Annotated in this window: 54 protein-coding genes (1 of these 54 only partly in view); 16 read left to right on the top strand and 38 right to left on the bottom strand. The window is 73.9% G+C overall.

Translation table 11 applies throughout. The features are described from left to right. The 3 genes in view from ACZ3IL_RS27385 to ACZ3IL_RS27375 are tightly spaced (at most 38 nt apart) and all read right to left on the bottom strand, a layout consistent with a single transcriptional unit that may run on beyond the window. A protein-coding gene (locus ACZ3IL_RS27385; RefSeq protein WP_467394519.1) for an ATP-binding cassette domain-containing protein crosses the window boundary here: on the bottom strand, positions 1-774 show its 5' portion. The gene continues 225 nt to the left of window position 1, outside the view; 774 of the gene's 999 nt are visible here — the first part of the coding sequence; the start codon lies at positions 772-774; its stop codon lies off the left edge, out of view. 38 nt (positions 775-812) lie between these two features. Continuing rightward, entirely contained in the window at positions 813-1,850 is a 1,038-nt protein-coding gene (locus ACZ3IL_RS27380; protein WP_467394517.1) for an alpha-ketoacid dehydrogenase subunit beta, read from the bottom strand. Between the two features lie 12 nt (positions 1,851-1,862). Beyond that, the gene (locus ACZ3IL_RS27375; RefSeq protein WP_467394515.1) at positions 1,863-2,879 is read right to left on the bottom strand and encodes a thiamine pyrophosphate-dependent dehydrogenase E1 component subunit alpha; all 1,017 of its coding nucleotides are present in this window, start codon (positions 2,877-2,879) and stop codon (positions 1,863-1,865) included. 186 nt (positions 2,880-3,065) lie between these two features. Between ACZ3IL_RS27375 and ACZ3IL_RS27370 the strand changes: the two genes are divergently transcribed. After that, a complete protein-coding gene (locus ACZ3IL_RS27370) occupies positions 3,066-4,163 on the top strand; it encodes a cytochrome P450 (RefSeq protein ID WP_467394513.1) in 1,098 nt (365 codons plus the stop codon). Between the two features lie 203 nt (positions 4,164-4,366). On the opposite strand, the gene ACZ3IL_RS27365 is transcribed toward ACZ3IL_RS27370, so the two are convergent. Genes ACZ3IL_RS27365 through ACZ3IL_RS27355 form a run of 3 tightly spaced genes read right to left on the bottom strand, consistent with a single transcriptional unit; the run spans position 4,367 to position 7,155 of the window. After that, positions 4,367-4,657, bottom strand: a complete 291-nt coding sequence (locus ACZ3IL_RS27365) for an antibiotic biosynthesis monooxygenase family protein (RefSeq protein WP_467394512.1) — start codon at positions 4,655-4,657, stop codon at positions 4,367-4,369. A gap of 32 nt (positions 4,658-4,689) precedes the next feature. After that, a complete protein-coding gene (locus ACZ3IL_RS27360; RefSeq protein WP_467394510.1) occupies positions 4,690-5,649 on the bottom strand; it encodes a DMT family transporter in 960 nt (319 codons plus the stop codon). Between the two features lie 18 nt (positions 5,650-5,667). Next, a complete protein-coding gene (locus tag ACZ3IL_RS27355) occupies positions 5,668-7,155 on the bottom strand; it encodes an MFS transporter (protein ID WP_467394508.1) in 1,488 nt (495 codons plus the stop codon). Positions 7,156-7,339: 184 nt separating this feature from the next. On the opposite strand from ACZ3IL_RS27355, the gene ACZ3IL_RS27350 reads away from it, so the two are divergent. Then, the gene (locus ACZ3IL_RS27350) at positions 7,340-8,110 is read left to right on the top strand and encodes an SDR family NAD(P)-dependent oxidoreductase (protein ID WP_467394506.1); all 771 of its coding nucleotides are present in this window, start codon (positions 7,340-7,342) and stop codon (positions 8,108-8,110) included. On the opposite strand, the gene ACZ3IL_RS27345 is transcribed toward ACZ3IL_RS27350, so the two are convergent. Further along, positions 8,059-9,381, bottom strand: a complete 1,323-nt coding sequence (locus ACZ3IL_RS27345) for an activator-dependent family glycosyltransferase (RefSeq protein WP_467394504.1) — start codon at positions 9,379-9,381, stop codon at positions 8,059-8,061. The genes ACZ3IL_RS27350 and ACZ3IL_RS27345 overlap by 52 nt on opposite strands. Then, positions 9,378-11,039, bottom strand: coding sequence for an FAD-binding oxidoreductase (locus ACZ3IL_RS27340; RefSeq protein WP_467394502.1), 1,662 nt, complete (start codon positions 11,037-11,039; stop codon positions 9,378-9,380). Before ACZ3IL_RS27340 ends, ACZ3IL_RS27345 begins: the two co-directional genes overlap by 4 nt. Positions 11,040-11,241: 202 nt before the next feature. On the opposite strand from ACZ3IL_RS27340, the gene ACZ3IL_RS27335 reads away from it, so the two are divergent. Then, positions 11,242-11,880, top strand: a complete 639-nt coding sequence (locus ACZ3IL_RS27335) for a dTDP-4-dehydrorhamnose 3,5-epimerase family protein (RefSeq protein WP_467394500.1) — start codon at positions 11,242-11,244, stop codon at positions 11,878-11,880. Here ACZ3IL_RS27335 and ACZ3IL_RS27330 read toward each other — a convergent pair. Then, entirely contained in the window at positions 11,871-13,472 is a 1,602-nt protein-coding gene (locus tag ACZ3IL_RS27330; protein ID WP_467394499.1) for an NDP-hexose 2,3-dehydratase family protein, read from the bottom strand. The two genes, ACZ3IL_RS27335 and ACZ3IL_RS27330, sit on opposite strands and share 10 nt — an antisense overlap. On the opposite strand from ACZ3IL_RS27330, the gene ACZ3IL_RS27325 reads away from it, so the two are divergent. Beyond that, the gene (locus tag ACZ3IL_RS27325; RefSeq protein WP_467394497.1) at positions 13,471-14,517 is read left to right on the top strand and encodes a Gfo/Idh/MocA family protein; all 1,047 of its coding nucleotides are present in this window, start codon (positions 13,471-13,473) and stop codon (positions 14,515-14,517) included. The genes ACZ3IL_RS27330 and ACZ3IL_RS27325 overlap by 2 nt on opposite strands. A gap of 81 nt (positions 14,518-14,598) precedes the next feature. Here ACZ3IL_RS27325 and ACZ3IL_RS27320 read toward each other — a convergent pair whose 3' ends face one another. Further along, positions 14,599-15,549 carry an MBL fold metallo-hydrolase gene (locus ACZ3IL_RS27320; protein WP_467394495.1) on the bottom strand — a complete coding sequence of 317 codons (951 nt, stop codon included), beginning with the start codon at positions 15,547-15,549 and terminating at the stop codon, positions 14,599-14,601. 100 nt (positions 15,550-15,649) lie between these two features. Further along, the gene (locus tag ACZ3IL_RS27315) at positions 15,650-16,069 is read right to left on the bottom strand and encodes a nuclear transport factor 2 family protein (protein ID WP_467394493.1); all 420 of its coding nucleotides are present in this window, start codon (positions 16,067-16,069) and stop codon (positions 15,650-15,652) included. 186 nt (positions 16,070-16,255) lie between these two features. Between ACZ3IL_RS27315 and ACZ3IL_RS27310 the strand changes: the two genes are divergently transcribed. Together ACZ3IL_RS27310 and ACZ3IL_RS27305 are read left to right on the top strand one after the other, a co-directional pair. Further along, the gene (locus ACZ3IL_RS27310; RefSeq protein ID WP_467394491.1) at positions 16,256-17,332 is read left to right on the top strand and encodes a serine hydrolase domain-containing protein; all 1,077 of its coding nucleotides are present in this window, start codon (positions 16,256-16,258) and stop codon (positions 17,330-17,332) included. Between the two features lie 8 nt (positions 17,333-17,340). Next, positions 17,341-18,105, top strand: coding sequence for an SDR family NAD(P)-dependent oxidoreductase (locus ACZ3IL_RS27305; RefSeq protein WP_467394645.1), 765 nt, complete (start codon positions 17,341-17,343; stop codon positions 18,103-18,105). Positions 18,106-18,233: 128 nt separating this feature from the next. On the opposite strand, the gene ACZ3IL_RS27300 is transcribed toward ACZ3IL_RS27305, so the two are convergent. From ACZ3IL_RS27300 to ACZ3IL_RS27235, 14 genes are all read right to left on the bottom strand, one after another. Then, positions 18,234-19,094 (bottom strand): class I SAM-dependent methyltransferase, encoded by an 861-nt coding sequence (locus ACZ3IL_RS27300; RefSeq protein WP_467394489.1) that lies wholly within the window; start codon positions 19,092-19,094, stop codon positions 18,234-18,236. 122 nt (positions 19,095-19,216) lie between these two features. Beyond that, positions 19,217-19,906, bottom strand: a complete 690-nt coding sequence (locus tag ACZ3IL_RS27295; RefSeq protein ID WP_467394487.1) for a beta/alpha barrel domain-containing protein — start codon at positions 19,904-19,906, stop codon at positions 19,217-19,219. After that, a complete protein-coding gene (locus ACZ3IL_RS27290; RefSeq protein ID WP_467394485.1) occupies positions 19,903-20,571 on the bottom strand; it encodes a phosphoribosylanthranilate isomerase in 669 nt (222 codons plus the stop codon). Before ACZ3IL_RS27290 ends, ACZ3IL_RS27295 begins: the two co-directional genes overlap by 4 nt. Continuing rightward, entirely contained in the window at positions 20,571-21,275 is a 705-nt protein-coding gene (locus ACZ3IL_RS27285) for a transglutaminase-like domain-containing protein (protein WP_467394483.1), read from the bottom strand. Before ACZ3IL_RS27285 ends, ACZ3IL_RS27290 begins: the two co-directional genes overlap by 1 nt. A gap of 63 nt (positions 21,276-21,338) precedes the next feature. Next, entirely contained in the window at positions 21,339-22,478 is a 1,140-nt protein-coding gene (locus ACZ3IL_RS27280) for an acyl-CoA dehydrogenase family protein (protein WP_467394481.1), read from the bottom strand. Continuing rightward, positions 22,478-22,852, bottom strand: a complete 375-nt coding sequence (locus ACZ3IL_RS27275; protein ID WP_467394479.1) for an ectoine synthase — start codon at positions 22,850-22,852, stop codon at positions 22,478-22,480. The genes ACZ3IL_RS27280 and ACZ3IL_RS27275 overlap by 1 nt, the downstream gene beginning before the upstream one ends. A gap of 24 nt (positions 22,853-22,876) precedes the next feature. Next, a complete protein-coding gene (gene trpA / locus ACZ3IL_RS27270; RefSeq protein WP_467394477.1) occupies positions 22,877-23,716 on the bottom strand; it encodes a tryptophan synthase subunit alpha in 840 nt (279 codons plus the stop codon). Then, complete coding sequence (locus ACZ3IL_RS27265; protein ID WP_467394475.1) at positions 23,709-24,752, bottom strand: anthranilate phosphoribosyltransferase; 1,044 nt, start codon at positions 24,750-24,752, stop codon at positions 23,709-23,711. Before ACZ3IL_RS27265 ends, trpA begins: the two co-directional genes overlap by 8 nt. Positions 24,753-24,754: 2 nt before the next feature. Then, entirely contained in the window at positions 24,755-25,018 is a 264-nt protein-coding gene (locus tag ACZ3IL_RS27260; RefSeq protein WP_467394473.1) for an acyl carrier protein, read from the bottom strand. A 1-nt stretch (position 25,019) separates the two neighbouring features. After that, entirely contained in the window at positions 25,020-26,609 is a 1,590-nt protein-coding gene (locus tag ACZ3IL_RS27255; protein WP_467394472.1) for an AMP-binding protein, read from the bottom strand. 238 nt (positions 26,610-26,847) lie between these two features. Continuing rightward, positions 26,848-27,111: an acyl carrier protein gene (locus ACZ3IL_RS27250; protein ID WP_467394470.1), complete on the bottom strand. Its 264-nt coding sequence runs from the start codon at positions 27,109-27,111 to the stop codon at positions 26,848-26,850. 114 nt (positions 27,112-27,225) lie between these two features. Further along, positions 27,226-28,491 carry a ketosynthase chain-length factor gene (locus ACZ3IL_RS27245; protein ID WP_467394468.1) on the bottom strand — a complete coding sequence of 422 codons (1,266 nt, stop codon included), beginning with the start codon at positions 28,489-28,491 and terminating at the stop codon, positions 27,226-27,228. Beyond that, entirely contained in the window at positions 28,488-29,753 is a 1,266-nt protein-coding gene (locus tag ACZ3IL_RS27240; protein ID WP_467394466.1) for a beta-ketoacyl-[acyl-carrier-protein] synthase family protein, read from the bottom strand. The genes ACZ3IL_RS27245 and ACZ3IL_RS27240 overlap by 4 nt, the downstream gene beginning before the upstream one ends. A gap of 226 nt (positions 29,754-29,979) precedes the next feature. Further along, positions 29,980-30,936 (bottom strand): aromatase/cyclase, encoded by a 957-nt coding sequence (locus tag ACZ3IL_RS27235; RefSeq protein WP_467394643.1) that lies wholly within the window; start codon positions 30,934-30,936, stop codon positions 29,980-29,982. 180 nt (positions 30,937-31,116) lie between these two features. Between ACZ3IL_RS27235 and ACZ3IL_RS27230 the strand changes: the two genes are divergently transcribed. Further along, a complete protein-coding gene (locus ACZ3IL_RS27230; RefSeq protein ID WP_467394464.1) occupies positions 31,117-31,572 on the top strand; it encodes a nuclear transport factor 2 family protein in 456 nt (151 codons plus the stop codon). A 72-nt stretch (positions 31,573-31,644) separates the two neighbouring features. Here the strand turns inward: ACZ3IL_RS27230 and ACZ3IL_RS27225 are convergent, their stop codons facing one another. The 9 genes from ACZ3IL_RS27225 to ACZ3IL_RS27185 form a co-directional block, all read right to left on the bottom strand. Continuing rightward, positions 31,645-32,100, bottom strand: a complete 456-nt coding sequence (locus ACZ3IL_RS27225) for an ester cyclase (RefSeq protein ID WP_467394462.1) — start codon at positions 32,098-32,100, stop codon at positions 31,645-31,647. A gap of 73 nt (positions 32,101-32,173) precedes the next feature. Beyond that, positions 32,174-33,244, bottom strand: a complete 1,071-nt coding sequence (locus ACZ3IL_RS27220; protein ID WP_467394460.1) for a zinc-binding dehydrogenase — start codon at positions 33,242-33,244, stop codon at positions 32,174-32,176. Continuing rightward, positions 33,241-34,089 (bottom strand): NAD(P)H-binding protein, encoded by an 849-nt coding sequence (locus ACZ3IL_RS27215; RefSeq protein WP_467394458.1) that lies wholly within the window; start codon positions 34,087-34,089, stop codon positions 33,241-33,243. Before ACZ3IL_RS27215 ends, ACZ3IL_RS27220 begins: the two co-directional genes overlap by 4 nt. Before the next feature lie 236 nt (positions 34,090-34,325). Then, on the bottom strand, positions 34,326-35,171 hold the full coding sequence (locus ACZ3IL_RS27210; protein WP_467394456.1) for a 4'-phosphopantetheinyl transferase family protein: 846 nt from the start codon (positions 35,169-35,171) through the stop codon (positions 34,326-34,328). Positions 35,172-35,184: 13 nt separating this feature from the next. Then, a complete protein-coding gene (locus ACZ3IL_RS27205; protein WP_467394454.1) occupies positions 35,185-36,942 on the bottom strand; it encodes an acyl-CoA dehydrogenase in 1,758 nt (585 codons plus the stop codon). A gap of 258 nt (positions 36,943-37,200) precedes the next feature. Continuing rightward, entirely contained in the window at positions 37,201-37,989 is a 789-nt protein-coding gene (locus ACZ3IL_RS27200; RefSeq protein ID WP_467394453.1) for a thioesterase II family protein, read from the bottom strand. A 121-nt stretch (positions 37,990-38,110) separates the two neighbouring features. Then, complete coding sequence (locus ACZ3IL_RS27195; RefSeq protein WP_467394641.1) at positions 38,111-38,932, bottom strand: AfsR/SARP family transcriptional regulator; 822 nt, start codon at positions 38,930-38,932, stop codon at positions 38,111-38,113. A gap of 1,284 nt (positions 38,933-40,216) precedes the next feature. Then, positions 40,217-41,056 carry an AfsR/SARP family transcriptional regulator gene (locus tag ACZ3IL_RS27190; RefSeq protein WP_467394451.1) on the bottom strand — a complete coding sequence of 280 codons (840 nt, stop codon included), beginning with the start codon at positions 41,054-41,056 and terminating at the stop codon, positions 40,217-40,219. Positions 41,057-41,355: 299 nt separating this feature from the next. Further along, positions 41,356-41,955 (bottom strand): ScbR family autoregulator-binding transcription factor, encoded by a 600-nt coding sequence (locus tag ACZ3IL_RS27185; protein WP_467394449.1) that lies wholly within the window; start codon positions 41,953-41,955, stop codon positions 41,356-41,358. A 503-nt stretch (positions 41,956-42,458) separates the two neighbouring features. Between ACZ3IL_RS27185 and ACZ3IL_RS27180 the strand changes: the two genes are divergently transcribed. Next, positions 42,459-43,130: a ScbR family autoregulator-binding transcription factor gene (locus ACZ3IL_RS27180; protein ID WP_467394447.1), complete on the top strand. Its 672-nt coding sequence runs from the start codon at positions 42,459-42,461 to the stop codon at positions 43,128-43,130. A 101-nt stretch (positions 43,131-43,231) separates the two neighbouring features. Here the strand turns inward: ACZ3IL_RS27180 and ACZ3IL_RS27175 are convergent, their stop codons facing one another. Further along, on the bottom strand, positions 43,232-43,612 hold the full coding sequence (locus tag ACZ3IL_RS27175; protein ID WP_467394445.1) for a hypothetical protein: 381 nt from the start codon (positions 43,610-43,612) through the stop codon (positions 43,232-43,234). 98 nt (positions 43,613-43,710) lie between these two features. Beyond that, positions 43,711-44,349 (bottom strand): PadR family transcriptional regulator, encoded by a 639-nt coding sequence (locus ACZ3IL_RS27170; RefSeq protein ID WP_467394443.1) that lies wholly within the window; start codon positions 44,347-44,349, stop codon positions 43,711-43,713. A 164-nt stretch (positions 44,350-44,513) separates the two neighbouring features. Between ACZ3IL_RS27170 and ACZ3IL_RS27165 the strand changes: the two genes are divergently transcribed. The 5 genes from ACZ3IL_RS27165 to ACZ3IL_RS27145 all read left to right on the top strand — a co-directional run bounded on the left by ACZ3IL_RS27165 (position 44,514) and on the right by ACZ3IL_RS27145 (position 50,603). Further along, a complete protein-coding gene (locus ACZ3IL_RS27165) occupies positions 44,514-45,452 on the top strand; it encodes an ATP-binding cassette domain-containing protein (RefSeq protein WP_467394441.1) in 939 nt (312 codons plus the stop codon). A gap of 14 nt (positions 45,453-45,466) precedes the next feature. Beyond that, positions 45,467-46,288: an ABC transporter permease gene (locus tag ACZ3IL_RS27160; protein ID WP_467394639.1), complete on the top strand. Its 822-nt coding sequence runs from the start codon at positions 45,467-45,469 to the stop codon at positions 46,286-46,288. Positions 46,289-46,440: 152 nt separating this feature from the next. Further along, entirely contained in the window at positions 46,441-48,831 is a 2,391-nt protein-coding gene (locus ACZ3IL_RS27155; RefSeq protein WP_467394439.1) for an excinuclease ABC subunit UvrA, read from the top strand. 360 nt (positions 48,832-49,191) lie between these two features. Further along, positions 49,192-50,385 carry a cytochrome P450 gene (locus tag ACZ3IL_RS27150; protein ID WP_467394437.1) on the top strand — a complete coding sequence of 398 codons (1,194 nt, stop codon included), beginning with the start codon at positions 49,192-49,194 and terminating at the stop codon, positions 50,383-50,385. Beyond that, the gene (locus ACZ3IL_RS27145) at positions 50,382-50,603 is read left to right on the top strand and encodes a ferredoxin (RefSeq protein WP_467394435.1); all 222 of its coding nucleotides are present in this window, start codon (positions 50,382-50,384) and stop codon (positions 50,601-50,603) included. The genes ACZ3IL_RS27150 and ACZ3IL_RS27145 overlap by 4 nt, the downstream gene beginning before the upstream one ends. 145 nt (positions 50,604-50,748) lie before the next feature. Here ACZ3IL_RS27145 and ACZ3IL_RS27140 read toward each other — a convergent pair whose 3' ends face one another. Continuing rightward, entirely contained in the window at positions 50,749-51,345 is a 597-nt protein-coding gene (locus ACZ3IL_RS27140; protein ID WP_467394433.1) for a DUF1349 domain-containing protein, read from the bottom strand. A gap of 214 nt (positions 51,346-51,559) precedes the next feature. On the opposite strand from ACZ3IL_RS27140, the gene ACZ3IL_RS27135 reads away from it, so the two are divergent. The 3 genes from ACZ3IL_RS27135 to ACZ3IL_RS27125 all read left to right on the top strand — a co-directional run bounded on the left by ACZ3IL_RS27135 (position 51,560) and on the right by ACZ3IL_RS27125 (position 54,121). Next, complete coding sequence (locus ACZ3IL_RS27135) at positions 51,560-52,264, top strand: helix-turn-helix transcriptional regulator (RefSeq protein WP_467394637.1); 705 nt, start codon at positions 51,560-51,562, stop codon at positions 52,262-52,264. Positions 52,265-52,308: 44 nt separating this feature from the next. Then, a complete protein-coding gene (gene folE / locus ACZ3IL_RS27130; RefSeq protein ID WP_467394431.1) occupies positions 52,309-52,980 on the top strand; it encodes a GTP cyclohydrolase I FolE in 672 nt (223 codons plus the stop codon). Positions 52,981-53,173: 193 nt separating this feature from the next. Beyond that, complete coding sequence (locus tag ACZ3IL_RS27125) at positions 53,174-54,121, top strand: poly-gamma-glutamate hydrolase family protein (RefSeq protein ID WP_467394429.1); 948 nt, start codon at positions 53,174-53,176, stop codon at positions 54,119-54,121. A 374-nt stretch (positions 54,122-54,495) separates the two neighbouring features. Here the strand turns inward: ACZ3IL_RS27125 and ACZ3IL_RS27120 are convergent. Beyond that, positions 54,496-55,353 (bottom strand): tetratricopeptide repeat protein (locus tag ACZ3IL_RS27120; RefSeq protein WP_467394427.1); only part of this gene is annotated, 858 nt, incomplete at its 5' end.

Raw genomic sequence — 55,353 nt, 5'->3', positions numbered from 1 at the left:
TTCCGTCTCGCCGACGCGGGCCAGGGCGGCGGCGGTGCTTCCCAGTTCGCCGGCGCGGCGGGCCACGACGTCGATCCGGTCGCCGCCGATGCGGCTCTTGAGCTGCTCCGGTGTGCCCTCGGCGATGACCTTTCCGGTGTCGATGACCGAGATGCTGTCGGCGAGCTGGTCGGCCTCCTCCAGGTACTGGGTGGTGAGCAGCACGGTGGTGCCGCCGTCGACCAGGGCGCGGACCGCGTCCCAGACCTCGTTGCGGCTGCGCGGGTCGAGGCCGGTGGTCGGCTCGTCGAGGAACAGCACGGGCGGGGCCAGGACCATGCTCGCCGCCAGGTCCAGGCGGCGGCGCATGCCGCCGGAGCAGTCCTTCACCGGCTTGCCGCCGGCGTCGGTGAGGCGGAAGCGCTCCAGCAGCTCGTCCGCGCGGCGGCGGGCGGCGGCCGGGGAAAGGTGGTGGAGCCGGCCGAACATCACCAGGTTCTGGCGGCCGCTGAGGACTTCGTCGAGGGCCGCGTGCTGGCCGACGAGTCCGATGCGGTAGCGGACCCTGGCCGCCTGCCGGACGACGTCGAAGCCGGCGACCTCGGCGCGGCCCCGGTCCGGGGACAGCAGGGTGGAGAGGATGCCGACGGTGGTGGTCTTGCCGGCGCCGTTGGGCCCCAGGAGTCCGCACACCGTCCCCCGCGGCACGACGAGATCGAGCCCGTCGAGCACCCGGGTCGTGCCGTAGCTCTTGCGGAGGCCCTCGGCGACCACGGCCGGTCCGCTCGGTTCCACGTCTCGTTCCTTTCGTTCGGGGGAGGTCCGGGTCCGGGTCAGTACGGTCCGACGAATCCGGCGTCCACCCCGGTCAGGGCGGGTACGGCGGTCCCGTCCCAGCCCATCAGGTCGAGGCAGGCCCGGGCGATCTTCTCGGCGCCGGGGTGGAACGCCTCCTCCAGCGGCCAGGACACGGGGGCGGGGCAGTCGGGGGGAGTGACCCTGCGGACCGGTGCGCGCAGTTCGCCCGGGACGCGTTCGGCGATCACGGCGGCCACCTCGGCCGAGAAGCCGTAGCGCGCCCAGCTCGTGTCGGCCACCACGACGCGGCCGGTCCGGGCGGCCGACGCGCAGATGATGTCCTCGTCCAGCGGCCGGATGCTGCGCACGTCCACCACCTCGACGCCGATGCCCTGCTCGGCGAGCAGGTCGGCGGCGCGTTCGGCCTCGTGGACCATCAGCGAGGCGGCCACCACGGTGACGTCGGTGCCGTGCCGGGCGATGCGGCCCACTCCGAAGGGCACGGGGACGAGTTCCTCGGGCACCTCGCCCTCGACGGGGTAGAGGGAGCGGTTCTCCATCAGCACCACGGGGGTGTCCGTCCGCAGGGCGGTGGCCAGCAGGCCCTTGGCGTCGGCCGGGGAGGCGGGAGCGGCGACGTAGAGGCCGGGGAAGTGGCCGAACGTCGCGTGCAGGCTCTGCGAGTGGGTGGCCCCCTGGCCCCAGCCCCGGCCGACGACGCCGCGCATGACGACCGGCACGCCGCCCTTGTTCCCGTACATGTAGCGCCACTTGGAGGCCAGGTTGATCATCGCGTCCATGGCCAGGAACATGAAGTCGGCCCGGGTGTGCACCACGAGGGGGCGCAGTCCCTGGTCGGCGGCGCCGACGCAGATGCCGGCGACGGCGTTCTCGCTGTTGGGGGTGTCGATCACCCGTTCGGCGCCGAAGCGTTCGAACGCGGGGCGGGTGGTGCCGTAGGAGCCCTTGTGGTCGTCGACGTTCTGCCCGGCGAGGACGATGCCCGGGTCGGCCTCCATCGCCTGGAGGGTTCCCTCGGCGATGGCCTGCCAGTACGTGAGCTTCCGGCTCATCGTGCTCTCCTGTCAGCTCGTGCCGGCCGGGCGCCCGTAGGCCCCGTCGGTCAGCCGGTCCACGTCGGGGAAGGGTGCCGCCTTGGCGGCGGTGACCGCGAGCAGGGCCTCGTCGCGGAACTCCTCGTCCCAGCGGGCGACGCGCTCTTCGATGTCGGGCACGGCGGGGCGCAGCGCCGCCGTGCTCCGGCGGACCGGGCAGCGTTCCAGCCAGGCCTCGACCTCGGGTCCGGGGCGGTCGATGCCGGTGTCGAAGCCCGGGCCGACGTGCTCGCGCCAGCGGTAGGTGTCCAGTTCCAGGAGGTACGGGCCCCGGCCGGCCCGGCAGTGGGCGGTGGCCCGCAGGGCGGCCTCGTGGACGAGGGAGACGTCGTTGCCGTCGATCCGCTCGGCCTCGATCCCGTACGCCCGGGCCCGTTCGGTGATCCCCGTGGTGACGGAGTTCGCCGGCTGGCGGGCGGAGAGCGGGGAGGAGATCGAGTAGGAGTTGTTCTCGCAGACGAGGACGACCGGGACGCGGTGGACGGCGGCGAAGTTGAGGGACTCGTGGAAGACGCCCTCCTCGGAGGCGCCGTCCCCGAAGAAGGTGACCACGACCCGCGAGGAGCCCCGACGGGCCAGGGCCCACGCGGCGCCGGTGGCCACGGAGATCATCTCGCCGAGGATCGCCGCCGACCCGGCGAAGCCGACGGCCCGGTCGGTCAGGTGGACCGATCCCCCGCGCCCGGCCGAGCAGCCCGTCTCCTTGCCGTAGAGCTCGGCGACCATGGCGGTGAGGTCGCCGCCCTTGGCCAGGTAGGCGGCGTGGCTGCGGTGTCCGGTGTAGACGAGGTCGTCCTCGCGCAGGGCGGCGCAGACGCCGACGGCGGCGGCCTCCTGGCCGACCGAGAAGTGCACCGGGGTGCGCATCTCCTGTTCGTCGCGGTAGAGGTCCGCCAGCTCCTCCTCCACGCGGCGGATGCGCACCATGTCGCGGAGCAGTGTGGCCGGATTCGCCACCGGGTCCTCGGGTGTGTTGGGGTTCGGCACGGCCGACGGCACCTCCAGGGTCGACGGGACAACCGAGTGGTGATCGTTCCCGCGTCCGGTGGAGCACGTCTGGAGCGGGGGCGGAGCGGTGGGCGGGGGCCGCGCTCGACCGATCCTCCGCCGTGCCCGCGTAGCCTCCGCCGTGCCCGCGGCGCGGACGCGCCTGCGAGGGAGAGGGGAACCCAGATGGTTGTGGCGGAGAAGGAGCTGGGCCGCCGGCTCCAGCTCGTGCAGGGAATCCACTGGTTGTACGGGGCGCAGGGCGATCCGTACGCCGCGCTGCTGCGCGGGTACGACGGCCCGGACCCGCGGGAGGCGTACGCCCGCAACCGGGAGGCGGGACCGCTGTGGCGCAGCCGCCTGGGCACCTGGGTGACCGCCCGGTACGCCACGGCCGCCGAGCTGCTGGCCCTGCCGGCGGCGGACGGTGGCCCGCGGTCCGCCGCCGTGTCCCAGCCGCGGGTGGCCGTGGCCTGGGACCGGGAGCTGCCCGCCCCCGGCCCCGCCGGCCCGCACGGAGCCGACCGGGTCCGGGCCGTGGCGGAGCGGGCCTGCGAGCGGCTCCTGGCGGAGGTGGACGGAGAGGTGGACGCGGTCGCCGGAATCGCGGCCCGGGTCCCCGTCGAGGTGCTGGCGGACCTGCACGGTCTCTCCGGGGTGGACCGCGAGCGGCTGGCGGGGGCGTGCGCGGCGGCCGCCCCGGCGCTCGACGCGGCCCTGGCGCCGCCCCGGTACGAGGACGCCGCCCGGCTGCCGGGCGCCCTCGCCGCCCTGCGCGGGCTGCTGGGCGGGGAGGCCGTGCTGCGGACGGTGGTGGAGGTGCGGGCCGCGCGGGAGCTCGTCGCGGGGGCCCTGGGCGCCGGGCCGGAACGGTGGGCGTCGCTCGCCGGAGGCGGGCGGGAGGGGGCGTCGGCGGTGGTCGCGGAGACGTTGCGCCACGACCCGCCGGTGAAGGTGCACGTGTTCACCGCGGCGGCGGACACGGAGGCCGCCGGGCAGCGGATCGGGGCCGGGGAGCAGGTGGCCGTCCTGGTCGGCGCGGCCAACCGGGACCCGGAGGTCTTCGACCGGCCGGACGTCTTCGATCCGGGCCGGGCCGGCCCGGGGCCGCTGGTCCCGGCCCCGTACGGGGTGGCGCTGGAGCCGTTCGCCGTGACCGTCGCCGAGGCGGTGGTGGCGGTGCTCGCCGCGGTCCGTCCCGGGGCGCGCGCGGCCGGTCCCGCGGTGCGGTGCCGGCGGGCGCCGGTGACGGGAGGGCTGCTGAGGGTGCCCGTCCTGCTCTGACGTCCGTCCCGGCCCGTGTCCGGGGAGGCCCCGCCCCCGGGACGGGTCCCGGGGGCGGACGCGCGGGGTGGCGGCGGTCGGCGGGCGGCGTGCGGTGCGTCCGGGCCGCCGGCGGCGTGCGGGAGGGGCCCGGCCGGAAACCCCGGCCGGGCCCCTCCCGCACGCGGTCGCCGGGCACGGCCGTGAGGGCGTGCCCGGCGGTCTCAGGCGGAGCGTTCGTACAGCGGGGTGTAGAGGCCGGGCTCGCTGGTGCTGAGCTCCTTCAGCGCCGCGCGGTGGGCGGCGAACTCGGGGTGGCGCAGGGCCTCGCGGAAGGATTCCTCGTCCTCCCACTCGGCGAGGTTGGCGTACACGCGGGGGTCCTCGGTGTGCCGCATCAGCCGGTGGCGGATGAACCCCGGCCGGGCGGTGAAGAACGCCGAGGTCTCGTCGAAGGCCCGCTCGAACCGTTCGGTCGGTCCGGTGACCGTGAAGCGGTTGATGAAGGTGATCAAGGTGGGGTCCTCTCTCGGTCGGGTCCGCCGGGTCAGCGGGCCGCGGTGGTCGGTTCGGCCACGGGCGGTGCCGGGCGGACGGCGGGGCCGGTGGCGTCCCGACGCGGAATGCGGGCGAGCACCACGCCGGCCAGGACGACCGCCATGCCGAGCGCCTCGCGCCCGGTCAGGTGGTGGTTCTCCAGCACGACCGTGCCCAGGGTGAGCACCACGGGCACGACGTACAGCACGCTGGAGGCCCTGACCGCGCCCTCGTCGCGGATCAGCCAGGCGAAGCACATGTACACCAGGCCGGTGTTGAGGACTCCGAGGACGAGGAGGGCGCCGACGACGGCCGCGGAGAACTGCGGGGCGCGGTCGAAGCCGCCGTTGGGCAGGTTGACCGCGGCCCAGCCCACGCCGATGACCGCCTGCGAGGTGGCCAGTACCAGGGGGTGCATGTCCTGGCCGTCCTCGGCGGCCGGTTTCATCAGCCTCTCCATCAGCAGCATGGACCAGCCGTAGGCCAGTGCCGCGACGGCGTTGACGGCCGCGGCCGCCGAGAACCACTGGGCGCCCGCGTTCCAGGGCGCGTACAGGACGAGGACGCCGGCGAAGCCGAGCAGCAGGCCCGCCACCAGGGTGGCCGGGACGCGGCCGGTGCGGCGGCGCACCAGGTGGAGCAGGACGACGCACAGCGGCACGCTCGCGTTGAACACCGAGACCATGCCCGCGTCGGCGCCCAGGGCGTCGTCCACGAGCTGGACCAGCAGGACGGGCAGCGCGTTGGCCAGGAAGGCGATGAGGACCAGCAGGCCCCAGACGGAGGGGCGGCGCGGCAGTCGCGTGCCGCTGAGGAGGAGGAAACCGAGCATGGCGACGGCGCCGACCAGGATGCGGAAGAAACTGAACTGGGCCGAGTTCAGGCCCTGGAAGACGATTTTGATCCAGAAGTAGCTGATGCCCCACATCAGGCCGACGACGCCGAAGCGCGCCATGGAACCGAACCTCACGGCTGTTTCTCCTGTCTGTCAAGAGGTGGAGGTGCGCGCGGCGGCGGCACCGGGAGGACGGACGAACACGGCGACGAGGAAGGCGGCCGCGGCGAAGCCGGCGCCGGCGAGGAAGCTGGCCGACATGCTCTCCACGAACACGTGGCCCATGGCCTGCTCGGGCGGGACTCCGGCCGGCAGGGTCCGTTCGGCGTCGTGACCGGCCTGGGTGCCGACGGTCACCAGGATCGCGAGGCCCAGCGAGGCGCCGACCGTCTGCAGCGCGTTGTGGACGCTGGAGGCGGCGCCGGCCTCGTCGCTGTGCAGTCCGGAGGTGGCGAGGATGGCGGGCGGGACGACGCAGAAGGCCATGCCGGAGCCGAAGAGCAGCAGCGCCGGCAGGACGCTCCCCCAGTAGTCGAAGTCCGGGGTCAGGCGGGACAGCCAGACGTTGGAGGTGATCAGCAGGGCCGCGCCGGCCAGCAGCGGCTTGCGCGGCCCGAACCGGCGCTCCAGCCAGACCGCCACGCCGGACGTGGTGATCATGGCGACGGCCACCGGGGTCAGGGCCACGGCCGAGAGCAGCGGGCTGTAGGCGGCGAACCGCTGGAGGAACTGGACGAGGAAGAAGCCCGTGCCGATCAGGGCGCCCTGTACGGCGAAGGTGACGGCGTAGGCCCAGACGCGGTTCCGGTCGTCGAACAGCCGGAGCACCACGATGGGCTGCCGGGCCCGTCGTTCGACGACCAGGAAGAGGAGGAGGAGCAGTACGCCGGCGGCGGCCGGGCCGGCGACCGTCACGTCCGTCCAGGGGTGTTCGGCGGCCCGTGTCAGGCCGAACACCAGGGAGACGGCGCCCAGGGTGGACACCAGCGCGCCCGTCAGGTCGAACCGGCCCCGGTTGGGCCGGGTCTCCTCGATCACCAGGGGCGCCAGCAGCAGGATCAGCAGGCCGAGCGGCACGTTCAGGAGCAGGACCCACCGCCAGGAGCCGAGCGAGGAGAGCGCGCCCGCGAGGAGCAGTCCGCCGGCGGTGCTGGCGGCGCCGACCGCCATGTAGAGGGCGATCGCCCGCTTCCGCGCCGTCTCCTCCCCGAACATGCTCAGCACCAGGGCCAGCGCGCTGGGCGCGGCGAGGGCGGAGCCGATGCCCTGCAGGGCGCGCAGGGCGATCAGGAGGTCTCCCGAGGTGGTGATGCCGCGCAGCGCGGCGGTCACCGTGAACAGGGCGACGCCGGCGAGGAAGACCTTGCGGCGGCCCAGCAGGTCTCCCATGCGCCCGCCGAGCAGGAGCAGTCCGCCGAAGGCCAGCAGATAGGCGGTGACGACCCAGCCGAGACCGACGGGGGTGAGGCCGAGGTCCCGGCTCATGCCGGGCAGGGCGATCTGCACCATCGACTCGTCGAGCAGCACCATCGCGTTGCAGCCGGCGAGCAGGGCCAGGGCGGTGCCCGCGCGGACCGCGCCCCGCCGGGGTGCCACCGGTGACGGCCGGGGCGCCGAGAGTTCCGACGTGTGCACGGACATGCCTTGCCTCCTGGAGGGGTGCGACGGGGGACCGACCGGAATCGGCGGGATGCGGGTGGGACGGATGCCGGGACTCCGGGAACCGGCCGTACGGGGGGACGGTCCGGCCGACGCTTTTCGGCCCGGTCACCTTCCCAACGGGCGCTAGAGCCGCCTTCGAGTGCGGGTGGCTAGCGTCCGGGGCATGACGCATTCACCGAGCAGTGGCGGGGCACGGCGCACGGTCGTGGTCACCGGGGGCGGTACGGGCATCGGGCGGGCGACCGCGCGGGCCTTCGCCGCCGGCGGCGACGAGGTCCTGGTCGTGGGACGCACCGCGGAGACCCTCGCCGGGACGGCGGACGGGCACCCCGGCGTCCGGACCCTGACGGCCGACATCACGGCACCGGACGCGGCGGAGCGCGTCGTGGCGGCGGCGGTGGAGTCCTCGGGCCGGATCGACGTGCTCGTGCACAACGCCGCGGCCGTGCTGCCCGAGCCGGCCGGTTCCCTCACCCGCGGGCACGCGTGGACCCAGGTGGAGACGAACCTCCTCGCGCCGCTGTTCCTGACGCGGGCGGCGCTGCCCGCCCTGGCGGCCGGCGGCGGCACGGTGGTGTGCGTGGGCACCGCGGCCGTGCTGGGCCGCAGGGCGTTCCCGGGGCTGTCCGTGTACGGGGCCACCAAGGCGGCGCTGGACTTCCTGGTCCGCACCTGGGCGGTGGAGCTCGCACCGCGCGGCATCCGCGCGGTGGGCGTCGCGCCGGGCGAGACCGACACGGGGATCGGCGAGCGCATGGGCTGGAGCGCCGGGGAGATCGCCCGTCACCAGGCGGAGGCCGCCGCCCGCACGCCCTCGGGACGGGTGGGGCGGCCCGGGGACGTGGCGTGGTGGATCGTCCGGCTGGCGCGGCCCGAGGCGGGCTACGCCAGTGGCACGGTGGTGGCGGTGGACGGCGGCGCCTCGGTCGCCTGACGGGCCGAGGCCGTCATCCGCTCCAGGACCGGCACGACGTCGTTCGGCGTCGGTTCGGCGAGGATCTCGGCGCGCACCTTCGCGGCCGCCTCGGTGAAGGAGGGTTCCTCAAGCAGCCGCAGGACGGCGGCGCGCAGCCCGTCCGCGGTCAGCTCGTGGGCGGGCAGGCACAGCCCGTACCCCAGCTCCTCCACCCGGCGCGCCTTGGCGACCGTGTCCCATCCGTAGGGGAGCAGGATCTGCGGCACGCCGTGGAGTTCGGCCGTGGAACGGGTGCCGATGCCGCCGTGGTGGACGACCGCCGCGCAGGTGGGCAGCAGGTCGTTGAGCGGTACGAAGTCGACCGGGCGGACGTTGCCGGGGAGGGTGCCGAGGTCCTCGCGGGCCCGCGCGCCGAGGGTGGCGACGATCTCGGCGTCCACGTCGGCGAGCGCGTCGAGGGCCGAGGCGAAGGAGAAGGCGGCGTGGTCGATCTCGCCGGAGACGCCCAGCGTCAGGCAGACCCGGGGCCGGCCCGCCGGTGCCCGCAGCCAGTCCGGCACCACGGAGGCGCCGTTGTGCGGGACGTAGCGCACGCCGACCGTGGGCAGGCCGAGGTCGAAGCGGGAGCCGGGCGGGGTGACGTCCACGGTCCACTGGCCGGTGACCATCTCCTCGTCGAAGCCGAGGCCGGGCTCGTACCGGTCCATCACCCGGCCCAGCCACTCCGCGGTGGGGTCCTGGGCGGTGCCGGGCGGCAGCGCCGCGTTCAGGCGGAGGAACTCCTGCCGGGCCCGGACGGTGATGTCCATGCCGTGCAGCAGGCGGGCGTGCGCGGCTCCCGAGGCGCGGGCGGCGACCGGGCCGGCGAAGGTGTGCTGTTCCCAGACGACCAGGTCGGGGCGCCAGTGGCGGGCGTAGGCCACGAGGTCGTCGAGCATCGGGTCGTTGCTCACCGAGGCGTACAGGGCGGGCACGGCGACCGCTTCCAGGGTGAGCAGCGACTCGTGGGTCCACCGGGAGCGGTCCTCGCCGGTGAAGTCGAAGCCCTGCACGAGGCCGGAGCCCTCTTCGATGATCCGGCCGAGGAGGTCGGGTGCCCACGGGTCGTCGGCGTACCAGCCGGCGACTCCGACGGGCACGGCGGTCAGGCCGGCCTCGGTGATCCGGTCGGTCAGGTCGGGGTGGCTCGCCACCCGCACCTCGTGGCCGGCGGTCCGCAGCGCGGAGGCCGGCGGCACCATCGAGAAGTAGTGGGTGTTGTGCGGGAAGGAGACGAACAGCACCTTCATCGGACGTGCTCCGCCCTGATGGACAGCGTGTGGCTGAAGACGTCGCGGGGGTCCCAGGCGGCCTTGATCCGCTGGAGCCTCGGGTAGGCGTCCTTGTAGTAGAGGCGGTGCCAGGGCACTCCGGAGGTGTTCCAGCGCGGGTCGGCCATGTCGACGTCGGAGTAGTTGATGTAGCAGCCGTCGGTGTCGTGGCGTCCCGGCACCGGGACGCCTCCGGTCGCCGCGAACAGGTCGCGGTACAGCCGGCGCATCCAGTCGACGGCCACGGGGTCCGCGGCGGGGTCCTGCCAGGTGTTCATGTAGATCGCCTTGATGACCGAGTCGCGGTGCGGGGAGGCGGTGGCGCCGTCCGCGACCGTGTTGATCCGGCCGCCGTAGGACTGGAAGGTCACGTTGGCGAAGTCGTGCCGGTTGCCGGTGCTGTTGAGGTACCGGTAGAGGACGTCGGCCTGGGCGTCGTCGTGACCGCGGCGCAGGTAGGCCGACTTGAGCTTGTGGCGGCCGACGTCGCTGTCCTGGGCGCCGGCCAGGTACTCGGCGGCCTCGATCCAGGGCCTGGCGCTGATCCCGGAGGTCCAGGGGGTGCCGCCCACGCCGTCGGCGACGGCGCGCAGGTAGTCCCGGAGCAGGCGTTCGGCGTCCGGCCGGGTGCCGTCCATGTAGGCGTAGCAGTTGGCCGCCGGGCCGGGGTCGCCGGTCTCGGGACGGCCGTAGAAGACGAGTCCGCTGTACAGCCCGGCGTACGGGGATTCGGCGTCGCTGTGGTGTTCGTGCCAGCGGCCGTGGTTGCGGATCAGGCGGCGGTACGACGCCCGGTCCATGCCCTCGCGGGGGAAGCGGACCATGCCGGCCAGGACCTCGCCGGGCGGGCGGGGCAGCAGCCGGGACGGGTCGGAGCAGTGGCGGGGGGCGTCCGGCGAGCGGAACCAGTAGCGGGTGACGAGGCCGAAGTTGCCGCCGCCGCCACCGGTGTGGGCCCACCACAGGTCGCGGCGCGGGTCCGTCCGCTCGCGGGTCGCGACCACCGCGCGGGCCCGGCCGGAGGCGTCGACGACGACCACCTCGACGGCGTACAGGTGGTCCGAGGCGAGGCCGAAGGCGCGCGACAGCGCGCCGTAGCCGCCGCCGGCGATGTGGCCGCCCATGCCGACGGTCGCGCTGGTGCCGCCGGGCAGGACCACGCCCCAGCCGTAGTAGAGCTTCTTGTACACGTCCATCAGCTGGGCGCCGGCCTCGACCATGAAGGCGCGGCGGCGGGCGTCGTAGGTGACGGCGTCCATGCGGCCGAGGTCGAGGACGAGGCGGACGGCCGGGTCGCCGGCGACGTTCTCGTAGCAGTGGGCTCCGCTGCGGACGGCGATCCGCTTGCCGGCGCGGACGGCGTCACCGACGGCGCGCACCGCCTCGGCGGTGGTGGTGACGAGCCGGAAGGCGTCCGGTCGCGCGGTGAACATCTTGTTGCTGCCGCGCGTCGACAGGGAGGCGTACCGGGGGTCGTCGGGGGTGATGAGTTCCCCTCCGCCCCCGGAGGCGGGGGGAGCCCCGGGGGCGGAGGCGTCCTGGGCGTGGGCGGGGGTGATGCCGACGGCGGCGAGCCCGGCGGCGGCGCCCGCCGTGAGAGTGCCGGAGACGAAGCTCCGGCGGTTGGGAACGGTCATCGTTCACCTTTCTCGGTGGCTGTTCCGGTGGGGCGCTCACCCCGCCCGCGTACTGCGCCGATGCTCGGGGGAACGGCCGCAGTACGGCTCGGGTACCGCTGGAGCCGCCGGGCCGGCGCCCCGTGTCGACCGTGGCTCGAGAGGGGGTCCCCAGACTGGGGCGGGTCGCAGCCATGTGCCACGTCCCCTGCCAGGAGGCCAGATGAAGACCGATGCACGCACCGCGCCGGACCCCGCCGCCCCGATCAGCGCCCGGGCGCTGGCGGTCGAGGGCGCCTTCGTGTTCACGCCGAAGGTGCACCGCGACGGGCGCGGGATATTCACCTCCCCTCTCCAGGGCGAGGAGTTCGCCCGGATCGTGGGGCACCCGATGCCCGTCGCGCAGACGAACCACAACCGGTCGGCGCGGGGGGTGCTGCGCGGGGTGCACTTCACCACCACCCCGCCCGGCCAGGCGAAGTACGTGCACTGCGCGCGCGGCCGGGCGACGGACTTCGTGATCGACCTCCGGCTCGGCTCCCCCACGTTCGGCGTCTGGGACACGGTGGAGATGGACACGGAGTCCTTCCGCTCCGTGTACCTGCCGGTCGGGGTGGGGCACGCGTTCCTGGCCCTGGAGGACGACACGGTGATGTCCTATCTGGTGTCGTCCCCCTACCGGCCGGGGCTGGAGCAGTCCCTCGACCCGTTCGACCCGGACCTCGGCCTGCCCTGGCCCGAGGGGCTCTCGCCGACCCTCTCGGAGCGGGACGCCCGTGCCGTCGGGCTCGCGGAGGCCCGCGAACTGGGCATGCTCCCGCGCTACGAGGATTGTCTGGCGGTCACCGGCGGCTACGCGTGAACCGGGGCCGCCCCGGCCGGGCGCCCCGCGCGGGCGGCGGCCGGGGCGGCCCGGCCCGCGGGGAGGAAGCCGAGCAGCGCGAGCAGGGTGCGCGCCTCCACGTTCAGGTGGCTTCCGTGCCGGACGAACCCGATGAGCTGGCGCACGGTCATCCAGGTGAACTCCGGCGGCACCCGGAGCGGGAAGTCCTCGTCCGTCTCGACGAGCGCGTAGCGGATCCGGGCGTGGTAGAAGCGTCCGCCCTCCTCGGACTGCACGGTGTCGAACCGGATGCGGTCGGGCCGGGCGGACAGCACCGCGTCCAGGAACTCCGGGCGGGGCGCGGGGTCCCGGCCGTCCCGCGCGCCGGGAACGTGGTCGGCGGGCTGGCACTGCACGGTCGGGGCCAGTTCGACGCGGGCCAGCGCCCCGGTCTCCACGCGCGCCTGCACGAGAAGGTGCAGCACTCCGTCCACCCGCTTCGCCAGGAAGGCCGCCACGCCCTGGCTGTTCGGCATGAACATGGGCTGGGACCAGCCGGGCACCTCCCGGCGGGACTTCTCCACCCGTACGCCGAGCACGGTGAAGTGGCGGCCCTCGTCGTGGGCGATGACCCCGTCGCGCATCGACCACCTCGTGGTGTCCGCCAGGGGGACGGTCCGGCGGGTGAGGGTGCAGCGTTCCTTGGCCCGCGCCAGGTGGCGCAGCAGGGTGGCGGTGTCGTGCAGGCGCCGGCCCTGCGGTTCCCACGAGGCGGCCAGCGCGCCGTGGAACGAGTCCGGGTCGGGTGCGGCGCGGGAGGGCCCGCCGGGCGGGCGCAGGCCGACGGCGCCGGAGAGCACCGTACGGGTGTCCATGTTGATCAGGTCGTCGGTCTGGAGGAGTTCGGCGATCCGGTCGAAGGAGAGCCAGCAGAACTCGTCCAGGAGGGGGACGTCCTCGTCGGTCAGCACGATCATGTTGCGGTTGCGTTTGGCGAGGAACCAGGCCGCCTGCTCGGACTGCAGGGCGTCGGAGAGGACCCGGCCCCGGCCCGGCGCGAGGAAGTGGTCGAGGTAGGGCACCGCCCGGCCCCCGTGCACTCCGGTGTAGTTGCTCCGGGTGGCCTGGACGGTCGGCGAGAGCTGGACCGGGACGGCGTTGCCCGGCTCCATCTTCGCCTGGAGCAGGCAGTGCGGGACTCCGCCGAACTCCTTGACCAGGATGCCGAGGAGGCCCTGTTCCGGCTGGACCAGGATCGGCTGCCGCCAGGCGTCCACGGCGCGGCCGGAACGGGTGACGTCGAGCCCCTGGACGGAGAAGAACCGGCCGCTGTGGTGGACCAGGTTCCCGGTCCCCTCCTCCAGCGACCAGCCGTCCAGCCGGTCCAGGGGGACCCTCGTCACCTCGCACGCCTGCTCCTCGCAGACCTGTTCGAACCAGCGGTGGAATTCCGTCGTGCTGGAGAACATGCGGGCCCTCTCGTCGGGTCGGCCACGACAGCCGCGGCGGCCGCCAGCAGCCTCACCGATGCCGCTCGCCCCCTTCTCGATCCGGGATCGAGCCGGGATCGAGCCGCCCCGGACACCGTTGGCCCGTTCGAGTCCGACCGAGGACGACTGGAGTACGGACATGCCTGTTCCCTCCGCCGGGGTTCCCGCCCCGTCGCCCGCGCGCGGGGCCGGGCGGGGCCCCGGCCCGGCGCTGCGCCTGGGCGTGCTCGGCTGCGCCGAGTTCGCGCGCCGCCGGATGCTGCCCGCGATGGCCGCCCACCCCGGCGTGGAGATCCGGGCCGTCGCCAGCCGGTCGGCCGGCCGGGCGGCGGCCACGGCGGCGCCCTACGGCGCCCGGCCGGTCACCGGGTACGCGGAACTGCTCGCCGATCCCTCGCTGGACGCCGTGTACCTGCCGCTGCCGGCCGCGCTGCACGCCGAGTGGATCGGGGCGGCCCTGGACGCCGGCAAGCACGTCCTGGCCGAGAAGCCGCTGACGACGGACCCGGCGCGGACCCGCGCGCTGCTGGAGCGGGCCCGGGCCCTCGGCCTGGTGCTGCGCGAGAACACGATGTTCGTCCACCACGGCCAGCACGCGGTGGCGCGCCGGCTGCTGGCCGACGGGGCCATCGGGGAACTGCGCGCGCTGCACAGCGCGTTCACGGTGCCCGCACCCCCGGAGGGGGACATCCGCTACGACCCGGAGCTGGGCGGCGGGTGCCTCGCCGACATCGGCCTGTACCCGGTGCGGGCCGCGGTGCACCTGCTCGGCACGGAACTCGACGTGGCCGGCGCGGTGCTGTCGGCCGGGCCGGGGCGGCGGGTGGAGACCTCCGGCGCCGCGCTGCTGCGCCGCGCCGACGGCGTCGGCGCGCAGCTCACCTTCGGCATGGAGCACGCCTACCGGTCGCGTTACGAACTGTGGGGCAGCGAGGGGCGGATCACGGTGGACCGGGCGTTCACCCCGGCCGCCGGCCACCGCCCCCGGCTCCTCGTCGAACGGGCCTCGGGCACCGAGACGGTCACCCTGCCGGCCGAGGACCAGGCGGCGGCGTCCCTCGGCGCGTTCGCCGCCGCCGTGCGCGGCCGGTCGGTCGACGCCGGCGGCGAGGCGGAGCTGCTGGCCCAGGCGGACCTGCTCGAACGGATCAGGCGCGCGGCCGCCGGGACCGTCCCGCCCGGCTGATCCGGCGGCCCGCGCGACCGCGTCCGGGGGCCCCGGCGCGCCGTGCGCCGGGGCCCCCGGACGTGCGCCGTGCGCCGGGCCTCAGGCGAGGCAGCGGGGAAGACCGCCGTTGTACTCGGTCATCTCGCGCAGCGCCGTCTCCATCACGGGCATCGGCAGCGGTTCCGCGGCGCCGGTGCCCGCCAGCTCCGCGGCGGCGCGGTGCAGGTTGGGCACCAGGCGCTCGGGGTCGAGGAGGCCGGCGTACGGTCCGAGGTCGGCCTCCCGGGCGGTCTCGGCCGGGGTGAGGCCCGCGGCGCGTCCCTGCCGGGCCAGCTCCCGGACCAGGCGCAGGTAGCCCTCCACGGTGTCGAGGACCTCGGGGCCGGAGACCGGGCCGTGGCCGGGGACGATCGTGGTCGCGCCGAACGCGCGGAGCCGTTCCAGGGCCGCCAGGGAGCCCTCGATCGATCCCATCAGGCAGAACGGGGTCACTCCCGCCATCACCAGGTCCCCGGTGAACAGGACCCGCTGTTCGGGCAGCCACACGACGGAGTCGTTGGAGGTGTGGGCGCGCGGTCCCACGTGCACCACCTCGGCGCGGACCGATCCGACGTGCAGGGTGAGGGCGTCCCGGTAGGTGACGGCCGGCGGCACCAGCTCGACGGCTCCCCACTCCACGTCGGGCCACAGGCCCGTCAGGTGCAGACCGGCGGCGATCATCTCCGACCGGGTGCGCTCGTGGCCGATGACCAGCGCCTCGGGGAAGAGGAAGTTCCCGAAGGCGTGGTCGCCGTGGAAGTGGCTGTTGACGACGGCCTTCGGGGGGGCCGGGTTCAGGCGCAGCGCCGCCTCCCGCAGGGCGCGGGCCCGGGATTCGGTCGCCACGGTGTCGACGAGGGCGCTCTGCCCGTCGGAGACGATCACGCCGGCGTTGTTCAGGCACCATCCGCCGGGCGGCTGGACGAAGGCGTGGACGCCGTCGGCTATCTCGGCCGCCCGCGCGGGCGGCGGCGCGGGGGCGGTGACGGGGGTGCTGGTGCGTGACGGCACGGCCGGTCTCCTCACACGGGTGCGGCGGACGTGCCGAGTCTGTCCGCGTCCGCTCGCGGCGCGGTCGAAGAACCGCCGAGGAGCGGCGGGCGGGCCGGGCTCAGAGGTTGTCGCCCCAGCCGCCCTGGATCATGGTCTGGAAGGCCCAGGTGCCGTTCCTCCTGATGAGGACGTCCGCGTAGTGCGTGCGCAGGGCCTCGCCGTCCACGGTCATGACGCAGTCGGTGAAGACCACCGCCATCGCGGCGGAGAGGAAGACCGGGGTGCGGGTGGAGGAGAAGGAGACCCCCTCCCCCATCACGTGCTTCATGGTCTCGACGAACTGCCGCCGGTCCCACTGCGCGGACCGGCCGTCGCCCCGGGAGTCGTCGCTGACGAGGTTGAGCGGGAAGACGGCCATGTCGGCCATGTCCTCGATCCGGCAGGCGGTGCAGTGCGAGTCGTACTCCGCGAACCAGGCGTCGAGGGAGGCACGGTCCTCCGCGGTCGGGGCGTAGCTGGTGTCGGCGGGAAGGGTCACAGTACGCCTCCAGCGTGCTGGTCAACTTTTACTAGAGTGACCGACCGTACACGCCGCGCAACCGAAAGAGAGGTCACCCGTTCCGCGTGTCGTTCCGGCTCCAACGAGGCTCCGGCGTACCTCCACGGGACACGGCGAAGCTCGTCCGGACGTGCAACGACTGCTACCCGATGGGGGTTTCGCGACATGACGCAGACAACGGTCGGCCGGCCGGCGGTATCGGCTCTTCAGAAGGCCGTGCAGGGCGCGGCGGACCGCCTCGTCGAGGCGGGGGCGGCGGGCGTCCAGTTCCGGGTCGCCCGCGGCGACGAGGCGTTCGTCGTGACCTCGGGCATCGCCGAGCTGGGCACCGACCGGCCGGTGCCGGCCGACGGCCGCTTCCGGATCTCCTGCATCACCAAGCCGTTCGTGTCGGTGGTGGTGCTCCAGCTGGTCGCCGAGGGGAAGCTCGCCCTCGACGACACCGTGGAGAGCCACCTGCCCGGCCTGCTGCCGTACGGCGAGAAGATCACCGTCCGCAACCTGATGCAGCACACCAGCGGCCTGTACAACTACTCGGACTCGTTCCAGAAGCCGGGCGACCGGTTCCTGCGCGACCGCTACAAGCACTACGAGCCGACCGACCTGATCGCCATCGCGGCGGCCAAGCCGCTGGAGTTCGAGCCGGGCACCAAGTTCGCGTACTGCAACACCAACTACTTCATCATCGGCCTGCTGATCGAGAGGATCACCGGCCGCTCCTACCGCACCGAGATCACCGAGCGGGTGCTGGAGCCGCTGGAGCTGACGGAGACGGTGCTGCCGGGCGACGACCCGAACCTCCCCGGCCCGCACGCCCGCGGCTACATGCAGATCGGCGGCGAGGCGGTGGACGTCACGCTGATGAACCCGTCCGAGGCCGGCTGCGCGGGCGAGATCATCTCCACCACCCGCGACCTGGACACCTTCTTCTCGGCCCTGTTCGGCGGAAAGCTGCTGAACGAGCCGGAGTTCACCGAGATGACCACGCCGCTGCCCCCGGAGATGATCGAGAACCTCCCGATGGGCATCGGCTACGGCCTGGGCATCATGAAGCTCCAGAACGACAAGGACCTCGACCTGTGGGGCCACGGCGCCGGCATCCCCGGCTACGCCACCCTCGCGGCCACCACCCGCGACCTGTCGGCCCGCGTCCAGCTGTCGTTCACCATCGGCGACAAGGACTTCGGCCCGGAGGCCGAGCAGGCCGTCATCCGCGGCGTCAACGTCGCCCTGTGCTCCTGAGGCCGGTGATGACGGAGACGGCGCGTTCCGGTGACAGGGGCGTCATCGTCACCGGAGGCGGCACCGGGATCGGTGCCGCCACCGCCCGCGCGTTCGCCGAGGACGGCGCGCGGGTCCTGGTCGTCGGCCGGACCGGGGCGACGCTGAAGGAGACCGCGGCCGGCCACGAGCGGATACGGACGATGGCCGTGGACGTCCACGACGAGGACGCGCCGGGACGGATCGTGGAGCGGGCGCTGGAGGAGTTCGGCCGGCTCGACGTACTGGTCAACAACGCCGCCGTCACCGGGTTCGCCACCCTCGACGGCCTGGAGCGGGACGCGGTCCGGGCCCAGCTCGGCACGAACCTGCTGGCCCCGGTCTTCCTCGCGCAGGCCGCCCTGGACGCCCTGGAGGAGACCCGGGGCGTGGTGGTCAACGTCAGTTCCGCCGGTTCGCTGGGCCGCCGGGCCTGGCCGGAGAACTCCGTCTACGGCATGACCAAGGTCGCGCTGGACTTCCTCACCCGTACCTGGGCGGTGGAGCTGGCGCCGCGCGGCATCCGCTCCGTGGGCATCGCGCCCGGTGTCGTGGACACCGGCGTCGGCGTGCGGGCCGGAATGCCCGAGGAGGCCTACCGGGGCTTCCTGGAGCGGATGGCCGAGCGCATCCCGGCCGGCCGGGTGGGCCGTCCCGAGGAGATCGCCTGGTGGATCGTGCGGCTGGCGCGCCCCGAGGGGGCGTACGCCAACGGCACCGTCCTGGCCGTGGACGGCGCCCTGTCGGTGACCTGAGGCCGCCGGCGACGCACCGCGCCCGGCCGGGACGTCCCGGCCGGGCGCGGTGCCGTGCGCGCCGGCCCCCCGGCGGACGTTAAGGAGGGCGGCGCCCCGGAGTCCCGGGGCGCCGCCCTCCTCGGTGTTCAGCGGGCGACGGTGGCCGTCACGTAGCGGACGGGCACCTCGATGCGGACGGGACCGCCGTCCTCGCGCAGGGCGTCGAGGGCGGCGACGAGCCGCGCGCGCAGGGCGGCGGCCTCCTCCGCGGGCAGGTGCTGCCACAGCAGCCGCATGCCCTGCGTGTGCGACCAGTCCACCCAGGCCTCGCCGGACACCGCGGTCATCGCGACGTTCTCGTCGGTGATCCGCGCGTCGGTGAAGCCGGCCTTCTCCAGGGCGGCCGCGAGGTCCGCGGGGTCCTCCAGCCAGGAGTGCAGCTGGCGGTGCAGCTGCTCCGGGTGCCAGGCCGCCGGAAGGTGTCCGAGCAGGGACATCGGGATCAGCTCGGTGAACATCGGGGGCAGGAAGGGGAAGGTGTCCCGGGTGAAGACGGGGCTGGTGAAGGCGATCCGGCCGCCGTCGCGCAGCAGCCCGGCGTAGCGGGCGAGCGCCGCCCGCGCGTCCGGCAGGAAGATCACGCTGTAGCTGCCGAGCACCAGGTCGAAGGAGCGGGCCGGCAGGTCGGGGTGTTCGCCGTCCATCACGCGCAGGTCCACGTTGCGGATGCCCTGGCGGGCGGCCTCCCGGCCGGCCTCCTCGATCATCGCCTCCGCGATGTCGATGCCCAGCGCGGTGCCCTCCGGGCCGATCCGCGCGGCGGCGGGCAGCAGGGTGGCGCCGAGGCCGCAGCCGACGTCCAGGACGCGCAGGCCCGGCCGCGGGTCGGCCAGCTCCACCAGCCTGCGGCCCATCGGCGTGAAGAACTCCACGCCCAGCCGGTCGTAGGTCGCGGCGGCCTCGTTGAAGGCGTCGGTCACTTTGGTCTTGTACAGCGCGCTGTCCACATTCGACTCCGTCTTCTCGTGGTGGGCGGGACGTGGGTGGGTGGGAACCGCCGGCCCCATCCTGCGGACCGCGCCACAAGGCGCGGTGGAGCGTCCGTCGAGGCGCGGCCGGCTCCGGGGGTTCAGGCGCGGGCCCCGTCCAGCCGCGCGCACCACGCCGCCGGGCTGGGCGCGCGGAGCAGGCCGGTGCCGATCAGCAGGCCCTGGAAACCGGCGTCCAGCAGCAGGGCGGCCCGGGCGGGGTCGGCGATGCCGCCGGCGCTCACCGCGCAGCGGGTGCCGGTCCGCAGGACGGCGGGCAGCAGGTCCGTGCTGCGGTCCGCGTCGCCGAGGAGCCGTTCGCGGGTGGTGATGTCCTTGTTGTTCACGGCGACGACGCAGTGGGGTCCGGGCGGCACCGCGGCGGCCTCCGCCTCGTCGGCGACCTCCACGAAGGGGGTCAGCCCGAGCTCCAGGGCGTGTCCGGCCAGCCGGGCCAGGGCGCCCGCGGGCAGCAGTTTCGCGGTCAGCAGCACCGCCGAGGCGCCGAGTTCGCGGGTGCGGGCGAGCTGGCGCCGGCCGGTGACGAAGTCCTTGCGCAGCAGGGGCAGGTCGGTGAGCGCGGCGACCTCGGCGAGCAGGTCCTCGGTGCCGCCGAACCAGTGCCCGGTGACCACCGAGACGCAGGGCGCGCCCGCCTCCTCGTAGAGGGCGACGACCTCGGCGACCGACCGGCCGCCCAGCAGGTCGTTGCCGTCGGCGTCCCGTCGTTTGACCTCCATGATCAGGGGGCGGCCGGCGGAGGTGAGCGCTTCGGCGAAGGTCGGTGTCATGGCGCCTTCCAGGCGTGGACGAGGTCCGCCGTCCGTGCCCCGTCGAGCAGGCCGGCGTCGCCCCGGGCGGCGGAGTCCACGTCGATGCCGAGGAATCCGGGGTGTGCGAGGGCCCCGCCGAACCGGTCCCGGTTGGCGTGGCGCAGGCCGCCCGCGAGCAGGAAGGGGCGGGTCATCCGGTCGGCCAGGGCGGTCACCGTACGGTCGTCCAGGGTGCGGCCGGTGCTGCCGACCCGTCCGTCGGCGGTGACGGCGTCCAGCAGGAACAGGTCGGTGCCGGCCCGTTCGTAGGCGCCGATCAGGCTCGTCTCCGGGCAGGAGCCGTCGCGGACGTGCAGCACCTTGACGATGCGCGTCCGCTCGGGGAGTTCGGCCCGCAGGGCCCGGACCAGGGCGGGCCGCTGGTATCCGTGGAGCTGGATCCAGTCGGTGCCGGCCCGGGCCGCGGCCCGGGCCAGGGCCGGGGGGTCGGAGCCGAAGGTGACGAGCACGGACCGCAGCCGGCCGGTGGCCCGGGCCTCGGCGGCCAGAACGGCCAGCCGGCCGGCGGGCAGGTCCGCGTGTCCGCCGGGAACACCGTGCCACAGGCCGACGAGGTCCGCGCCGGCCCCGGCGACGGCCCTGACCTCCCCCGCGGTGGTCGCGCCGCAGACCTTGACGAACATCAGGCCGTCGCCGTGTCGTGGGCGTCCTGGACGAGGGAGCCGCCGGCGAAACGGGGGGCCTCGTCCTGGAACAGCCCCGGGTGCGCGGCCCGCAGGTCGGCGATGACCCAGTCGTAGGGCAGGTCGTCGAACTCGCCGTGGAAGCGCAGGAACTCCATCTGCTGCCGCCCCCGCTCGTCGAAGGGGTGGAAGAGGCTGTCGGCCGTGCCGTCGAACTCCAGGGGGGCCATCCGGTACAGCCGGCACAGCGTCCGGTTGAAGACGGGGGTCGCCTTCACCCAGCGGTCCTCCAGGCGCACGGCGGTCAGGGCGTGCTGGTGGAACACGTCGCCGCCGATCAGCTGCTTGAGCCGGGGGGAGGCGAGGTGGTTGCGCACGTCGGTGAGGACGAGGCGGGCGGGGATGCCCAGCGAGCGCAGGCCGGCGGTGTACAGGACCGATTTGTGCAGGCACATGCCGGAGCCGCCGGTCGCCACCCGGCTCGCCCGCAGTCCCTCGCGGGACAGGTCCGCTCCGTACACCTCGTAGCGGATGCCGTCGCGGACGGCGTAGTACAGCGCCACCGCCCGTTCGGTGGGCGTGGCGGCGTCCGCCGGGACGGCGTCGCGGACGAAGGCGCGGACCTCGGGACTGCCGTGGTCGATGAACTCGGTCGCGGCCAGGGTCCCGGTGGCCGCGGCGGCGGGTCCGGAGGGGGGTTTCATGGTGGCGTCGTCCGTTTCTGTCGGTGCCGGTTCTGTCGGTGCCGGTTCTGTCGGTGCCGGGTGTCACAGGTCGAGCATCGAGGCGAGGCGGTTGCGCTGGATCTCGGAGGTGCCGGAGTAGATGGTCCCGCCGACCGCGTTGCGCAGCTCCTTCTCGATGCCGTGCTCGGCCGTGTAGCCGTTGCCGCCGAAGATCTGCACGGCGGCGAGCGCCGAGGAGAGGTTCGCCTCGCTGGTGACGAGCTTGGCGATGGCCACGTCCTTGGCGGCGTTCTCGCCGGCGACGAGCTTGCGGGCGGCGGAGAACAGCCAGTGGCGGGCGGTCTCCACGCCGATCTCCATGTCCACGATCTTGTGGGAGACGGCCTGGTAGGAGCCGATGGGGCTGCCGAACTGGACGCGGTCGCGGGCGTACCGGACGCACCGTTCGACGCGGTCGCGCATCTCCCCCGCGTTGACGGCGAAGGAGCAGAGGATCTCCCAGCGCATCACGTGGTCCAGGACGAGGAAGCCGCCGCCCGGACGGCCGATCACCCGCGAGGCGGGGACCCGGCAGTCGGTGAGGAACAGCTCGCACAGCGGTGAGGTCCGCAGCCCCATCTTGGCGATCGGCGTGCCGACCGTCAGGCCGGGGGTGTCCCGGTCCACCAGGAACGCGGTGATGCTCAGCGGACCCGGGCGGTCGCTGGTCCGGGCGTAGACGGTGATCAGGTCGGCGACGGGGCCGTTGCTGACGAAGGCCTTGCTGCCGTTGAGGACGTAGGAGTCGCCGTCGCGGACCGCCCGGGTGCGCATGGCCAGGGCGTCCGAACCGCTGTCCGGCTCGCTGATGGCGTGCGCGCCGATGAGTTCGCCGGAGCACAGGCGCGGCAGGTGGCGCTCCTTCAGCTCCTCCGAGCCGAACCGCTGCAGCGGGACGCCGGTGCTGACGACGTGGCTGGTCACGGAGAAGTTCAGCCCGGCGTCGCGGCAGCCCTGTCCCAGGCCCTCCAGGACGTACATGGTGGTCACCAGGTCCTGGCCGAGCCCGCCCCAGCGCTCCTCGAAGGGCAGGCCGAGGATTCCCGTGGCGCGCAGCAGGTCCCACTGTTCCCGGGGGAAGACCGCCCGGGCGTCGCGCTCGACGTGCCCGTCGCTGATCCTGCCCAGCAGCGGCCGCAGTCCCTCGCGCAGCCGCCGCTGGTCGTCGGTCCAGGAAGCCATCAGTACTGGGAGAACTCGGGAGAGTCGAGGTTGTGGACCTCGTCGCCGCGCAGGGCCGGGGAGAAGACGCAGACCAGGCGCAGGTCCTCGTGCGGGCTGGCGATCAGCCAGTGCGCGTCGTGCTTGTCGAGGGCGTAGAGGGTGCCCGGGGTGATGGGGTGGGAGTCCCCGTCGGTGGCCACGACCTCCCCGCTGCCCTCGACGCAGTAGCAGGCCTCCAGGTGGCGGCGGTATTCCAGGCGGGACTTGGTGCCGGCCCGCACGATGGTGTCGGTGACGGTGTAGCCGAGGCCGTCGGCGGCGGTGAGGAACCGGCGGCTGACGCCGTTGCCCCAGTCGACGCAGCGCACGTCTTCGAGCTTGCGGACGATCATGGCGGACTTCCTTTCGCGGGGTGTTCAGGGATGCGGGCGGCGCAGTTCCCGTACGAAGGAGGCGAACTCCTCCACGGGGTCGCGCCCTTGGGCGAGGGCCTGTTCGACGCGGGCGACGCCGGCGCTGCCGACGACCGCCGCGTCCGCGCCGAGGTCCTCCAGCGCGGCGACGTCGGCCCGGGTGCGGACGCCGAAGCCGACCGCGACCGGGAGGGTGGTCCCGGCGCGCAGCGCGGTGAGCGCGGAGGCCAGGCGGTCCGGACCGGCCGTCGCGCGCGTGCCGCTGCGGCCGTAGTGGGCGACCAGGTAGACGTAGGCGGAGGCGTGCCGGGCGGCCTCGGCGACGGTCCGGGGGTCGGAGACCGCGTAGCAGGTGGTGACGAGCGGCAGTGCGGCGTCGCGGGCCGCCGCGTAGTGGGCGTCGCGGAGCCGGGGCGGCAGCCCGTGCAGCAGCAGGGCGTCGCAGCCGGCGTCGGCGACGGACCGCGCGAAGTGCCCCAGGTCGGTGCCCTTGACGCTGTGGCTCCAGTCGGCGAGCAGGGCGATGCGCAGCCGGCGCAGGGCGGGCCGTACGGCGGCGACCGCGTCGAGGACGGATTCCAGCGTGGTTCCGCCGGCCAGCGCGCGGTCGGCGGAGCGGCGGATCACCGGCCCGTCGGTGGCGGAACCGGGGAAGGGGACGGCGAGTTCCAGGCAGTCGACGTCGTTGTCGTCGAGCATCGCGGCGAGTTCCGGCAGCGCGGCCAGGGGCGGGTCGCCGGCATTGGCGAAGACGGCGAGTCCCGGCCGGCCGGGGCCGCGCCCGGCGAAGAAACCGGGGCGGGTGCCGGGGCGCGGGGCCGTACGGGGCGCGGCGTCAGGCATGCGCGGCCTCCAGGGACCGCAGGCGTTCGACCCGGGAGAGGGCCGAGCCGTCCCGCAGCACGGCGTCGGCTGCCGCCAGCGCCTCGTGCCAGTCGCCGGTCAGGCGGCCGGCCACGGCGAGCGCCGCGGCGTTGAGGCAGACCGTCTCGCGGGCCGCCCGGCCGCACCGTCCGGCGAGCACGTCGAGGAACAGTTCGGCGCCGCGGTCCGCGCCGCCCTCGGCCGCGGCGAGGTCGGAGAGCCGGCCGGTGCCCAGCCCGAGCGCGCCGGGAGTCAGTTCGAACTCGCTCCCTGCCCCGTCCTCGTAGGCCCGGACCGTGTTGGCGGTGAAGCCGAGCAGTTCGTCGGCGCCGGCCCCGTTGGCGGCCAGCCAGACGGACCGGCCGGCGGCGCGCGAGACGTACTCGGCGGCGTGGCCCAGGGCCTCCAGGTGCCGGGGCCGGGAGACGCCCGTCACCTGTGCGGCGACCGGCATGTCGGCGAGGAAGGGGCCGAGCGTGTTGACGAAGGAGCCCAGTCTGCGGATGTCCAGCGGTGACACCGCCCGGGCGAGGAGGGTGATCTCCCGCGGGTAGACGAAGAAGCCGGCGAAGGCGATGCCGCAGTGTCCGAGGACGTCCCGGGTGTGCTCGTAGGAGGTGGTCGGGGTGATGCCGAGCCGTGTCAGCAGGTCGATGGAGCCGAAGCGGCTCGTGTAGGCCCGGGAACCGGTCTTGACGACGGGGACGCCCATGGCCGCGGCGACGAAGGCGGCCGCGGTGGAGATGTTGAAGGTCGCCGGGCCGCCGCCGGTGCCGACGATGTTGACGGCGCCGGCGAAGGGGCGGGCGGACCGGGGCGGCCGGCGCTCGTCCAGGGACTCGAGGAGTCCGTGCAGGGTGACGCGGTCGGGCATCCGGGTGGACAGTGAGGCGAGGAGGGCCGCGGCTTCACCACGGAGCAGGCCACCGGCGTGCAGCCGGTCCCAGAACGACCGCCACACGGGCGGTTCCACGGGGTGGTCGCGGCCGATGAGCGAGACGACGGCCTCGTGCATGGCTACGCGGCCCCGGCGTTCTTGGGCGCGGAGCGCTCGATGAACGCGCTGATCGCAGCGACCGTGGTGAAGGACTCCGGGTCGAGGTCGGCGGTGTCGGCGTCGATGCCGTAGCGGTCCTCCAGCCAGGCGATCACCTTGAGCAGTCCGAGACTGTCGACGACGCCGTTCTCCAGGAGGTCGTGGTCGTCGGCCAGTTCACCGGCGGGAACGTCGGGCAGGAACTCCTCGACGATGAACGTCCTGACGGTCTGGGCGTGGGTCATGTCAGTTCTCCTTGGGGAAGTGGGCCTCGGCGACGAGACCGCGGTCGACCTTGCCGGTCGAGGTCCTGGGAAGCGGGTCGTCGGTGATGCGCAGGACCGAGGGGACGGCCGCGCGCGGCAGCCGGCGGGCCAGGTGGCCCCGGAGCGTCAGGCTGTTGAGGTCGCGTCCGGCGGCGCGGCGCGCGACGGCGTGCAGCAGGCGCCCGGCGACGGGGTCGGGCAGGGCCAGTACGGCCGCCTCGGTGACGTCCGGGTGGGCGAGCAGGACGCTCTCCACCTCCTGGGTGTTGACCCGGACCCCGCGCACCTTGACCTGGTGGTCGGTGCGCCCTTCGAGGCGGAGCGTGCCGTCGGGACGGCGTCGCACGAGGTCGCCGCTGCGGAAGTACCGGCGCGTCCCCCCGCCCGAGGGGTGCGGTGCGAAGACCCGCGCGGAGGCGGCCGCGCCGAGGTAGCCGTCGGTCTGGAAGGGGGTGGAGACGAGGAGTTCGCCGGTGCCCGGCCCCTCCAGGACACGTCCGTCGCCGTCGACGAGGAGGTGGTCGACGCCGGCCAGGGGGCGGCCGAGGGGCAGCGGCGCGGCGGCCTCGGCGCGGGCGTCGGTCACCTCGTGCCAGAAGCTGTCGTTGGTCTCGGTGCACCCGTAGACGTTGTGCAGCCGGGCGGCGGGCATCAGGCCGGGCAGCCGGGCGAGCACCGGTCCGGGCAGGACGTCGCCGGTGAAGACGGCGTGGCGGACGGACGGGAGGACCGGTCCGGCGTCCCGCGCGGCATCGGTGATCAGCCGGAAGAACATGGGGACGCCCTGGACCACCTCCGCGCGGTGGCGGTCGAGCAGGGCGAGCAGGCGGGGGCCGTTCAGCGCCTGGTCGGGGTCGACGAGGACGACCCGGCCTCCGTGGGCGAGGGTGGTCCAGACGTCGAGGAGGCACAGGTCGAAGTTGAGCGGCGCGTAGTTGAGGACGGTGGTGCCGGGGCCGATGCCGAAGGCGTCGGCGGCCCAGTGGACGAAGGCGTCGACGGCCTCCGCGCCCAGCGGGACGATCTTGGGCAGTCCGGTGGAGCCGGACGTGGTCAGCAGCAGGGCGGGGCGCCGGGAGGGCGCCGCGGGCGGGTCCCCCGGGCCGTCGCCGGCGGGGTCCGGTTCCGCGTCCGGGTCGTCGTCGGCGAGGCCCGGTTCCGTGTCCGGACCGGTGGCGTCCGCCGGGTCGAGCACCCGGTCCACGCCGGCCTCTCCGTACAGTCTTTCGAGGGCGTCGGCGCCGAGGGTGGCGGAGGGCAGCAGGACCGGCCGGCGTTCCAGCAGGCAGGCCAGCACCAGTGCCACGGCCTCGGGCGTCTTCACGGCGGGGACGCCGACCGGTGCGTCGCCGGGCGTGCCCCGCAGGAGGGCACGCCGCGCCCGCGCGCGCCGCAGCAGGGTGCCGTAGTCGATCTCCTCGTCGCGCCAGACCAGGGCGGTCGCGCGCGGGTCCCGGCGGGCGTGGGCGAGGAATCCGCCGATCAGGCCGCGCCGGTGCCCGCCCGGAGCGTCACCGGTGTCCGAAGCGGCCCGTACGGTGTCCGGCGCCGTGTCCGCGGTGCTGTTCACAGCCCTCCCCCTCGCCCCTGTGCCTGTCGTGTACATCCGATGGTGGTTTCGCGGTCTCGAGACCGGATGGAGCCCCGCTGAACTCCGGGGCGGCCGGGACCGGCGGGCGCGGGACACCGCACCGCCGGGCGGGCGGCCCCCTTCTCCGGGGCCGCCCGCTCCCGGCCTCTTCCGCCGCGGCCCGGCGGGCGGGGAGCCGTGTCCGGCGGTCCCGCCCGCGGCCGTCACCGGCCGGGGCTCAGACGGCGGTGCGTCCGGCCAGCGCCCGGTTGACGACGTCCACGTACTGGCGCGGCGTCTCGGCCTCGGAGACGGCCTCCTCGTCCAGGAGCACCTCCCACTGCCGTTCGACCAGGCCCGTGGTCTGGAGCATGGCCAGCGAGTCGTAGCCGAGATCGGCGAACGGGACGTCCTGGACGTCGCCGTCCAGGTCCACGCCCTCGTCCTCGCCCGCGGACTCGCGCAGCAGGGCGATCAGGTCGGTGAGTTCGAAGCGGGTCATGTCGTACCTCGTGTCTCTGTCTGTACGGGCGGACGGACGGACGTCCGTGGCGGTCTGTTCTCCGTACGGGGAAATCTGTTCTCCGTACGGGGGGGAAAGGGGTGCCGGCGCGGTTCAGGCGCGGACCACGGCGGCGGCGTTGAAGCCGCCCCGGCCCCGCGCCAGCACCAGTGCCGTCCGCAGCTCCGCGCCGGTGCGCGGGGCACCGGTGACCAGGTCCACGGGGCAGTCGTCGGCGGGACGTTCGGTACCGGTGGTGGGAGGGATCACCTGGTCGCGCAGGGAGAGCAGCGCCGCGGCCAGGTCGAGGGAGGACCCTCCGGCGGAGAGCCGGCCGGTCATGCTCTTGGGCGCGGTGACGGGCACGCCCCGCTCGCCGAACAGGCCGGAGATCGCCCGCGCCTCGGCGCGGTCGGCCTCCCGCTCGCCGGCGGCGTCGGCGAAGACCACGTCGACCTGGTCGGGCCGTACCCCGGCGTCGGCCAGGGCGAGCGCGGCGGCGGCGCCGAGCCGGCTGTCACCGGCCCCGGGGCGCGGGTCGAAGGTCGCGGCGTAGCCCGCGACCGATCCGTACACCCGGGCGTCCCGGGCACGGGCGGCCTCGGCGTCCTCCAGCACCAGCAGGGCGCCGCCCTCGCCGGGCACGTAGCCGGAGGCGTCCTCCGAGAACGGCAGGAAGGCCCGGTCGGGGTCCTCGCGGGTGCTCATGCGGCCCTCGGCGACGTGGGCGACCCAGCCCCAGGGGCACAGGGCGGAGTCGACGCCGCCGGTGACGACGAGCGAGGACCCCTTGCGCAGCTGCCGGCGGGCGTGGGCCACGGCGTCGAGTCCGCCGGCCTGTTCGGTCACCAGCACTCCGCTGGCGCCCCGCAGTCCGTGCAGGATGGAGATCTGGCCGGTGTTGACGGCGTAGAACCAGGCGAAGGACTGGTAGGCGCTGACGTACTGGCCGCCCTGGCTCCACAGGGCCTGCAGTTCGCGCTGGCCGAACTCGAAGCCGCCGGCGGAGCTGGAGGTGACCACCCCGGCCGCGTACTGCGGGAGCCGGGCCGGGTCCACCCCGGCGTCGTCCAGCGCCTCCTTGGCGGCGGCCAGGGACAGCCGGGTGACCTGGTCGGTCTGGGCCAGCAGCCGGCTGCGCACGTGGTCCTCGGGGACGAATCCGGGCACCTCTCCGGCGAGCCGGACCGGGTAGGCGGAGGCGTCGAAGCGGGTCAGCGGACGGATGCCGTTCTCGCCCCGCAGCACGGCGTCCCACCAGGCGCGGGTGCCGAGCCCGTTGGGGGCGGCGACGCCGATGCCGGTGACCACGGCCCGCGGGCGGCGGACCGCGCCGGTGCCGTCGTCGCGGAGGCGGTCGAGGGTGGGCGTGGCGGTCATGCGGTCGCTCCCAGGTGCGGGCGGGTCAGGATCATGGCGCTCTGGAACCCGCCGAACCCGCTGCCCACGGTGAGCACCGTGTCGGTCCGCTGCTCGCGGGCCACGAGCGGGGTGTAGTCCAGGTCGCACGCGGGGTCGGCCTCGTGCAGGTTGGCCGTGGGCGGCACGGTGTCGTGCGCGATGGCCAGCGCGCTGGCGGCCACCTCCAGGGAGCCGATCGCGCCGAGGGAGTGGCCGATCATCGACTTGATGGAGCTGACCGGGACCTCGTAGGCGTGCTGCCCGAGGCTGCGCTTGAACGCCGCGGTCTCGTGGCGGTCGTTCTGCTTGGTGCCCGAACCGTGGGCGTTGACGTAGTCGACGGCGCCGGGGTCGAGCCGGGCCTCGTCCAGGGCGGCGGTGATGGCCTCGGCCATCTCCACGCCGTCCGTCCGCAGGCCGGTCATGTGGTAGGCGTTGCTGCGGCTGGCGAAGCCGGATATCTCGGCGTAGACCTGTGCTCCGCGGCGGCGGGCGTGCTCCAGCTCCTCGATGACCAGGACGGCCGATCCCTCGCCGAGCACGAACCCGTTGCGGGTGCGGTCGAAGGGCCGCGAGGCGGTCTCCGGTTCGTCGTTGCGCGGGCTGGTGGCCTTGATCGCGTCGAAGCAGGCCACGGTGATCGGGGAGATCGGCGCCTCGGTGGCGCCCGTGACCATGACGTCGGCGCTGCCCTCGCGGATCAGTTCCACGGCGTGGCCGATGGAGTCCAGGCCCGAGGTGCAGCCGGTGGAGACCAGCGACACCGGGCCCTGGGCCCCGGCCAGACGGGCCACCTCGGCCGCCATCGAGCTGGGCACGAAGTAGTCGAAGAGATGGGGGACGGCCCGGGTGTGGTCCAGCACCCAGTCCGCGCCGTTGCGGCTCACCTGGGCGTACTCCACGTCGAGGCCGGTGGTGCAGCCGACCGCGCTGCCCAGGGTGACGCCGGTGCGCAGGGGGTCGAGTTCTTCGGCGAGTCCACTGTCGGCCAGGGCTTCGCGCGTGCTGACCAGGGCGAACTGGGTGGCCCTGTCCAGACGGGCGGCCTCGGCCGGGGTGAACCCGTGTTCGGCGGGGTCGAAGTCCGCCTCCGCGGCGATGCGGGAGCGGAACTGCGCCGGGTCGAACAGGGTGATGCCCCGGGTGGCGGTGCGACCGGAGGTGAGTACCGACCAGAACTCCTTGGTACCCACGCCGCCCGGTGCGACCACGCCGATTCCGGTGATCACAACCCGCCTCATCGGCTTTCCTTCACAGTTGTCCTCCAGGGGGTCACGGCGACAGCGCGGATCGCCGCCGCGCACGCGACGCAACCACCGCACGTGCTTGGGAGCCTCGCCGAACTTCCTGGAGAACCGCTCGAACCCGCCCCGGTCTCCCGCCGGAGGGGGCCCGGCCCGCCCCGGGAAACGGGGGCACCCCGCCGGCGGTGCCGGCGGGGTGCGGTGGGAGGGGGCGGTCGGGGCGTCAGCGGGCCGTGGCGGCGCTCTCCGCGAACCGCTTGGCGAGGGCGAGGGTGGCGCCGGAGTTGCGGCCCAGGGCCTCGCGGACGTAGCGGCGGGCGGTGGCGACGTCCGCGTCGGGTCCGAGGATCCGCTCGATGTTCTCCGGTCGCAGCACGACGCCGTGCCGCGAGGTGACGGTCACCCCGGTCCCGTCGGGCCTGAGGGACCACTCCCCGGTGTGGGCGGCCATCAGGGCCGGGGTGGCGGTCTGCTTGTACACGATGCGGCCGGCCCCGGGGAAGCAGACGCGCACCGATTCGGTGGTGTGGACCGAGCCGTCGGCCGTGCGGGTGTCCATCGACATGACCTGCACGCCCGGCGTCTCCTCGACGAGGTCCAGGCGGTCCACGTGCGGCACCCGTTCCGGCCAGTCGCCCACCCGGTACAGGAAGTCGTAGACGCGCTCCGCCGGCCCCTCGACGTGCGTCGAGTCCTCGAAGGACAGCACGAGGTCGTCCAGCTCGGTCCAGCGTTCGGCGAGCTCCTTGAGGCGCCCCAGTTCGGCCCCGCTGTTGGTGTCGGTGGCCCGCAGCACCCAGTCGGCGTCCTCGGCCCGGTCACCGGCCACGGTGAAGTCGTGGAGCAGGGTCAGGCGGGTGGAGGCCGCGCCGAGTTCCTCGACGATCCACGTGCCGCCCATGCCGGTCAGCGGAGCGGCCGGGACCTCCTGGCGGAACTCGACGCGGCGGCGGCCGGGGTCCAGCTCGCGGCGCGAGGTCCACGTCTTCACCGTGCCGTTGGCGGTCGCCCACATCCGCAGGCGCTCGTGCCGCCCGTCGCCCCCGAGGCGCTCGACGTGAACGTTCGGCGGGAAGTACAGCGGCCACTTCCCCGCGTCCGCGATGATCCCGTAGACGACCCCCGCGGGCGCGGCGACCTCCACCTCGTGCGACGTACGGTGCACCTGTTCGACGGACACCATTCCCACCCTTCGCTGCTCGGCTCTGCGGTGGTTCCGACGGTGTCCCGGTCCGCTGGAGGGCGGGCGGAAGGCGGCTGGAGGCCGGCGGGCCGGGAGCGGCGGGTCCAGGGATTCTCGAAGGGGGTGCGACCCGCGCCGCGCAGCATGGGCGCAGCCAAGGAACGAAAGGGAGAACCCATGACGACCGCGTCCGACCTCGCGCCCGGGACCACCGCCTGGAGCGCCGCGCTCCACGCCGAGGTGCAGCAGTTCTACGCCCACCAGATGCAGCTCCTCGACCTCGCCGAGGCGGAGCGCTGGGCCGCGACCTTCACCGAGGACGCGACCTTCGCCGTGCCGACGCTGCCGGAGCCCGTACGGGGCCGGGCCGGCCTGGTCGCGGCGACCACCCGCAGCCACGCGGAGCTGGCCGCGGCCGGGCAGCGGCACCGGCACTTCATGGGCATGCTGGACGTCCGGCCCCGCCCCGACGGCACCGTGTCCGTCCGCTCGTACGCCGTCGTCTACGCCTCCGGGATCGGCGGCGGGTCCCGGGTGCACCGGGTGTGCGTCTGCGAGGACGTACTGGTGCGGGGCGGGGACGGCGAGCTGCGGGTGTCGGCGCGTACGGTCACCCGGGACGACCTGGCCTGAGCCGGACGCGGCGGCACCGGCCGACGGCGCGCCCCCGCGGGAACCCCTGGTTCCCGCGGGGGCGCGGGGTGTTCACAGGACGTCGGCGGGGACGAACCCCAGCTCCTTCAGCATCGGCAGGTAGTTGAAGACGTCGTGGTGCTCGATGATCCGGCCGGCGTCGTCGAAGAGGAGTTCCTCGAGCATGAACCAGCTCACCTTCTTCCCCGTCGGGGCCTTGCCGAGGAACTCCCCGAGGTGGGTCGCGGTCACCGTGATGCGCAGGATGACGCGGTCGCCCTCGGCGACGATGGACCTGACGTCCAGGTGGAGGTCGGGAAAGGCGGCGAGGCCTCCCCGCATGGCGCCGATCATCTGCCCGGTGTCCACCGGACGGTCCTCGGAGTAGTGCCTGATGTCGGGGGCCCAGTGCTCGAGGATGCCGTCCAGCTCCCAGCGGTTCCAGGCGGCGGCGCAGGCGAGCGCGATCTCCTTGTTGCGCTCCTGCGCGCTCCGGTCGGCGGAACGCTCGTTCACCGTTGCGGTCATGGCGGGATTTCCCCTCGTCTGCTGCGGAGTCGGATGGCGCGGGGCCGGGACCGGTCCGGGGACCGGGACCGGTTCAGGGGGTCAGGACGTGCTTGCCGACGCTGCTGCCGTCCAGCAGGGCGCGTACCGCGGCGGCGGCCCCGTCCAGCGGGTGGCGGCCGGCGATGCGGGGGGTGAGGACACCGTCCGCGGCGAGCCCGCACAGCTCGGCGTAGTCGGCGTCGAAGTCCGGGCCGGGCTTCACGTAGTACATGCTCATCCGGCGGCCTCCGGTGAGGCCGAGGAGGCGGGCGAGGAAACGGACCGCGGTGCGGCGCAGGGCCGGGACGTGCGGCCGGAACCACTGGCCGGGGCGGTAGCCCGCCACGGAGGAGTCGAAGGAGACGAGGGTCCCGCCGCGGGCGAGCATCGTCCAGCCGGCGTCGAGGCCGCGGCCGCCGATGTGGTCGAAGACGGCCCGGACGCCTTCCGGGGCGAGTGCGCGGACGGCCGCGACGAGGTCGGGGGTCCGGTAGTCGAGCGGCTCCGCGCCGAGTTCCCGCACGGCGTCGTGCTTGGCGGGCGAGGCGGTGCCGATGACCCGCAGGCCGTGGTGGACCGCGAGCTGGGTGAGCAGGGCGCCGACGCCTCCGCTGGCTCCGTGCACCAGGACGGTGTCGCCCGGTCGCGGGCGGGTGAGGCGGTGCAGCATCTGGTAGGCGGTCACCCCGTTGGTGACCAGGGCGACGGCCACGGCCGCGTCCAGGGTGCCGGGGACGGCGGCCAGGGTCTTGGCGGGCAGTTCGACGAAGCGCTGCCAGGCGCCCTGGCGGGGCATGGCGGCGACCCGGTCGCCGGTCTTCCAGCCGGTGACTCCGGGGCCGACCCCGACGATCCGGCCGACCAGGTCGTAGCCGGGCACGAAGGGGAAGGCGGGCGGGAACGGGTGGAGGTGCTGGAGCATCTGGACCTCGGCGAAGGACACGCCGGCCGCCTCCACCTCGACCACGACCCTGCCCTTGCCCGCGGTGGGCCGGGGGGCCTCGGCGGTGTGCATCCGTTCCTCGGGGGTGCCGCTCCCGGTCATCCGCACCAGGGTGTTGGCGGCGCGGCGCGTTCCGCCGGCGGCGCCGGGCGCCGGGTGTTCGGTCGAGTCCGTGTTCATGCCGCACGCTCCGCCGGCCGGGGGGCGAAGTCGGCGGCGTGGTCGGCGGCCCAGCGGGCGAAGGTCAGCGCGGGGCGGCCGGTCACCTCCTCGACGGTGCCGACGGGAACGGGCGGGTTCGCGACCGCGTCGGCGAGGTAGCCCAGGACCATCTCGACGACCGGGGCGGGCATGACCCGGCCCATGGACTCCCGGGCCAGGTCCGGGGTGATCTCCTCGAAGGCGATCGGGCGGCCCGCGGCCCGGGCGATCTGCCGGACCTGCTCGGCCTGGGTGACGGCCTCGGGCCCGGTGAGCACGTAGGCCCGGCCGGCGTGCCCGTCCTCCAGGAGCGCGGTCGCGGCCACGGCCGCGACGTCGGACTCGTGGATCAGCACGCGCTTCGCGTCGCCGTAGGGGGCGCGCACGACGTCCTCGGTGCGGATGGAGTGGCCCCACTTCCACAGCACGTTCATGGCGAACTCGTCGGGGCGGACGAAGGTCCACGCGAGGCCGGACTCCTCCGCGGCCCGCTCGACGGTCCGGTGGTGGGCGCCGCTGTGGTTGTCGTGCGAGGCGTCGAGCACCGAGGAGGAGGAGAGGACCACGATCCGGCGGACGCCGGCCTCCCGGGCCAGGGCGACGACCTCGCGGGCGGTCGCCGGCACCGGGAAGAGGTAGAGGCGGTCCACTCCGGCGAAGGCCGCGCGCAGGCTCTCGGGCTTCTCCAGGTCGCCCTCGACGACCTCGACCGGCTCCGGCAGGCGCGCGGCGGCCGGGTCCCGGGTCACCGCACGCACCGGCTCGCCCGCCGCCACGAGCCGGTCGACCACAAGCCGGCCCACGGCTCCCGTCGCTCCAGTCACCAAGATTGTCACGTAGCCGCTCCACCCTGTTCGGCCCGGTCGTCCCGGGGTTGCCGCTCGGTAGTGCTGCCCAGTTTCGGGCGCGCCGGTGGAGGAGCCTTAGAGGGCGCTTCGAGGCCGCCTCGCACCCGGGGCGGCCGGGTGCGCGGCGGGACGGGGCACGGCGGCGGCCGGTCCCGTCCCGTCGGCCCGGCCCGGCGGGCCCGGTTCAGCGGGGGCCGGTTCAGCGGGTCGGTTCAGCGGGTGGCCAGCCCCTCCTCGACGGCGTCCGTGAGGTCCCGGTCGAGCATGGTGCGGGCGGCGGTGTCCCGGGCGGTGCCGAGGCCGGTGTCCTGGCAGGCCGTGCTCACCAGATAGCGGTCGTCCAGCACCGGATGGGTGGCGAAGGTCCACGCGCCGGGGAGGACCGGGGAGCCGTCGGGGGCGGTCGGGGTCCCGCTGCCCGGGCCGAGGCCGAACCGGGTGAAGCCGAGCCGCAGTCCCTGCCCGAGGGCCTTGGTGTAGGCCTCCTTCAGCGTCCACAGCCGCAGCAGTTCCGGGGCCTGCCGGTCCGGGGGCATCCGCGCCAGCTCGGCGCCCTCGGCGGGGGTGCACATGTGCCGGCGGAGCAGGTCGGGGGAGACCGTCCGGTCCGCGGGTTCGGCGTCCACGCCGATCCGGCCGGTGCGGCTGACCCCGACCGCGATCAGGTCGCCGGTGTGGCTCAGGCTGACGTCGATCTGGTCGAAGCCCCGGATGAACGGCCTTCCGGTGATCTTGTACGCGAGGTCGAGCACGACCGGGTCCGTTCCCAGGACGGTGGCGGCCGTGTGCTTGAGGACCATGCGGGAGGCGAGGAAGCGGTAGCGGGCCGTCGCGTCACGGGTGCGCCGGTAGCGCTGCCAGTCGTGGCCGAGCAGCGGGCGCAGCGCGGTGTCGGCGAGCGCGGCGGTCAGCCATTCGCCCCAGGTGGCGACGACGACGGCGCTGCCGTCCCGTTCGAGGCGCGAACGCACGGTCCGCCAGGGCGGGCCGGGTCCGGGGCCGGGGACGTGGACGGGCGGCGGGGGCGTCCTCCCGCCGGCCGCGGGCCGGTGCGGCACGGTGGCATCCTCCTCAGTGACCGGGTCCGCCGTCGTCGAGACCGCAGCCGCGGCCCGCGCGGAGACGGCGGACGAGTCCGTCCAGGACCCGCGCCGCACAGCCGTCGGGGGGCCCGGGCGCGGTGATGCCGAGTCTCCGGGCCAGCCGCGACAGCGCCAGCACCGCCCAGGCCGGTTCGGCGAGGAAGGCGTCCGTGCCGTCCTGGCCCTCCCAGACGCCGAGCACCGCGGCCGCGGCCTGGAGCAGGGCGTAGCGGTCGCTGAGGACCACGGCGGCCGGGCCGGGGACGGCGGGCAGGGCCGCGCACCGGGAGCGCAGCGTCCGCAGCTCGCCCGTGAACGCCTCGGCGAGGCCGGCGAGCGCGGCGGTCCCGCCGTCGGTGTGCGGGGTGGCGGCCAGCCGCCGGGCGGAGCCGACGAGGGAGGCGGCGAGGAAGTCCTCCCCGCCGGCCGGGCCGAGCAGCCGGTGGTCGAGGACGGGCAGGTCGGCGCCGGTGCGGAACAGCTCGGGCGGCGGTTCCGGGGCCCTGAACCAGGAGCGTTCGGCCAGCGGCCGCAGCTGGGGGACGAGGACGGCGTGGCAGACGGCCGTACCGGTGTGGCCCAGGCTCGCGAACGGCAGGTCGCGCGTCAGCCTGCCCAGGAACCCGTGGTGCGGACCGGCGTGTTCGTGTCCGGGCACGCCGAGGACGGTGGTGAGTTCCTCGAGGTTCTCGCGCAGCAGGTCCGGGACCACGTACGTGACGGCCGCGGCCAGGACGTGGGCGCGGCCGGGCAGCAGGCTGAGCGCGCGGAGCGCGACGGTGGCCATGCTGTCGCAGGCGAGCAGGTCGGCGAAGACCCCGGCGAGCGGCTTGTGCCAGCGCCGGGCCATCGGTCCGGTCCGGCCGGAGGTCGCGGCGCGCACGGCCGAGCACAGCGCGGTTCCGGTGGTGGCGACGGCGACGGCCGGGACGAGGCAGTGGTCGATCTGGAGGGTGCGCAGGACCAGGGAGGTCCCCTCGCCCGCGCGGCCGACCAGAGCGTCCGCGGGGACGGGGCAGCGGGTGAACTCCACTCCGGAGAAGGGCGTTCCGCGCATGCCGGAGGTGGGTGTCCGGGGCAGTCCGCGAAACCCGGTGGGGGGCAGTTCGCCGGAGTCCAGCAGGAGGACGGAGCGGCCGCGCGGGCCGCGTTCGGGCGCGGTGCGCGCGCAGACGACCCAGACGTCCGCCCGGGACGCGTTCATGACGAGGTCCTTGCGGCCGTCGAGGAGCCAGCCGTCGTGGTCCGGGGCGGCGGTCAGCTCGCCGCGTGCGAGGGCGTTGGCGTGGGCGGGTTCGTGGTGCGCGGCGACCGCCCGGCCGCCGCGCAGCAGCAGCTCCGCGGTGCGCCGTCGCTGCCGCGTACTGCCCGCGGCCCAGACGGGCGCGGTCGCGGAGAGCGACGCGAGGCCGAGGCCGAGGGCGAGGTCGCGGCGGAAGAGCGGGCGCAGGGCGGTGACGAGCAGGTCGGCGCGGGTGAGCAGCCCGCCGGACCGGGCCGGGACGAACTCGGCGGCGAGGCCGGCCCGGGTGAGCAGGTCCTCGGTCGGTTCCGGGGGCCGGCCCAGGGCGTCGGCGGTGGCGAGGGCGGCGGTCCCGTGCGGGTTGGCCGGGTCCTCCGGGTCGCCGAGGAGCGTCTCCAGCCGGGCCGCGCGGCGCCGTGCGGCGTCCTCGGCGGGCCGCGTGCCGGCGGCGGACGCGGTCGCGTACGCCGAGGACGCCGCGCGGCGTTCCCGTCCATCCGTCACCGGTTCCGCCCTCCCTCGACGCCTGCCCCGAGGTTCACCGGAACGGCCGGAGAACCCCTCGAACGGCCCTGGACCGCGACCGGGCACCCGGCGACGCGGGTCCGCCCGGCGGGCCGGACCGGCCGGGCTCCTCCCCCGCCGGTCTCGCCCGTTCCGCGCGGCGGAGGGCCGGGCACGCCCGCGCGGGGGCGCCGTTCACGTCGGGGAGCGTTCCGACCCCGCGTGAGGGCCGGGCACGCCCGCGCGGGGGCGCCGTCCTCACGGCGGGCCGGGCCGTGACCGGTCGCCATCCGTCCCACCACCCGTCCCGTCGGTTGCCCCCGCCCGGTCCACGACCCGGCAGGCCCGGCCGAGCAGCCGGGGAAGTGCGCCGTCGCGGACGAAGAAGTGGCCGCCCGGCAGGGTGCGGTGGACGAAGCGGCCGTCGGTCCAGGCGCTCCAGCCGCGCATCGTCCCGGCGGGCACCAGTGCGTCCTCGCTGCCGCCGACGGCCAGCAGGGGCACCGGAACCGGCCCGCCGGTGGCGGGGTCCCGGGCGGCGGCGCGCAGGTCGGCGGCGAGTCTCAGGTCGTCGCGGAGCACCGGCAGGACGAGACGGTGCCACGGGTCGCCGGGGACGGCGTCCTCGGGTATCGCCCCGAACGTCCGCAGCAGTCCCGTCAGTTCGTGGTCGGGGACTTCGGCGGAGGAGATCAGTCCGCTCGGTTCGCCGGGCGACGGGCAGGCGCCGACGGCCAGCAGCGCCGGCAGCGGCAGACCTGCCGCGTGCAGGGCGCGGGTGAGGGTGTAGGCGATCAGACCGCCCAGGCTGTGCCCGTACAGGACGTACGGTCCGGGCGGTTGTCCCGCGAACAGGTCGCGCAGATCGGCGAGGAGGTCCCCCCGGGTGGTCACCCGGGGCTCCCGGTGCCGTGCGCCCCGGCCGGGCAGCTGCCGCGGCTCGGGGGCGGCCGCGGCGCCCAGCAGGGTGCTCCAGCGGTGGAACGCCGAGGTGCCGGCTCCCGCGTGCGCGAAGCACACCAGCCGCACCCCGTTCTTCTCTGCCATGCCCGGCCCTTCCTGCTGCGCCGTCTCTCCCGGCGTGGTCGGTCGGTGTGCGCGGGGCGCCCGGCGCGCCGTCCGGAAGCCCCGTCGTCGCGGTCGTGCCGGCGGCCCGGCGGGCGGGCGCTCAGGCCGCGTACAGGTCGAAGGTGGAGCCCCTCCGGGGGCCCGCGACCACGTCCAGTGCCGGGTCCACCGCGAGCATCGCCTGGTGGAGGCGCTGGAGCTGCGGGGAGGGTTCGACACCGAGGTCCTCGATGAGGCGCACCCGCAGCCTCCGGTAGATGTCCAGCGCGGTGGCCTGGCGGCCGGAGCGGTAGAGCGCCACCATCGCCTGCGAGTGCAGGCTCTCGTGCTGCGGGTGACGGGCGATCAGTTCGGTGAGTTCGGCGAGGATCTCGGTGTGCCGGCCCAGCCGCAGGTCGACGTCGATGCGCCGTTCCACGGTCACCAGCCGGCTCTCCTCCAGCCGCATGACGTCGATCTCCAGGATCGGGCCCACCCGCACGTCGACCAGGGCCGGGCCCTTCCAGAGCCCGAGCGCCCGCCGCAGCAGGGCGGCGGCCCGTTCGTCCTCGCCCACGTCGAAGGCGCTCTGGCCCTCGGCGACCAGCCGGTCGTACGCGTGGACGTCCACGCTCTCCGGGGCGATCTGGAGCAGGTAGCCGCCGTGCCGGGTGGCGAGCATCTCCTTGGCGCCGCCCGGGTTGCCCGGGCCCATGGCCGTGCCGAGCCTGCGGCGCAGCTGCAGTATGTAGGTCTGCAGCGTGGTGAGCGCGCTCTGCGGCAGTTCGGTGCCCCAGACCTCCTCCATCAGGGTGGGCACGGGCATCACCCGGCCCGGGTAGAGCGCGAGCAACGCCAGGATCTGGCGTGGTTTGCCGGCCGTCGGAACAATCGATCCCCCGTTGATCTCGGCGTTCAACGGACCAAGAACCTGAATCATCACGGTCTCCCAGCTGCTTGTCGAGTTCACATCGGTAGAGCCTTCGACTGAGGCAGAGTAGCGGGGCCCTGGGCGCCGTCAACAATTTCTTGAGTGCCTGTCGAGTGCGTCTCCAACAAAGATGTCTCCGCGCTTTCCCCGGCTGTCGCATTCACGTTTTCCGCCCGGCGTCAAGAAGGCCTCGGGCGAGGGTCGGTGACGCGGGGTCCGGCGTTCCTTCCGCGGGCGTCCGGCGTTTCTCCAGCGGTTTTCGGCCGGGGTCCGGAACGCGGTCACCGACGGGCCCCGGACACCTGGGGCACGGGGGGGGAGCCCGCTCCGGAAGGGGGAAGCCGGACAGTTCATCCGGGAGGCGGGAGGGGCCCGGCGGGGGCGGGTGGGCGGGGTCGGTGACGGTGCGGCCCCGCCCGGCGACGCCGCCTCCCTCCATTCCTCCGACGACCTCGGGCCGCGTGGAGCCGGCAGGATGAACGGGGAGGGAGATCCAGCCGTCCGCAGGCCGAATTGACGCTGCCGATCGCACACGAAGAGAAAAGCACCTTCCGTTTCCGGCCGGGATTCCGGACTTTCTCCGGGACCGGCTGCCGGACCTGACGGATTCGCGGAACGGTCGCGTTCCGCAGAATGCCGCTCGAGATGCGCTCAAGTGGTATTCCGGTGGGCGGTGCTTTCCGTCCCGGCGGATTCCGGACGCGGTGGCGCGATCCTCCGGGAATCCATGGCGCGGACAGGAATGCGGCGGGACGTCCCGGCGGCGGCCCCACCCCCGACAGGGCGCGACGGGATGGTCAAGAGGGCGTTTTCGGCACGGTCGCGGGCCGGAAGCCGGGGGCGGAAGCGGAGGGCGGGAACGAAACCGGGGCGCGGGGTGTACGAAACGCCGGGAAACGTTCCGAAGGGTTCACCGCCCGCCCGTGGCGTCCGGCGTACGGATCTCCCCGGGCCCGTACGCCCGGAGGCAGGGCCGCGCGGTGGAGGGGGTTTCAGGTGCGCCCCGCGCGGATCGTCCGGGCGATGCGGAGGGTTTCACGTGCGGGACCCGCGCGGATCGTCCGGGCGGTGTGGCGGGGTGCCGTGCCGGATGCCGATCGGGGGTCTCCGCCGGGGCCCGCTCCGGAGCTTCTTCACCGCGCCGTGCGGAACCTCGCGGCCGGACGGGCCGCACGAGGGCGCTTCGGCGGGGGGGGGCGGGACACGGCTCGTGTCCGCCGTTCTTTCCGGCCGGGCCCGGGCGGGCGCCGGGTTCCCGGGATCGTGCGGTCTCCCCGGGCCGGGGGAGGCGGCGTCTCAGCCGGCGCGGACGAGCCGTTCGCCGCGGGGGTCCGCCGTCCCGGCGGGGGCGTCGGGGCCGGCCATGAGGATCGAGCGCCGCAGCCTGCGCAGCACGGCCGAGGGTTCGAGCCCGAGTTCGCGCACCAGGGTCTGGTGCAGCCGCTGGTAGACGTCGAGGGCCTCGCCCCGGCGGCCCGAGCGGTACAGGGCCAGCATGAACTGGCCGTGCAGGTTCTCGTGGGTGCGGTACCGGCCGGCCAGTACGGTCAGCTCCGCCAGCAGCTCCCGGTGGCGTCCCATCCGCAGGTCGGCCTCGATGCGCCGGTCGAGGGCGCACAGCCGGGTCTCCTCCAGCCGCCGCGCCTCCATGTCCAGCTGGGCGCCGCCGGGAACGTCGGCGAAGGCAGGCCCCGACCACAGGGCCAGCGCCTCGCGCAGCAGGCGGGCGGCGTCGGGGAAGTCGCTCGCATCCATGGCACGGGAGCCGCCGGCGACGAGCCGGTCGAACTCGCGGACGTCGCTGGTGCCGCCGCCGGTGTCCAGGAGGTAGCCGCCGGGCAGCGTGACCAGCACGTCCTTGGCGGTGCACGGGCCGGTGCGGCCTCCCCTGCCGTCGCCCTGCTCCAGGGCCGCCGATATGAGGGTCCGCAGCTGCAGCACGTACGTCTGGATCGTCGTGCGGGCGCTGCGCGGCGGCGCGCCCGCCCACAGTTCTTCCGCCAGGGCCGAGACCGGGACGACCCGGTCGGCGTGAAGGGCCAGCAGCGCCAGTACCTGTCGCGGTTTGGGAGCGGTAGGCGTGATGGAGCGCCCTTGCTCCCGAACCGCCAGAGTGCCCAGTAGTTCGATGTCCACGCCTACTCCCTGTCCATGGATGGCGACTCAGTAAAAAACAGGGCCGACGGTTTTGTCAACGCAAAACAGACCGCTCCGTCCACCCCTCCCGATCGACCTGACAGACTCTCAACTGCCTTTCTCACCTGGGCATTTGGGGGCCCCGCGCGATCGTTCGCCATCGCGAAAGCGCTCTCCCGCCTCCCCCCGGGCCTCCCAGTGGGCCGAAAACAGACCCTGAGGTCTCCTTCGTGGCGCGTCCGCGCGCGAAAGCCCCGGCGCCCCGCGCGTGCGGGGCACCGGGGCCGGTCCGGCGGGTCCTACCGGGAGCGGGTTCCGTCGGCTTCGAGGTCCGCGAGGAGGGCGGCCGGCGCGACGGCGGGAAGCAGCAGGCGCCAGACCTGGCTCACGGTCGCCGCCGAGAGCCACATCGCGTCCCGCACGCCGAGCACTTCGAGTCCCGCCATGGTGGCCACCACGGCGGTCAGCACGTCCCGCGCCGTCACCTCCGTGCGCAACTCGCCCTTCGCCTCGGCGCGTTCCAGCTCCTCCTCGACCCAGTGCCGCCAGTGCTCCCGCAGACCGATCGGCGCCGGACGGGACGGCTCGCCGCCGAGGGCGAAGCCCGTCCGCAGCACGACGTCGCTGCGCAACTCGCCGGCGAGGCGGTGGGTGACGTCGACGAGGAGCTGGACGTGACTCCTGCCGGCCGGGAGGTCGGTACGGATGACGGCCAACAGCCTTGCCAGCGCCTCCGCCTCGACGACATCGGCCAGGGCGGCCTTGTTCTCGAAGTGGAAGTGCAGCGCCCCGCTGCTGACCCCGGCGTGCGAACTGATCGCGGTGAGCGAGGCCCTGGAGAAGCCCTCCCGGCCAAAGACCTCCGCCGCGGACCGGATCAGGGTTTCGCGCGTGCGCATCGCGCGCTCCTGTTTGACCATCGACCGCTCCGTCACTGCAGGGGGATTGCCGTGCCCGCCGAAGGGGAGGCCAGAGAGTTGACTACGGCGCTTCACGAGGAGAGCCCGGGACCGGGCACGCGTGGGCGCCCCTCACCGCCACGGCCGCTGGCTCCGCCGTGGTGCGCCCTCTCGCGGGGGAGCTTAACAAACCGTCCATGCTGTTTCTATCGGTCGGACGGGGCAACGTCTTCCGGGGCGGCCGGAACCGGGTTCCGGGTGGCCGGGGGCGGGCCGGCCCGCCGGAGGCACGTTCGGGCGGCCCGCTCGCGAACGGCTCGGACCGCGCTGGACCGCTCCTCGCGGCGGCTCCGGCGGCGCCGAAGAAGGGAATCAGGAGATCCCTTCTTGACCTGCTCTTTCCCCGTTCGTGGAGGAGCGGGATCGGCCGTCCGCCGTAGGGTACGGACTGGGCGGTCTCTTCGGAATCCCCGGCGCCCGACGACTTCGAGGGGGGAGGAAGAATGGCCGAGCAGGTCCGGGCCATCCGTACGCGTCAGACGATCCTGTCGGCGGCGGCCAAGATCTTCGAGGAACACGGGTACCAGGCGGCCACGATCTCCCAGATCCTCAGGGAGGCGCGGACGACGAAGGGCGCCCTGTACTTCCACTTCATGTCGAAGGTGGACCTGGCCCAGGCCGTGCTGGCCGAGCAGGACCGGCGGATCACGGTCCCGCCCCGCGTCTCCAAGGTGCAGGAGACCATGGACGTCGTGATGTTGCACGCCCACCGCCTGCAAACCGACCCGATGGTCCGCGCCGGCGTCCGGCTGACGACGGATCAGGCGGTGGAGGACACCGATCGCAGCGGTCCGTTCCTGCGCTGGGCCGGGATCGTCCGCGGACTGCTGCGGGAGGCACAGGTGCGGGGCGAGCTGCTCCCCCATGCCGCGCCCGCCGAGACGGCCGACGTCATCGTGGGCGCGTTCGCCGGCATCCAGTCCATGTCCCACGCCGTCTGCGAGTACCGCGATCTGGCCGAGCGGGTCTCCGCGATGATGCGGCACGTGCTGCCCAGCGTGGTGTTCCCCTCCATCCTCGCCTCGCTCGACCTCTCCGCGAGCCGGGGCGCCGCGGTCTACGCCGAGGCTCTGGAGACGGCCGGGACACGGGAGGACCTCGGCACCGCCGGCTGACCGGGAGCCCCGGGGGCTCCGTCGTCGCGCCCGGCGGCCGGACGGCGCGGGAGAACCGCCCGGACCCCGGCCGCGGCCGGGGTCCGTCGCGGGCGGTGCGTTCAGGCGCTGCCGGGTCCGGCCGTGGGGTCCGCGTCGCGCATGCCGGGCAGGGCGTAACCCTCCGCCTCGTCCCACGGGACGTCGAGGTCGTCCATGTGCACGTGCCACTCCGCGCCCGGCAGGGCACGGCGCAGCCCGGTCACCGAGTCCAGCAGATGGACGATCACCGGCACCGCGCGGTCGGGGTCGAGCGGCATCTTGGTGGCCCCGGCGACGATCTCGTCCGGCCCGCCGCCACCGTTCTCGTACAGGTGGAGGCCTTCCTCGTCCCGGTACGGGAAGGAGGAGGACCGGACGGCGACGAGGCGTGCGACGGCGGACGCCTCGGCCGCCGTCAGCGGTGCGGGACGGCTCGCGCGGTAGTAGAGGGAGACGCTCATGGGCCGAGCGTACCGAGGGGGTGCGACAACGGGACGAGGCCGCCGTACCGGTCGCCACCGCCGGCGGGCGGGCGCGCCCGGCGCTTCCGGGACGCGCCCTACCGGTGGTCCTCCGGGTGCGGTCCCGTCGCGAACGGGTTCGGCTGGTCCTCGGCGAGCACGCCCACGAAGGGGTCCCCCTCCCCCGCGAACGTGTACGCGCCGTCCTCGATGCGCTTGATCAGACCGCGCGTCCATTCCGCGCCGCAGTCGGCCGAGTGCACCCACATGTTCATGATCTCGCCGATGTGCCCGAGCTGTTCGAACCCGGCCTCCGGCAGGTAGTACTCGGTGACCGCGGACCGCCACCGTTCGAGCCCCACGACCCGCTTCCTGAGGAGTTCGACGCCCTCGGCGCGCGGCAGGTCGACGATGAAGCCGATGCCGGCCGAGAGGACGTCGGCCTTCTGCCGGTGCGAGCCCAGGGCCTCGCGCAGGAGTGCGAAGTACTCCTCGTTCCCCTTGTCGTTGATCTCGTACTCGACGCGGGGCGGGCCGCCGGCGGTGCTCGGCGCGACCTCGTGGGCGACGAGGAGTCCCTGCTTCGTCATCTGCTTGAGCGCGTGGTAGATCGAGCCCGGCTTGGCGTTGGACCACTCGTGGGCGCCCCAGAACTCCAGGTCGTTGCGTACCTGGTAACCGTGCACCCGTCCGTGCTGACGGACCGCGCCGAGAACCAGGAGCCGGATCGCTGACATGCGCGTCCCCCTTCTAGTTAATTTTGACTAGGCTACCCCTGCCCGCCCCCGGAGGACCGCGAAACCCCCGCGCCTTCCTCGCTAATCAAATTTGACCAACCGCCTCGAGTGCCCTACGGTGAGGGCACTAGACAAGTTTTACCACTGCCACGAAGGAGGGTGTTTTGTCTGACTGCGATCTGGCGATCGTCGTCGAAGGTCTGCGGAAGAAGTACAGGGACAAGCAGGCCCTCGACGGTCTCGACCTCACGGTCCGGGCCGGGACCGTCCAGGGAATCCTCGGTCCCAACGGCGCCGGCAAGACCACGGCCGTGCGCATCATGTCGACGCTGCTGCGCCACGACGAGGGGCGCGTCGAGGTGGCGGGCATCGACGTGAGGACCCGGGCCGACGAGGTGCGCTCACGGATCGGGCTGCTCGGCCAGAACGCCGCCGTCGACGAGGAGCTCAGCGGCCGTCAGAACCTGGAGATGTTCGGCCGCCTCTACCGCCTCGGCGCGCGCCGCGCCGGCACGCGGGCCGACGAGCTCCTGGAGCAGTTCGGGCTCTCCGAGACCGGCACCAAGGCCGTCAAGCAGTACAGCGGCGGCATGCGGCGGCGGCTCGACCTGGCGGCGTCCCTCATCTCCCGGCCGCAGGTGCTCTTCCTGGACGAGCCCACGACCGGGCTCGACCCCCGCGGCCGCACGGAGGTGTGGAACGCGGTGCGTTCCCTGGTGGGCGGCGGCACGACCGTCCTGCTGACCACCCAGTACCTGGAGGAGGCCGACCAGCTCGCCGACCAGATCGCGGTGATCAACCACGGGAAGGTCATCGCCGAGGGCACGGCGGACGAACTGAAGACCAAGACCGGCGGCGACCGCATCGACGTGGTCCTGCACGACACGGCCCAGCTGACCCGCGCCGCCTCCCTCCTGTCCGGGGACGCGGTGGTGGACGAGGACCGGCGCATGATCAGCGCCTCGGTCAGCAACCGGATGGCCGCACTGACGGAGACCGTGCGGGCCCTGGAGGCGGCCGGCATCGAGGCGGAGGACATCGCGGTGCGCCGCCCGACCCTCGACGAGGTCTTCATGCACCTGACGAAGGAGGACGCCGCATGAGCGCGACCCACGGTATGACCTCGACCGGCGTGAGCACGGCACACGGCACGGGCTCGAAACTGAGCTGGGCGGCGGCCGACTCCTGGACCATGACCCGGCGCGAGCTGGCGCACTGGGCGCGCCAGCCCGTGCAGGTGGTCGTCGGGCTGGTCTTCCCGGTGATGATGCTGCTGATGTTCAGCTACCTGATCGGCGGCGGACGGGGCGTCGAGGGGGACTTCACGTCCTACCTGGTGCCCGGCATGCTCACCATGACCATGGCCTTCGGCCTCGAGGCGACGATGCTCTCGGTCACCCAGGACCTCGGCAAGGGGGTCATCGACCGGTTCCGCTCGATGCCGATGAACTCCGGCGCGGTCCTGGTCGGCCGGAGCGTCGCCGACATGCTGCAGTCGGTCGTCGGCCTGGCCGTGATGATCGCGGTCGGGTACGCGATCGGCTGGCGCTGGCACGGGGGCTTCTCCTCCTTCCTGGGCGCGGTGGGGCTCCTCCTGCTGCTGCGCTTCGCGATGCTGTGGATCGGCATCCACCTGGCGATGGTCGCGGGCAAGCCCGAGATGGTGCAGGCGGTGCAGATCCTGGTCTGGCCGGTCGCCTTCCTGTCGAACGCCATCGCCTCGCCCGAGTCGATGCCGGCGTGGCTGGGCGCGGTCGTGGAGTGGAACCCGATGTCCGCGACGGCCACCGCGGTACGCGGCCTGTTCGGCAACCCGGGGGGAACCGGCGACTCCTGGGCCGCGACCCACGCGGAACTCCTCGCGGTGCTCTGGCCACTGGTCCTCGTCGCGGTGTTCTTCCCCCTGGCGGTCAAGAGGTTCCGGGACCTGAGCCGCTGACGGCCGTTCCCGGGCCCGCGGTCCGGCGGACCGCGGGCCCGGGTCACGGACCGGCGCCGGCCCCCCACGCGGCAGCGGACCCGCGGGGCCGGCGACGACCACACGTCCGCACAGCCACTTCGGCCGCACAACAGCCTTGGAGAACGACGAGCATGGTCCCGTACACGCACACCACCCCGTCACCGTCGGCCGCGCGGCACCCCGCCGACAGCCACGACCTGATCCGCGTGCACGGCGCGCGCGAGAACAACCTCAAGAACGTCAGCGTCGACATCCCCAAGCGCCGCCTCACGGTCTTCACCGGCGTCTCCGGCTCGGGCAAGAGCTCCCTGGTGTTCGGCACGATCGCCGCCGAGTCCCAGCGGATGATCAACGAGACCTACAGCTCGTTCGTGCAGACCCTCATGCCCAGCCAGTCGCGGCCCGAGGTCGACGTCCTCGAAGGACTGACGACCGCGATCATCGTAGACCAGCAGCGGATGGGCTCCGACCCGCGCTCGACCGTCGGCACCGCCACCGACGCCAACGCCATGCTCCGCATCCTCTTCAGCCGGCTCGGCGACCCCCACATCGGGCCGCCGAGCGCGTTCTCCTTCAACACCGCCTCCCTCAAGGGAAGCGCCTCCATCACCGTCGAGGGCAGCGGCAAGAAGGCCGTCAGCGCCGACTTCAACCGCACCGGCGGCATGTGCACCCGGTGCGAGGGCCGCGGCTCCGTCTCCGACATCGACCTCACCCAGCTCTACGACGCCACGAAGTCGCTCAGCGAGGGCGCGCTCACCGTCCCCGGCTACAACATGGACGGCTGGTACGGCCGCATCCTCACCGGCTGCGGCTTCTTCGACCCCGACAAGCCGATCGGCGCGTACACCGACGCGGAGCTGGACGACCTCCTCCACAAGGAACCGACCAAGATCAAGGTCGACGGCATCAACCTGACCTACGAGGGCCTGATCCCGAAGATCCGCAAGTCGATGCTGGCCAAGGACCTCGACGCGCTGCAGCCGCACATCCGCGCGTTCGTCGAACGGGCCATGACCTTCGCCGTCTGCCCCGAGTGCGACGGCACCCGGCTCAGCGAGGCGGCCCGCTCCTCCAGGATCAAGCGGATCAACATCGCCGACGCCTGCGCGATGGAGATCCGGGACCTCGCGCGGTGGGTGCGCGACCTCGACGAACCGAGCGTCGCCCCCCTGCTCGCCGCCCTCCGGCAGACCCTCGACTCCTTCGTGGAGATCGGCCTCGGCTACCTCTCCCTCGACCGTCCCTCCGGCACGCTGTCGGGTGGCGAGGCGCAGCGCGTCAAGATGATCCGCCACCTCGGCTCCGCCCTCACCGACGTCACCTACATCTTCGACGAGCCCACGGTCGGCCTGCACCCCCACGACATCCAGCGCATGAACGACCTCCTCCTGCGGCTGCGCGACAAGGGCAACACCGTCCTCGTCGTCGAGCACAGGCCCGAGACGATCGCCATCGCCGACCACGTCGTCGACCTCGGTCCCGGCGCCGGCACCGCGGGCGGCACCATCTGCTTCGAGGGCACCCTGGAGAAGCTCCGCGCCTCCGGCACCGTCACGGGACGCCACCTCGACGACCGCACCGTCCTCAAGCCCACCGTCCGCAAGCCCACGGGCACGCTCGAGATCCGCGGCGCCACCGCGCACAACCTCCGTGACGTCGACGTCGACATCCCCCTCGGAATCCTCACCGTCGTCACCGGCGTCGCGGGCGCCGGGAAGAGCTCCCTGATCCACTCGTCCATCCCCGCCGGCCGGGACGTCATCTCCATCGACCAGAGCCCGATCCGCGGCTCGCGCCGCAGCAACCCCGCCACGTACACCGGACTGCTCGACCCGGTCCGCAAGGCCTTCGCGAAGGCCAACGGCGTCAAGCCGGCCCTCTTCAGCGCCAACTCCGAGGGCGCCTGCCCCACCTGCAACGGCGCGGGCGTCCTCTACACCGACCTCGGCATCATGGCCGGTGTCTCCAGCCCCTGCGAGGACTGCGACGGCAAGCGTTTCCACGCCTCCGTCCTCGAGCACCGGCTCGACGGCCGCGACATCAGCCAGGTCCTCGCCATGCCCGTCACCGAGGCCGAGGAGTTCTTCGCCACCGGCGCGGCGCGCATCCCGGCGGCGCACAAGATCCTCCGCCGCCTCATCGACGTCGGTCTGGGCTACATCACCCTCGGCCAGCCCCTCATCACCCTGTCCGGCGGCGAACGCCAGCGGCTGAAGCTGGCCACCCGCATGCACGACAGCGGCGGCGTCTACGTCCTCGACGAACCCACCACCGGTCTCCACCTCGCCGACATCGAACAGCTCCTGGGCCTCCTCGACCGGCTCGTCGACTCCGGGAAGTCGGTCATCGTGATCGAGCACCACCAGGCCGTCATGGCCCACGCCGACTGGATCGTCGACCTGGGCCCCGGCGCCGGTCACGACGGCGGCCGGATCGTCTTCGAGGGCACCCCCGCCGACCTCGTCGCCGCTCCCACCACCCTCACCGGCGAACACCTCGCCCGGTACGTCAACGGCTGACGCGCACCAGCGCGTCCGCCACCGGACCACGACGCCCGGCCGGACGGGAGGAGCTTCTCCCCCGGCCGGCACGAGAGGGGCCTTCCGCGATCGCCGCGGGAGGCCCCTCGGCATGCCGGGGCGGGGCGCCCCGCCCGGACCGACCTCCCTCTCCCTCTCCCTGCTCTCCCCCTCCCCCCTGCGGAGGCATGACATTCACTCTCATTCATTGCAACGCGCTGTTGCATTCATTCTCAGCGTCATTGCATCAATCACCCTCTGCGGCTTGGGAATAGGGACTTACAAGGTTGACCAACCCATGAATGCAACGTAGCTTTCACTCATTCCCGAACACGTCATATCGCGAAACGAGGACGGACCATGAGTGAAGCCCTCCACACCGTCACGGCACTGCCGGCGGAGCGCCGGACCGGCTGCCCCTTCGACCCGCCGGCCGAGCTGATCGACGCCCGGCGGCACGGTCCCCTCAGCCGCTACACCCACCCCGGCGGAAAGCCCGGCTGGCTGATCACCGGGTACGACATGGTGCGATCGGTCCTGGCCGACCCGCGGTTCAGTTCGCGCAAGGACCTCATGAACATCGTCGACTTCCAGCTCCCTCCCGCGCCGCCCGGCGAGTTCCTCCTCATGGACGAACCGGAGCACAGCCGCTACCGGAAGCCCCTGGTGGGCAAGTTCACCGTCCGGCGGATGCGGATGCTCACCGAGCGGATCGAGCGGATCACCTCCGACCGCCTGGACGCCATGGAGGAGGCCGGGCCGCCGACGGACCTGGTGACCGCGTTCGCCAAGCCCATCCCCACCATCGTGATCTGCGAGATCCTGGGCGTGCCCTACGAGGACCGGGCCTCCTTCCAGGAACAGATCGACATGTTCATGGGCGGGGAGGCCGGTGACGAGGAGCTGATGGCGGCCTACACCGCGACACAGGAATACCTCGCGCGGCTGGTGGCCGCCAAGCGGGCCCACCCCACCGACGACATCCTCAGCGAACTCACCGAGGGCGACCTGACCGACGAGGAGCTGAAGGGAATCAGTCTCGTCCTGCTGGCGGCCGGATTCGACACCACGGCGAACATGCTGTCCCTCGGCACCTTCGCGCTGCTGCGGAACCCGGAACAACTCGCGGCGCTGCGCGCCGATCCCGCCCTCACCGACGGGGCCGTGGAGGAACTGCTGCGCTACCTGAGCGTCGCCAAGACGTTCCACAGGACGGCGCTGGAGGACGTCGAACTGGGCGGCGTGACCATCGAGGCCGGCACGACCGTCGTCCTCTCGTACCACACCGCCAACCGCGACCCCGGCCGCTTCCCCGATCCCCACGCGCTCGACCTCCGCAGGCAGGCCACCGGGCACCTGGCCTTCAGCCACGGCGTCCACCAGTGCCTGGGGCAGCAGCTGGCGCGCGTCGAGATGCGGGTCGCGTTCCGCGCGCTGGTCGACCGCTTTCCCACGCTGCGCCTGGCCGTACCGGCCGAGGAGGTCGTGCTGCGTCCGGAGAGCGCGGACATCTTCGGGGTGAAGAGCCTCCCGGTCACCTGGGACGAGAGGTGAGCGCGCCGCGCCTGAGCGTCGACCGCGCACGCTGCATCGGTGCCGGGATGTGCGTGATGACGGCCCCCGAGGTGTTCGACCAGGACGCGGACGACGGTCTCGTGCTCCTGCTGCGCGCCGAACCGCCCGGTGCCCATCACGCGGCCGCGCGCATGGCCGCCGGTGTCTGCCCCGCCGGGGCGATCACCTTTCGCGCGCCGGAATCCGGAGGTTCCTGAGCCGCCGGCGGCCATGGGCCCGGCGGGCGCGGCCACGGTGCCGCGCCCGCCGGGTCTTTCCGGTCTCGTCTTTCCGCCTTCGTCTTGCCGGCCTGGCTCTTTCCGGTCCGGCCTTTCCGGCCCGGTCCTTCCGGCCGGGCAGCGGTCAGCTCCCGTCGAAGAGGTGCGCCAGACGTACCGGTGTCAGCGCCATGCGGTCGAACCGGACGACGCAGCCCCGCCCGGCCGGGGACTGGACTCCCACACCGACGCGCAGGCCGGTCACGGGCCCCAGGGAGAACTGGCGCGCCAGGCACCAGGAGCGGCCGTCGAGCGAGGTGTGGAAGGCGAACCCGTCGCCGAGACGGCTGACGCGCAGCCATGCCGCGTCGCCGTCGAGGGGCCTGCCCACCGCGTCGTCCGAGAGCCCCCGCGTGACGACGGAGTACACGGCGGGCCGGCCGTCGGGCGACTGTTCGAAGGTGAGCTTGGCCCATGTGTCCGGTGCGGACCGGACGAGCAGGCCGCCGGCGTCCCAGGGAGCCCGGAAGCCGACGCGGAGGCGGGCCGAGAACTGCCAGTCGCCGTCCGGGGGGACCAGGAGGGCGTGGGCCGCGTCGTCCTTGACCTCACCCGTCAGCGGATCGGCGAAGACGTCCGTGCCGGCTCCCGCCTCCGCCGTCAGGACGTCGCCGCCGAACGACAGCGAGTCGGGAGGGACCACCCAGGCCCGGGTGTCGGAGAAGGCTGATTCCAGGGTCATGGCGCCCATCGTGGCGTCGGTGGCGGGCGTCCTCAAGGAGCGGTCACGAAGATCCAAGAAGCGTTCCGGAAGTCCAGGCGCCCCGGAGGTCCAGGCGCCCCGCACTCCGGCGAAGGGGGCCCGCGGCTCCCGCCCCCTCCCCCCGCCGACGACCACCACGGGCGACGAAAAAGGCCCACGTCTTCTATGAACAACCTTCATTGGTTTTACAATGGTGTGCGTGGACCCCCGGAAAGAAGCACCCCGCCCGGACGTCTCCGCCGTCGCCGCGCTCGACGAGCCGACCCGCAGGAGGCTGTACGACCACGTCGTGCGCCGGACGGGGCCGGTCAGCCGCGACGAAGCCGCCGAGGCCCTCGGCCTTTCCCGCAGGACCGCGGCCTTCCACCTGGACCGCCTGGCCGAGGAATCACTGCTCGACGTCGTCTACGAACGGCGCAGCGGACGCACCGGTCCCGGCGCCGGACGGCCCGCCAAGCTCTACAGGCGATCGGACACCCAGGTGACCGTCAGCCTGCCCGAGCGGCACTACGAACTGGCCGGACGGCTCCTCGCCCGGGCCCTGGAGGAATCCGAGACGACCGGCGAACCGGTGCGGGCCGCCCTGCACCGGATCGCCCACGAGCTGGGCGCGCGGCTCGCCGGCCGGAGGCAGGAGAGCGTCTTCGACCTGCTGGAGGAGCACGGATTCGAACCGCGCCACGACGGCGACGCCATCGTCCTGGGCAACTGCCCCTTCCACGCGCTCGCGCGCGACCACACCCGGACCGTGTGCGGCATGAACCTCCATCTGCTCCGCGGCGTACTGGAAGGACTCGGCGACCGGACGCTCCGGGCGTGCCCGGAGCCCGCCCCCGGCCACTGCTGCGTCCGCCTCCGGCCCGCTCCCCCACCACCCGGGGACACCCGTCCCTCCTGAGCACGCCCCGCCCGCGCAACCCTCCCCGCCCCGAGGAGCACGTCATGGACCTCACCACACCGGCCACCACCTCCGCGGCGGACCCGGCCCGTCCGCCCACCGCCGCGCCCCGGGCCACGGCACCGTCCGGTGCCCCGCTGCGCGTCGTCCACGACACCGGCGGCATCGACCCGGTCCGGGCCGAACGCGCCGCCGCCCAGTTCCTCGCCGCCCTCGGCGTCGACACCACCGGCGAGAGCCTGCTGGACACCCCCGGCCGCATGGCCCGTGCCTACGCCGAACTGTTCAGCCCGCGCCCCTTCGACCTGACGACCTTCCCCAACGACGAGGGGTACGACGAACTGGTGCTGGCGCGCAAGATCCCCGTGCGGTCGGTGTGCGAGCACCACATGCTGCCCGTCGTCGGCACCGCCCACGTCGGGTACCTGCCGGGCCGGCGCATCCTCGGCCTGTCCAAACTGGCCCGTGTCGTCGAACACTTCGCCTGCCGCCCCCAGGTCCAGGAACGGCTGACCAAACAGGTCGCCGACTGGTTGCAGACCCACCTCGACCCCAAGGGCGTCGGTGTCGTCATCGAGGCCGAGCACACCTGCATGACCCTGCGCGGTGTCCGGGCCATCGGCTCCACCACCCTCACCTCCACCCTCCTCGGCACGCTCCGCCACGACGCCCGTTCCCGTGCCGAGTTCCTCGCCCTCACCGGGCGTCCCCTCTGACCCCGGCCCCACCGTCGACGGCTTCACGGTGCCCGGCGGGAACGGACGGGTCGCACTCCGCCGCCGGCCCGTCCGCAGGTCGGCCGCCCGGCCCGGGAACCGGCCCATGACCTCGGGGGGGCAACGCGCGCGCCAGGACCCCTGACATGGAGGTGGACGGGGACAGCGGACCGCGCATTGAGATGATCACCTCATGAACCTCACCAGCAGACGCACCCTCCTGACCTCCGTCGCCGCGGCCGCCACCCTGCCCCTCGTCGGTGACCTCGCGGGGAACGGCAGCACCGCCGCCGCGGCCGAATCCACCGAGTTCGCCTCGAACACCGCGCTCTACAGCAGCGACACCTACACGGAAGGCGTCAACTGGATGCGCCGCTTCCGTTGCGGCGCGCCGGGGACCCTGAACGACTACGCGAAGGACCCCGTGGCGACCGCCCCGCTCGGCATTCCCACGAGCGCCCCCGTCCGCAGCACGGCGATCATCGCCCCGCACGGCGGCGGCCTCGAGGCGGGTACCACCGAACTGTGTCTCACCCTCGCCGGTTACGACCGCGCCGAGCCCGGCACCGAACCGAAGCCGGACACGAGCACCCCGGGCGCGGTGCAGCGCGACTACTGGATGTTCGAGACGCTGACCGCGTCCCTTCCCGCCCCCGCCAAGCGCCTCCACGTCACCTCGACCCACTGTGACGACCCCGCCGCCCTGGCGGTCTGCGGCAACAACCTCTACGCGGTCTCCCTCCACGGCTACACACCGGACGACGCCCCGTCGGCCAAGCGGATACTCGTCGGCGGCCGGGACCAGCGGCTGATCCGCAACCTGGCGCGGGCCTTCGACCGCCACGGGCTCACCTCCTCGCTGGGTGTCGACGTGGTCGTCGCGGGCGCCGACGCCGAGCTGAACGGCGACGACCCGGCCAACATCGTCAACCGCACCCGCACCGGAGCCGGTGCCCAGCTGGAGATGTCCACCGAACTGCGGAGGGCGATGTTCGGCACGTTCGGCAGCGGCTCCGGGCGCCGGGAGACCGCCGGCGTGGCCTCCTCCACCGCGCCCGACGCCCCCGCGTACTGGTACGGCTTCGTCAACGCCGTGCGCGAGGCCGTCGACCGCCACGAGCGCGGCCTCGACTCCCTGTAGCCGCGGCCCGGTCCGTACCGGTACCGGCGGCTCTTCCCGTCACCGCCGGTACCGGGGACGGACGGTCCCGGACGCCGGACCGTCACGGTGCGGACGTCCGAGGGAGAGGGCGCTCTTTTCGGCCGTCCGGCCGCGAAGTTCGTCCGCCGCGCGGACGCGCGGGCGGAGCCTCCGGCCAGGGGTACGCGGGAAACCGGCCCGGGTCCGGTGCCGGCGGACCGGTCTGCCGCGGCGTCACGCGGAGGAAGCCGTGCCCCGCGGTGAACCAGGAGCCCCCGTCCCCCGTTGAACCGTACGGACGCCGGTTGTGGGCCGTGCCGTTCCGGCGCGCTCCGCCGTCCCGCTCTTCCCCCTCGGCGGCCGGGCGGCGAGGCTCAGGCGCCGGAACGGTCCTTCGCCGTCCCGGTGCCGACCGGGTGCGGCGATGCCGACGCCGAGGCTCCGGTCCCGGCGTCCAGGGCCGTGAGCCGGTCCCGGATCTCGCGGGCGCTGTGGGACAGGGCGTGCCGTTCGGCGTCGGCGAGGGCGCGGGCCCATTCGGTGCGGGCGGCCTCCCGGTCGCCCATGGCCAGCCGGATGTCGCCCAGCCGCATCAGCGTGCCCGTGCTGTTCCTGTGGTCCCCCAGCTCGCCGAACATCTCCGCCGCCCGCCGGTAGGTGGCCACCGCCTCCTCGTACCGGCCGAGCAGATGGAGGGTGTAGCCGAGGCTGTCCCAGCAGATCGCCTCCCGCCACGGCGCGTTCAGTTGCCGGAACAGGTCGACGGCCTCCTCGCAGTACACGAGACCCACCTCGGGCCGGCCCAGGCTGGAGTGCAGCCAGGCGAGCCCGTTGAGGCATTCCGCCGTCCACACGTCGTCCCCCGACGCCCGGGCCAGTTCGAGTGCCCGCCCGGCGGGAACCAGCGCGTCCCCGAGTCGGCCGAAGAGATGCAGCACGACCCCCATGCCGTGCTGGGAGCGGGCCTGTTCACCGACCTCGTCGATCTCTTCGAAGACCCTGATGGCACGCCTCATGTGGTCCAGTGCCTCTTCCTGGTGGCCGAGGTGGCCGTGGAGGCCGCCGAGGGCGCGGTGACAGCGGCCTTCTTCGGCGCGGTCGCCGCGGCGTCGTGCCACCTCCAGGGCGGGGAGCAGTGCCGCGATGGCTTCGGGCCAGTATTCCTGGCGGTTGAGGTGTTCCTTGAGGGACCAGGCCAGTCCGGTGGTGTGGCGGTCGAGGTCGTGGTCGGT

The sequence above is a fragment of the Streptomyces sp. NPDC014907 genome (assembly GCF_055562975.1).
The sequence above is the reverse complement of the archived record's forward strand: the minus strand, read 5'-3'. Positions and strand labels throughout refer to the sequence as shown.

Coding starts and splice junctions, on each gene's coding strand:
- ACZ3IL_RS27380 (WP_467394517.1), bottom strand. CDS start 1,850: ATGAGCCGGAAGCTCACGTACTGGCAGGCCATCGCCGAGGGAACCCTC.
- ACZ3IL_RS27370 (WP_467394513.1), top strand. CDS start 3,066: ATGGTTGTGGCGGAGAAGGAGCTGGGCCGCCGGCTCCAGCTCGTGCAG.
- ACZ3IL_RS27355 (WP_467394508.1), bottom strand. CDS start 7,155: ATGTCCGTGCACACGTCGGAACTCTCGGCGCCCCGGCCGTCACCGGTG.
- ACZ3IL_RS27350 (WP_467394506.1), top strand. CDS start 7,340: ATGACGCATTCACCGAGCAGTGGCGGGGCACGGCGCACGGTCGTGGTC.
- ACZ3IL_RS27345 (WP_467394504.1), bottom strand. CDS start 9,381: ATGAAGGTGCTGTTCGTCTCCTTCCCGCACAACACCCACTACTTCTCG.
- ACZ3IL_RS27340 (WP_467394502.1), bottom strand. CDS start 11,039: ATGACCGTTCCCAACCGCCGGAGCTTCGTCTCCGGCACTCTCACGGCG.
- ACZ3IL_RS27335 (WP_467394500.1), top strand. CDS start 11,242: ATGAAGACCGATGCACGCACCGCGCCGGACCCCGCCGCCCCGATCAGC.
- ACZ3IL_RS27325 (WP_467394497.1), top strand. CDS start 13,471: ATGCCTGTTCCCTCCGCCGGGGTTCCCGCCCCGTCGCCCGCGCGCGGG.
- ACZ3IL_RS27330 (WP_467394499.1), bottom strand. CDS start 13,472: ATGTCCGTACTCCAGTCGTCCTCGGTCGGACTCGAACGGGCCAACGGT.
- ACZ3IL_RS27310 (WP_467394491.1), top strand. CDS start 16,256: ATGACGCAGACAACGGTCGGCCGGCCGGCGGTATCGGCTCTTCAGAAG.
- ACZ3IL_RS27305 (WP_467394645.1), top strand. CDS start 17,341: ATGACGGAGACGGCGCGTTCCGGTGACAGGGGCGTCATCGTCACCGGA.
- ACZ3IL_RS27295 (WP_467394487.1), bottom strand. CDS start 19,906: ATGACACCGACCTTCGCCGAAGCGCTCACCTCCGCCGGCCGCCCCCTG.
- ACZ3IL_RS27290 (WP_467394485.1), bottom strand. CDS start 20,571: ATGTTCGTCAAGGTCTGCGGCGCGACCACCGCGGGGGAGGTCAGGGCC.
- ACZ3IL_RS27285 (WP_467394483.1), bottom strand. CDS start 21,275: ATGAAACCCCCCTCCGGACCCGCCGCCGCGGCCACCGGGACCCTGGCC.
- ACZ3IL_RS27280 (WP_467394481.1), bottom strand. CDS start 22,478: ATGGCTTCCTGGACCGACGACCAGCGGCGGCTGCGCGAGGGACTGCGG.
- ACZ3IL_RS27275 (WP_467394479.1), bottom strand. CDS start 22,852: ATGATCGTCCGCAAGCTCGAAGACGTGCGCTGCGTCGACTGGGGCAAC.
- trpA (WP_467394477.1), bottom strand. CDS start 23,716: ATGCCTGACGCCGCGCCCCGTACGGCCCCGCGCCCCGGCACCCGCCCC.
- ACZ3IL_RS27265 (WP_467394475.1), bottom strand. CDS start 24,752: ATGCACGAGGCCGTCGTCTCGCTCATCGGCCGCGACCACCCCGTGGAA.
- ACZ3IL_RS27260 (WP_467394473.1), bottom strand. CDS start 25,018: ATGACCCACGCCCAGACCGTCAGGACGTTCATCGTCGAGGAGTTCCTG.
- ACZ3IL_RS27250 (WP_467394470.1), bottom strand. CDS start 27,111: ATGACCCGCTTCGAACTCACCGACCTGATCGCCCTGCTGCGCGAGTCC.
- ACZ3IL_RS27245 (WP_467394468.1), bottom strand. CDS start 28,491: ATGACCGCCACGCCCACCCTCGACCGCCTCCGCGACGACGGCACCGGC.
- ACZ3IL_RS27240 (WP_467394466.1), bottom strand. CDS start 29,753: ATGAGGCGGGTTGTGATCACCGGAATCGGCGTGGTCGCACCGGGCGGC.
- ACZ3IL_RS27230 (WP_467394464.1), top strand. CDS start 31,117: ATGACGACCGCGTCCGACCTCGCGCCCGGGACCACCGCCTGGAGCGCC.
- ACZ3IL_RS27225 (WP_467394462.1), bottom strand. CDS start 32,100: ATGACCGCAACGGTGAACGAGCGTTCCGCCGACCGGAGCGCGCAGGAG.
- ACZ3IL_RS27220 (WP_467394460.1), bottom strand. CDS start 33,244: ATGAACACGGACTCGACCGAACACCCGGCGCCCGGCGCCGCCGGCGGA.
- ACZ3IL_RS27200 (WP_467394453.1), bottom strand. CDS start 37,989: ATGGCAGAGAAGAACGGGGTGCGGCTGGTGTGCTTCGCGCACGCGGGA.
- ACZ3IL_RS27185 (WP_467394449.1), bottom strand. CDS start 41,955: ATGCGCACGCGCGAAACCCTGATCCGGTCCGCGGCGGAGGTCTTTGGC.
- ACZ3IL_RS27180 (WP_467394447.1), top strand. CDS start 42,459: ATGGCCGAGCAGGTCCGGGCCATCCGTACGCGTCAGACGATCCTGTCG.
- ACZ3IL_RS27175 (WP_467394445.1), bottom strand. CDS start 43,612: ATGAGCGTCTCCCTCTACTACCGCGCGAGCCGTCCCGCACCGCTGACG.
- ACZ3IL_RS27170 (WP_467394443.1), bottom strand. CDS start 44,349: ATGTCAGCGATCCGGCTCCTGGTTCTCGGCGCGGTCCGTCAGCACGGA.
- ACZ3IL_RS27160 (WP_467394639.1), top strand. CDS start 45,467: ATGACCTCGACCGGCGTGAGCACGGCACACGGCACGGGCTCGAAACTG.
- ACZ3IL_RS27155 (WP_467394439.1), top strand. CDS start 46,441: ATGGTCCCGTACACGCACACCACCCCGTCACCGTCGGCCGCGCGGCAC.
- ACZ3IL_RS27150 (WP_467394437.1), top strand. CDS start 49,192: ATGAGTGAAGCCCTCCACACCGTCACGGCACTGCCGGCGGAGCGCCGG.
- ACZ3IL_RS27140 (WP_467394433.1), bottom strand. CDS start 51,345: ATGACCCTGGAATCAGCCTTCTCCGACACCCGGGCCTGGGTGGTCCCT.
- folE (WP_467394431.1), top strand. CDS start 52,309: ATGGACCTCACCACACCGGCCACCACCTCCGCGGCGGACCCGGCCCGT.
- ACZ3IL_RS27125 (WP_467394429.1), top strand. CDS start 53,174: ATGAACCTCACCAGCAGACGCACCCTCCTGACCTCCGTCGCCGCGGCC.